Annotated in this window: 49 protein-coding genes and 2 pseudogenes; 21 read left to right on the forward strand and 30 right to left on the reverse strand. The window is 59.2% G+C overall.

The features are described 5' to 3' along the window. Positions 1 to 626 precede the first annotated feature (626 nt). Positions 627 to 2,246: an FAD-dependent oxidoreductase gene (locus ACMX25_RS33420; RefSeq protein WP_414954175.1), complete on the forward strand. Its 1,620-nt coding sequence runs from the start codon at positions 627 to 629 to the stop codon at positions 2,244 to 2,246. A 672-nt stretch (positions 2,247 to 2,918) separates the two neighbouring features. Here ACMX25_RS33420 and arsN2 read toward each other — a convergent pair. The 9 genes from arsN2 to ACMX25_RS33465 form a co-directional block, all read right to left on the reverse strand. Beyond that, positions 2,919 to 3,386, reverse strand: coding sequence for an arsenic resistance N-acetyltransferase ArsN2 (gene arsN2, locus ACMX25_RS33425; protein ID WP_414954176.1), 468 nt, complete (start codon positions 3,384 to 3,386; stop codon positions 2,919 to 2,921). A gap of 22 nt (positions 3,387 to 3,408) precedes the next feature. Further along, on the reverse strand, positions 3,409 to 4,653 hold the full coding sequence (locus tag ACMX25_RS33430; RefSeq protein WP_414954177.1) for an MFS transporter: 1,245 nt from the start codon (positions 4,651 to 4,653) through the stop codon (positions 3,409 to 3,411). Positions 4,654 to 4,668: 15 nt separating this feature from the next. Further along, positions 4,669 to 5,094 carry an arsenate reductase (glutaredoxin) gene (gene arsC / locus ACMX25_RS33435; RefSeq protein WP_414954178.1) on the reverse strand — a complete coding sequence of 142 codons (426 nt, stop codon included), beginning with the start codon at positions 5,092 to 5,094 and terminating at the stop codon, positions 4,669 to 4,671. Continuing rightward, positions 5,091 to 6,176, reverse strand: a complete 1,086-nt coding sequence (gene arsB / locus ACMX25_RS33440) for an ACR3 family arsenite efflux transporter (protein WP_414954179.1) — start codon at positions 6,174 to 6,176, stop codon at positions 5,091 to 5,093. The genes arsC and arsB overlap by 4 nt, the downstream gene beginning before the upstream one ends. Further along, entirely contained in the window at positions 6,163 to 6,684 is a 522-nt protein-coding gene (locus tag ACMX25_RS33445; protein ID WP_414954180.1) for an arsenate reductase ArsC, read from the reverse strand. The genes arsB and ACMX25_RS33445 overlap by 14 nt, the downstream gene beginning before the upstream one ends. After that, on the reverse strand, positions 6,681 to 7,148 hold the full coding sequence (locus ACMX25_RS33450; RefSeq protein ID WP_414954181.1) for an ArsI/CadI family heavy metal resistance metalloenzyme: 468 nt from the start codon (positions 7,146 to 7,148) through the stop codon (positions 6,681 to 6,683). Before ACMX25_RS33450 ends, ACMX25_RS33445 begins: the two co-directional genes overlap by 4 nt. Then, on the reverse strand, positions 7,145 to 7,477 hold the full coding sequence (locus ACMX25_RS33455) for an ArsR/SmtB family transcription factor (protein WP_414954182.1): 333 nt from the start codon (positions 7,475 to 7,477) through the stop codon (positions 7,145 to 7,147). The genes ACMX25_RS33450 and ACMX25_RS33455 overlap by 4 nt, the downstream gene beginning before the upstream one ends. A 265-nt stretch (positions 7,478 to 7,742) precedes the next feature. After that, positions 7,743 to 9,176 (reverse strand): HdeD family acid-resistance protein, encoded by a 1,434-nt coding sequence (locus ACMX25_RS33460; RefSeq protein WP_414954183.1) that lies wholly within the window; start codon positions 9,174 to 9,176, stop codon positions 7,743 to 7,745. 123 nt (positions 9,177 to 9,299) lie between these two features. Then, positions 9,300 to 10,253, reverse strand: a complete 954-nt coding sequence (locus ACMX25_RS33465; protein WP_414954184.1) for a SphA family protein — start codon at positions 10,251 to 10,253, stop codon at positions 9,300 to 9,302. 593 nt (positions 10,254 to 10,846) lie between these two features. On the opposite strand from ACMX25_RS33465, the gene ACMX25_RS33470 reads away from it, so the two are divergent. Beyond that, a complete protein-coding gene (locus ACMX25_RS33470) occupies positions 10,847 to 11,074 on the forward strand; it encodes a DUF3563 family protein (protein ID WP_414954185.1) in 228 nt (75 codons plus the stop codon). A 154-nt stretch (positions 11,075 to 11,228) separates the two neighbouring features. Next, positions 11,229 to 12,057 (forward strand): annotated as a pseudogene (locus ACMX25_RS33475) (alpha/beta fold hydrolase). A gap of 63 nt (positions 12,058 to 12,120) precedes the next feature. Here the strand turns inward: ACMX25_RS33475 and ACMX25_RS33480 are convergent. Both ACMX25_RS33480 and ACMX25_RS33485 read right to left on the reverse strand, forming a co-directional pair. Beyond that, entirely contained in the window at positions 12,121 to 12,573 is a 453-nt protein-coding gene (locus ACMX25_RS33480) for a ferritin-like domain-containing protein (protein WP_414954186.1), read from the reverse strand. A 257-nt stretch (positions 12,574 to 12,830) separates the two neighbouring features. Continuing rightward, complete coding sequence (locus ACMX25_RS33485; protein WP_414954187.1) at positions 12,831 to 13,259, reverse strand: MarR family winged helix-turn-helix transcriptional regulator; 429 nt, start codon at positions 13,257 to 13,259, stop codon at positions 12,831 to 12,833. A 200-nt stretch (positions 13,260 to 13,459) separates the two neighbouring features. Here ACMX25_RS33485 and ACMX25_RS33490 point away from each other — a divergent pair, with 200 nt between their 5' ends. Next, entirely contained in the window at positions 13,460 to 13,786 is a 327-nt protein-coding gene (locus ACMX25_RS33490) for a hypothetical protein (RefSeq protein ID WP_414954188.1), read from the forward strand. Between the two features lie 57 nt (positions 13,787 to 13,843). Here the strand turns inward: ACMX25_RS33490 and ACMX25_RS33495 are convergent, their stop codons facing one another. Further along, entirely contained in the window at positions 13,844 to 14,737 is an 894-nt protein-coding gene (locus ACMX25_RS33495) for an alpha/beta fold hydrolase (RefSeq protein ID WP_414954189.1), read from the reverse strand. An 87-nt stretch (positions 14,738 to 14,824) separates the two neighbouring features. After that, positions 14,825 to 15,667 carry an EamA family transporter gene (locus ACMX25_RS33500; protein WP_414954190.1) on the reverse strand — a complete coding sequence of 281 codons (843 nt, stop codon included), beginning with the start codon at positions 15,665 to 15,667 and terminating at the stop codon, positions 14,825 to 14,827. 267 nt (positions 15,668 to 15,934) lie between these two features. Here ACMX25_RS33500 and ACMX25_RS33505 point away from each other — a divergent pair, with 267 nt between their 5' ends. The 3 genes from ACMX25_RS33505 to ACMX25_RS33515 all read left to right on the forward strand — a co-directional run bounded on the left by ACMX25_RS33505 (position 15,935) and on the right by ACMX25_RS33515 (position 18,317). Then, a complete protein-coding gene (locus ACMX25_RS33505; RefSeq protein ID WP_414954191.1) occupies positions 15,935 to 17,392 on the forward strand; it encodes an NCS1 family nucleobase:cation symporter-1 in 1,458 nt (485 codons plus the stop codon). Positions 17,393 to 17,471: 79 nt separating this feature from the next. After that, positions 17,472 to 17,894: an ACT domain-containing protein gene (locus tag ACMX25_RS33510; protein ID WP_414954192.1), complete on the forward strand. Its 423-nt coding sequence runs from the start codon at positions 17,472 to 17,474 to the stop codon at positions 17,892 to 17,894. 120 nt (positions 17,895 to 18,014) lie between these two features. After that, positions 18,015 to 18,317, forward strand: coding sequence for a DUF4148 domain-containing protein (locus tag ACMX25_RS33515; protein ID WP_414954193.1), 303 nt, complete (start codon positions 18,015 to 18,017; stop codon positions 18,315 to 18,317). Positions 18,318 to 18,320: 3 nt separating this feature from the next. On the opposite strand, the pseudogene ACMX25_RS33520 reads toward ACMX25_RS33515, so the two are convergent. Beyond that, positions 18,321 to 19,176 (reverse strand): annotated as a pseudogene (locus tag ACMX25_RS33520) (SulP family inorganic anion transporter); the annotation flags it as partial. Between the two features lie 178 nt (positions 19,177 to 19,354). Here ACMX25_RS33520 and ACMX25_RS33525 point away from each other — a divergent pair. The 6 genes from ACMX25_RS33525 (at position 19,355) to ACMX25_RS33550 (ending at position 26,962) form a co-directional block, all read left to right on the forward strand. Continuing rightward, positions 19,355 to 20,320, forward strand: coding sequence for an ABC transporter substrate-binding protein (locus tag ACMX25_RS33525; protein ID WP_414954194.1), 966 nt, complete (start codon positions 19,355 to 19,357; stop codon positions 20,318 to 20,320). A gap of 89 nt (positions 20,321 to 20,409) precedes the next feature. Continuing rightward, positions 20,410 to 21,924 carry a sugar ABC transporter ATP-binding protein gene (locus ACMX25_RS33530; protein ID WP_414954195.1) on the forward strand — a complete coding sequence of 505 codons (1,515 nt, stop codon included), beginning with the start codon at positions 20,410 to 20,412 and terminating at the stop codon, positions 21,922 to 21,924. Then, complete coding sequence (locus ACMX25_RS33535; protein WP_414954196.1) at positions 21,921 to 22,958, forward strand: ABC transporter permease; 1,038 nt, start codon at positions 21,921 to 21,923, stop codon at positions 22,956 to 22,958. The genes ACMX25_RS33530 and ACMX25_RS33535 overlap by 4 nt, the downstream gene beginning before the upstream one ends. Then, positions 22,955 to 24,049: a galactofuranose ABC transporter, permease protein YjfF gene (gene yjfF, locus ACMX25_RS33540; RefSeq protein WP_414954197.1), complete on the forward strand. Its 1,095-nt coding sequence runs from the start codon at positions 22,955 to 22,957 to the stop codon at positions 24,047 to 24,049. The genes ACMX25_RS33535 and yjfF overlap by 4 nt, the downstream gene beginning before the upstream one ends. A 176-nt stretch (positions 24,050 to 24,225) precedes the next feature. Continuing rightward, positions 24,226 to 25,968, forward strand: coding sequence for an IlvD/Edd family dehydratase (locus tag ACMX25_RS33545; RefSeq protein ID WP_414954198.1), 1,743 nt, complete (start codon positions 24,226 to 24,228; stop codon positions 25,966 to 25,968). 64 nt (positions 25,969 to 26,032) lie between these two features. Next, a complete protein-coding gene (locus ACMX25_RS33550) occupies positions 26,033 to 26,962 on the forward strand; it encodes a Gfo/Idh/MocA family protein (RefSeq protein WP_414954199.1) in 930 nt (309 codons plus the stop codon). 1,039 nt (positions 26,963 to 28,001) lie between these two features. Here ACMX25_RS33550 and araH read toward each other — a convergent pair. The 5 genes from araH to ACMX25_RS33575 form a co-directional block, all read right to left on the reverse strand. Continuing rightward, positions 28,002 to 29,006, reverse strand: coding sequence for an L-arabinose ABC transporter permease AraH (araH, locus tag ACMX25_RS33555; RefSeq protein ID WP_299717926.1), 1,005 nt, complete (start codon positions 29,004 to 29,006; stop codon positions 28,002 to 28,004). 68 nt (positions 29,007 to 29,074) lie between these two features. Beyond that, complete coding sequence (gene araG, locus ACMX25_RS33560) at positions 29,075 to 30,646, reverse strand: L-arabinose ABC transporter ATP-binding protein AraG (protein WP_414954200.1); 1,572 nt, start codon at positions 30,644 to 30,646, stop codon at positions 29,075 to 29,077. A 39-nt stretch (positions 30,647 to 30,685) separates the two neighbouring features. Continuing rightward, positions 30,686 to 31,690 (reverse strand): arabinose ABC transporter substrate-binding protein, encoded by a 1,005-nt coding sequence (locus tag ACMX25_RS33565; RefSeq protein WP_414954201.1) that lies wholly within the window; start codon positions 31,688 to 31,690, stop codon positions 30,686 to 30,688. Between the two features lie 719 nt (positions 31,691 to 32,409). Beyond that, entirely contained in the window at positions 32,410 to 32,658 is a 249-nt protein-coding gene (locus tag ACMX25_RS33570) for a hypothetical protein (RefSeq protein ID WP_414954202.1), read from the reverse strand. 29 nt (positions 32,659 to 32,687) lie between these two features. Further along, complete coding sequence (locus ACMX25_RS33575) at positions 32,688 to 33,185, reverse strand: lecithin retinol acyltransferase family protein (protein WP_414954203.1); 498 nt, start codon at positions 33,183 to 33,185, stop codon at positions 32,688 to 32,690. A gap of 509 nt (positions 33,186 to 33,694) precedes the next feature. Between ACMX25_RS33575 and ACMX25_RS33580 the strand changes: the two genes are divergently transcribed. Further along, entirely contained in the window at positions 33,695 to 33,988 is a 294-nt protein-coding gene (locus ACMX25_RS33580; protein WP_414954204.1) for a hypothetical protein, read from the forward strand. Positions 33,989 to 34,101: 113 nt separating this feature from the next. Next, on the forward strand, positions 34,102 to 34,881 hold the full coding sequence (locus ACMX25_RS33585; RefSeq protein ID WP_414954205.1) for a PP2C family protein-serine/threonine phosphatase: 780 nt from the start codon (positions 34,102 to 34,104) through the stop codon (positions 34,879 to 34,881). Here the strand turns inward: ACMX25_RS33585 and ACMX25_RS33590 are convergent. The 9 genes from ACMX25_RS33590 to ACMX25_RS33630 all read right to left on the reverse strand — a co-directional run bounded on the left by ACMX25_RS33590 (position 34,878) and on the right by ACMX25_RS33630 (position 47,231). Next, the gene (locus tag ACMX25_RS33590) at positions 34,878 to 36,167 is read right to left on the reverse strand and encodes a sigma-54 interaction domain-containing protein (protein ID WP_414954206.1); all 1,290 of its coding nucleotides are present in this window, start codon (positions 36,165 to 36,167) and stop codon (positions 34,878 to 34,880) included. The two genes, ACMX25_RS33585 and ACMX25_RS33590, sit on opposite strands and share 4 nt — an antisense overlap. Then, entirely contained in the window at positions 36,164 to 39,223 is a 3,060-nt protein-coding gene (locus ACMX25_RS33595; RefSeq protein ID WP_414954207.1) for a peptidase domain-containing ABC transporter, read from the reverse strand. Before ACMX25_RS33595 ends, ACMX25_RS33590 begins: the two co-directional genes overlap by 4 nt. Positions 39,224 to 39,251: 28 nt before the next feature. Further along, positions 39,252 to 40,004: a peptidylprolyl isomerase gene (locus tag ACMX25_RS33600; RefSeq protein ID WP_414954208.1), complete on the reverse strand. Its 753-nt coding sequence runs from the start codon at positions 40,002 to 40,004 to the stop codon at positions 39,252 to 39,254. A gap of 50 nt (positions 40,005 to 40,054) precedes the next feature. Further along, positions 40,055 to 41,428, reverse strand: a complete 1,374-nt coding sequence (locus tag ACMX25_RS33605) for an HlyD family efflux transporter periplasmic adaptor subunit (RefSeq protein WP_414954209.1) — start codon at positions 41,426 to 41,428, stop codon at positions 40,055 to 40,057. Further along, positions 41,406 to 43,928 carry an FHA domain-containing protein gene (locus tag ACMX25_RS33610; RefSeq protein ID WP_414954210.1) on the reverse strand — a complete coding sequence of 841 codons (2,523 nt, stop codon included), beginning with the start codon at positions 43,926 to 43,928 and terminating at the stop codon, positions 41,406 to 41,408. Before ACMX25_RS33610 ends, ACMX25_RS33605 begins: the two co-directional genes overlap by 23 nt. 250 nt (positions 43,929 to 44,178) lie before the next feature. Then, positions 44,179 to 45,729: an efflux transporter outer membrane subunit gene (locus tag ACMX25_RS33615; RefSeq protein ID WP_414954220.1), complete on the reverse strand. Its 1,551-nt coding sequence runs from the start codon at positions 45,727 to 45,729 to the stop codon at positions 44,179 to 44,181. Between the two features lie 97 nt (positions 45,730 to 45,826). Next, positions 45,827 to 46,093, reverse strand: a complete 267-nt coding sequence (locus tag ACMX25_RS33620; protein WP_414954211.1) for a hypothetical protein — start codon at positions 46,091 to 46,093, stop codon at positions 45,827 to 45,829. Positions 46,094 to 46,368: 275 nt separating this feature from the next. Beyond that, the gene (locus ACMX25_RS33625; RefSeq protein ID WP_414954212.1) at positions 46,369 to 46,809 is read right to left on the reverse strand and encodes a DUF4399 domain-containing protein; all 441 of its coding nucleotides are present in this window, start codon (positions 46,807 to 46,809) and stop codon (positions 46,369 to 46,371) included. A gap of 26 nt (positions 46,810 to 46,835) precedes the next feature. Then, positions 46,836 to 47,231: a DUF4399 domain-containing protein gene (locus ACMX25_RS33630; protein WP_414954221.1), complete on the reverse strand. Its 396-nt coding sequence runs from the start codon at positions 47,229 to 47,231 to the stop codon at positions 46,836 to 46,838. A gap of 493 nt (positions 47,232 to 47,724) precedes the next feature. Between ACMX25_RS33630 and ACMX25_RS33635 the strand changes: the two genes are divergently transcribed. Beyond that, positions 47,725 to 49,590, forward strand: a complete 1,866-nt coding sequence (locus tag ACMX25_RS33635) for an SUMF1/EgtB/PvdO family nonheme iron enzyme (protein WP_414954213.1) — start codon at positions 47,725 to 47,727, stop codon at positions 49,588 to 49,590. 17 nt (positions 49,591 to 49,607) lie between these two features. Here the strand turns inward: ACMX25_RS33635 and ACMX25_RS33640 are convergent, their stop codons facing one another. After that, on the reverse strand, positions 49,608 to 51,629 hold the full coding sequence (locus ACMX25_RS33640; RefSeq protein ID WP_414954214.1) for a serine/threonine protein kinase: 2,022 nt from the start codon (positions 51,627 to 51,629) through the stop codon (positions 49,608 to 49,610). 380 nt (positions 51,630 to 52,009) lie between these two features. Between ACMX25_RS33640 and ACMX25_RS33645 the strand changes: the two genes are divergently transcribed. From ACMX25_RS33645 to ACMX25_RS33665, 5 genes are all read left to right on the forward strand, one after another. Then, positions 52,010 to 52,276, forward strand: coding sequence for a hypothetical protein (locus ACMX25_RS33645; protein WP_414954215.1), 267 nt, complete (start codon positions 52,010 to 52,012; stop codon positions 52,274 to 52,276). An 82-nt stretch (positions 52,277 to 52,358) separates the two neighbouring features. Further along, entirely contained in the window at positions 52,359 to 52,634 is a 276-nt protein-coding gene (locus ACMX25_RS33650; protein WP_414954216.1) for a hypothetical protein, read from the forward strand. Between the two features lie 131 nt (positions 52,635 to 52,765). After that, entirely contained in the window at positions 52,766 to 52,987 is a 222-nt protein-coding gene (locus ACMX25_RS33655; RefSeq protein ID WP_414954217.1) for a hypothetical protein, read from the forward strand. A gap of 265 nt (positions 52,988 to 53,252) precedes the next feature. Continuing rightward, entirely contained in the window at positions 53,253 to 54,647 is a 1,395-nt protein-coding gene (locus ACMX25_RS33660; protein ID WP_414954218.1) for a selenium-binding family protein, read from the forward strand. 61 nt (positions 54,648 to 54,708) lie between these two features. Continuing rightward, the gene (locus tag ACMX25_RS33665) at positions 54,709 to 55,353 is read left to right on the forward strand and encodes a hypothetical protein (protein WP_414954219.1); all 645 of its coding nucleotides are present in this window, start codon (positions 54,709 to 54,711) and stop codon (positions 55,351 to 55,353) included. A gap of 495 nt (positions 55,354 to 55,848) precedes the next feature. Here ACMX25_RS33665 and ACMX25_RS33670 read toward each other — a convergent pair whose 3' ends face one another. Then, positions 55,849 to 56,970 carry an IS110 family RNA-guided transposase gene (locus tag ACMX25_RS33670; RefSeq protein WP_414949685.1) on the reverse strand — a complete coding sequence of 374 codons (1,122 nt, stop codon included), beginning with the start codon at positions 56,968 to 56,970 and terminating at the stop codon, positions 55,849 to 55,851. Positions 56,971 to 57,108 lie beyond the last annotated feature (138 nt).

Consider the following 57,108-nt stretch of genomic DNA (forward strand, 5'->3'; position numbering starts at 1 on the left):
TTCGTCGATCACGCTCACCACGCTGTTGTTCGAATGCAGGTCAATGCCGCTATAGTTCATGATTGCCTCCTTCCGGTTAAAGCGGTTTGGCAAACTCACTTTAACCCCGTCGCCCTGTGAACGGTGGTCGAAATCCGCCACTAAACGGCGGCGTGTGTTTTCCGGGAACGAATTTGAGCAACGCTTGAGCAAAATGTCTCGTAGCGGGGTCAAGGGCAAGCGCAGCTTGGCGCAGCGAATCCTTGACGCCGCGAAGGGACAGAAAACTTGTATTGGGTGCGACCGAGGTCGCACCCATAAAAGCGCATTCTCGCCGCCGTTTAATGGCGGTTTTGCACCGCCGCTAACACGCCCGTCAGGGCGGCGGCAGGAGGTCCGCTAGATGATTTTCAATTTACGGAGAACGTATCGACGCGGCCACCCTTTTCATTGGCGGGTATAGGAGAGTTATGCAGAGACGACGCGTCCTGAAGGGGATTGCCACACTGCCATTTCTCACAGCCGCTTCGACCTTCGCCGACGCGCTTCCTGCTGCGGATAGAGCGGGTCGCGTTCGGCCCAGCGATCCCACTTGGCCGAACGAGAGGGACTGGGACGAGTTGTGCCGGGAGGTTGGCGGAAATTTGTTGCAACCAAAGACGGTTTGGAAGGCCTGTGCAGAAGCGTCCGGCGCTCAAGATTGCCTCGATAGCCTCAAGGAAGCGCAAAATCCGATCGCGCTCGGCGACGATCCCGGCGGCACTCAAGTCTCGGGCTGGCTTGACGCATGGACGCCCAGCGCGAGCACGTACGCGGTGGCGGCCCGTTCTAACGCAGATGTGGTTGCGGGCGTCAATTTCGTCCGCCAACACAATTTGCGCATGGTGGTGAAAGGCGGCGGCCACAGTTATCTTGGTGGTTCAAACTCGCCAGATTCTCTTCTGATCTGGACCCGCGCGATGAACCGCATCGATCTACACGATGCTTTCGTTCCACGTGACTGCTCTACGCCGCCTACTCCGGCTGTGACCGTGGAAGCAGGCTGCATGTGGATCGACGTGTACGCTGCCGTTACCACTCAGGCCGGACGGTACGTTCAGGGCGGCGGCTGCACCAGCGTTGGCGTTGCGGGCCTCGTCTTAGGCGGCGGATTCGGGTCTTTCTCGAAGCGCTTCGGATTGGCGGCTACAAGCCTTCTTCAAGCCGAGGTCGTCACGGCTGACGGCGTTATCCGCACGGTCAACGCAGCGCGAGAGCCCGATCTCTTTTGGGCGCTGAAAGGCGGAGGGGGTGGCAGTTTTGGAGTGGTGACCCGGATCACATTACAGACCCATGATTTGCCCGAGAATTTTGGCTGGGCTGAGTTCAGGGTTAAAGCGTCATCACGCGAGGCTTACCGTCGGCTTGTCGAACTGTTGGTTAATCACTTTGCCGAAAATCTTTTCAACCCCCATTGGGGCGAGCAGCTAATCTTTCACGACGCCGAAATCCACGTGGCAATGGTGTGTCAGGGCCTCAACGACGCTCAAGCAAAAACAGCCTGGTCACCTTTCATCGATGCGGTGCGCGCCTTACCGGTGGATTTCACCTTAACGGAGAAACCTCGCGTTGGTGCCGGCCCGGCGCGCCGTTGGTGGGACATTGAGGCCAACCCGGGACTTGTGCGAGACCCACGGGCTGAAGCCGTGCATAACCGTGGTTGGTGGCGAGGCGATGGGGATCAGGCTTCGCTCTTTGTTCACGGCTACGAGTCGCAATGGTTGCCGGCGGCCCTTCTAGAATCGGGCCAACGCGGTCGGCTCGTTGACGCCCTCGTTGCGGCTGCTCAGTTGCAGCCCGTGGAGCTGCATGTCAACAAAGGAATTGCGGGTGCACCACCGGGAGTGAACGAGCAGGCTCGTCACTGCGCCATGAATCCGAAAGTAGCGGACGCCTTTGCCCTAGCGATAATTTGTACGGGTGGGGCGCCCCCGTTTCCGGGACTTCCAATCGCTCGGCCTGACTTGGCCGAGGCGCGCCGCGACGCCAAGAGTGTTGCCAAAGCCGCTGCCGTGCTCAAAGCGTTGTCGCCGCAAAGCGGCTCTTATATTTCGGAAAGCGATTTCTTCCGTAGCGATTGGCGCGAAGCGTTCTGGGGGGCCAACTATGCTCGGCTGAAGGCGATTAAGGATCGTTACGATCCGGGCGGTTTCTTGTTCGTCCACCATGGAGTAGGCAGCGAGGACTGGAGTCCCGACGGCTTCACTCCGGTACGGTCGCAATCATGACGTTAGTGAGTAGATGCGGCTGTACATTGGACAGCGCTTGATGATGCAAGGCAGTTGATGCGTTGAACAAGACGAGCCGCGTCGTGGTCCGCAGCGGACCGGCGCCAACGGTGCGCCTCAACAGCTGTCAGGCGAAAACCGGCGAACTGGAGACATTCGACGCGATGCCTTGAATCGGTGACAATATTGAGCGACAAGTGTGACGCCTTTGCCGTGCTGTAATTGCCGCGACGGAAGGAAGCTTACTGGGGGAAAGATGGCATCCTTATTTGATAAAAAGCTTTCATTAGCGATGAGCATGCTTGCAGCAAAAGGCTTGTTAAGCGACGGCGCTATGCCGATCGGTTGGAAATCCGATGGTTAGGCCTTAAAGTGCCGCCACTGTATTTTTTGGGGTTCAAAACGACGTGGATCGCTTATACCCTTCTATTCTCGTTCGGCTTCTCGGTATTTGAATACTCGCGGCTGCGCTGCCCCCCCAAGTGGCGATGCCCTCATGGCAACTGATAGCAGGCGGAGCACTGGTGTTCGGCTTGTGTTCGGCCTGCCATGTGGCAAGACCTAAATCCATCCGCATAACCAAGACGCGGGTAATTGGACATCGGCGATCTTGTTCGCGGGCGCAAATCGGCCAACAAGAGTCGGTGACGAACTGGCGTCGAGCGTCGGAAATCAGTTCGATACCGGCCGCTCGGCGACGGGTACGGAAGATGTGGTGCGCAGCCGCTTTCGCATGCAGGACGCCGTCGACGGACACAGCGCCACGAATTGTCTGCATAACTGCACTTCGGCCGGGACGTCTTCGCGGCTCACCCGCTCGTAACCGGCCCGCTCGAAAAATCGCTCCGCCGTCGTTGTCAGTAGCCAAACATCCTGTCGCCCGCAGGAGCGTGCGTTGTCTTCGAGGCGTGCCACCAGTGCACGTGCGGTTCCTATTCCGCGCGCGTCCGGTGCTACAGCAAGTGATCTCAACAGCACGCTAGCGCCGAGCTGTTCAAGTCCGCCAACGCCGATAACTGATGCGCTCGCACCTTCCGCAACTAGAAATCCTTTGATGAGCGTTTTCGAAATATCTTCTACAGGCAAGTCATTCGCGCGTAAAAGGCTTTGGATCTCGCACAGATCTGCCTCATCGGCCATTCGTATCTGCATAGCAGCATGCTCACTCGAAATTGACTTGGCGGCCGCCGAGCTTTTTATCGGAGGCGAGACGTGTCGCCAGGATGAACGCAACCGCTGAAGCCAGCGACACCAGCAACACGGTCCAAACGACCGGGAGATAGTTTCCACCGACCGTCCAGATCGCAGCGGCAGAAATCGGCGCAATGCCCTTGGCAATATTCGAGGGCATCGAGAGCAGTCCGCTCACGGCCCCATAGCCGTCTGTCCACATCAGATCCTGCACGATCGTCCCGCGCAGGATCGTCATCATGCCGTTGGCGCCGCCGTAGACGATCGCAAACAGGATAAGCAACGCCGGCGACGTCCCGGCGCACATCAGAACGATGACCGAAGCCGGGAAGGCGGTTGTAATCACGATACCCACGATCGACGGCCGTAGGTTGCGGCCTATCGTAAACCACAGCACGCGCGCCAGAACCTGTGCCGGGCCGATAACAGCCATCGTCGTCAGGATCAGTGCCGGCGATACGTGCCGCTCCGCCATCAGTGGTACGAGATGGAACGTGAGCGCGGCGAATGTCGCGTAGTAGGCTGTGAAGCACACCGCGAGCGCCCAAAATGTTGGCGTGCGAAGTGCGCGCTGTGTAGCCGTCGCATTGACAGCTTTCTGCGTCGCCCTGTAATTTAATTCGTCATCGCGGGGTGCATCTCGGCCGATGGCGAAAATGTGCAGCGGCAAGCAGATCGCCAGATTGAACGCGGCCAGCACGAGCAATGCGCCCCGCCAACCGCACCATTCGATGAGACCTTGGGTTAGCGGGATGAAAACCGTACTGGCAAAACCGGCTACCAAAGTGATCAGCGTGATCCTGGTGCGAAAGCTCTCAGGGAAATCGCGTGTGACCACCGCGAAGACCGGATCGTAGAGCGTGGCAGCCATCGCAACGCCGAGACCGGCCCAGACGACGAACAGTATCGCGAGGCTATGAGCCTGCGACCATAGCGCCAACATCGCTGCAGCGAGGATAGACCCGCAGACCATGACGCGCCGGCCGTGACCGTGATCGATCCAAGTTCCGATGGGATAGGCCGCGAGTCCCGAGATCAGCAGACCGATCGAGAGCGCTGCGTTTGTGGCGGTCCGGCTCCAGCCCAGCGCACTTTCCATCGGCACGACAAACAGGGAGAACGCGTAATAGATCGAACCCCATGACACGAGTTGCGCGGCTGCGAGCGCCCATGTCGCGATAGCGCCGCGAGCGCCGTCACTTCGTTTTGCTGTCATCGGAACGATCCTGTGTCATTCGCGGACCCTGCGTCCTTCGCTATCGATGACCTTTTCGCCGTCCTCTTTGGCAAAAGCACCTTTTTGCGCTGCGGGCAGGATGTCGAGAACGACTTCAGAGGGCCTGCACAGGCGTACGCCAAGCGGTGTGACGATAAGCGGGCGATTGATGAGGATCGGATGCTCCCGCATCGCGTCGAGCAATTGCTCATCGCCTAGTGATGGATCGCCTAGACCTAGATCGGCGTAAGGCGTCCCCTTTTCACGCAACACGGCGCGCACCGTCAGGCCAGCGCGTGCGATGAGATTTTTGAGAACGTCCCGGCTCGGCGGAGTTTTCAGATATTCGATGATGACTGGCTCGATGCCGCCATTGCGGATCATAGCCAGCGTGTTGCGCGACGTGCCGCAATCCGGATTGTGAAAGATCGCGACGCTCATACCCGTTGTCCTTTGATGCTGTGTTTTGCTTCATACCAATGCTGCGATCGATTGACGACACCGACAACCAGCAGCATCACCGGCACCTCGATCAGCACGCCGACCACGGTGGCCAGCGCCGCACCGGAGTGAAAGCCGAACAAGCTGATTGCCGTGGCCACCGCCAGCTCGAAGAAATTGCTCGCGCCAATCAGACTGGACGGTCCCGCGACGCAATGCGCGACACGGAGGCGCCGATTCAACAAGTAGGCGAGGCCGGAATTGAAAAACACCTGAATGAGGATCGGCACTGCGAGCATCGCAATAACGAGTGGCTCCTTGATGATCGCCTGCCCTTGGAAGGCGAAGAGCAGCACCAACGTCGTGAGCAGCGCGCAGATCGAATAGGGGCCGAGGTGTGCAACGGTCTTCCGAAAATGCGCCTCACCCTTCGTCATCAGCATCCGGCGCAGCAGTTGAGCAAGGATGACCGGGATGATGATGTAGAGACCGACCGAAATAATCAGCGTATCCCACGGCACCGTAATGGCCGACAAACCGAGCAACAAAGCGACGAGCGGCGCGAAAGCCACGATCATGATGGAGTCGTTCAGCGCTACCTGCGATAACGTGAAATACGGATCGCCCTTGCAAAGTTGCGACCAGACGAACACCATTGCTGTGCAAGGGGCTGCGGCCAGCAGGATCAAACCGGCGATGTAGCTGTCGAGCTGATCGGCGGGAAGCCACGGCGCGAACACATGACGGATGAAGATCCAGCCGAGCAACGCCATCGAGAACGGTTTGACGAGCCAGTTCACAAATAGCGTGACGCCAATACCAAGCCAATGACTCTTGACCTGAGTCATCGCGGCAAAGTCAATCTTGACAAGCATCGGGATGATCATCACCCAGATGAGAACACCGACCGGAAGATTAACCTGTGCCACCTCCATGCGGCCGATTGCCTGAAAGAGCTGGGGAAGCACCTGCCCGAGCAGGATGCCGCCCACGATGCAAAGGGCGACCCAGACTGTCAGGTAGCGCTCGAAAAATCCGATCGCCGGCCGTGCGCCGACGACCGCCGTATCAGTGCTGCTCATTTGATTCCTCTGCAGGTCTTTCACCGATGGCGCGCATTTCGCGCTGAATCGCGTTGCTATCAAGCACATGGAGGGGTAGGTTCACGAACTGGCTCACCCGGCTCATGATTTGTCGATATACCTTGGTGAACACCTTGCGCTTGTCTTCATCGCTGCCCTCGAACGCGGCTGGATCTTCAAAGCCCCAATGCGCCGTCATCGGTTTGCCCGGCCAAATCGGGCAGACTTCGCCCGCCGCTTGATCGCAGACCGTGATCACAAAATCCATGTGGGGAGCATCAGGCGTTGCGAACTCATCCCAACTCTTGCTGCGCAGCTCCGAAGTGTCGTAGCCAAGCGCTTCACATCGTTCAATGGCAAACGGATTGACCGCACCAGAGGGCTGGCTACCAGCGCTGTGCGCCCGGAACTTCCCTTTGCCCAAGACGTTGAACAGTGCCTCGGCCATGATGCTGCGCGAGCTATTGCCAGTGCAGAGAATCAGAATCGAGTAAGGTTTATCGCTCACGAGCGGCTCCGGATGGTCACGATGGATTCAGAAGGCGAGCAGCATGCGGCCGTTGATTGGGCTTGTGCTTGTGTTCGATCGCGAGACTCACCGTAGACCGGTGCGGCTTCGAGGGTTCTGAACGTCTCCCAAGCGACGCCCTGCGGGTCGACCGTCCACGCCTTGTCCGACTTGGCGAAACAGCAGGTTGTCTCCGTCTGTTCCTGTACCGGTAGCTTCGCCGCAGTGAAGCGTGCATTCATCTCTTCCAACTCCGCGTCGGTTTCAACCTGGATGCCGATGTGATCGACGCCCGGTTTCGCGCCGCGCTGCGAAACCGCGAAATTGACGGCCGGATCGGTCAGTTCCCATTTGCAGTAATCGCTCGTGAGAACCGTGGGTTGCTTGTTGCCGAACATGGCGCTGTAGAACCGAATGCTGTCGTTGAGGTCTTCGACCGCGACATGGATGTGCATGCGCTTCATGGTGTATCTCCGCAGCAGTTGGGAAGATCGCTCGCGGCACAGGTCGCGCCCGCGCAGCAGTTCTCCGTCAGGAAGCCGACCAGGCCCGTCATCGCGTCAAAATTAGCGGTGTAGATGATGAAGCGGCTTTCTTGACGAGGCTTCACCAGGTCTGCATGTGACAGATCCTTGAGGTGAAATGACAGGCTTGAAGGGGATAGGCCGAGTTGCTTCGCGATTTCACCAGCAGCCATGCCGTCCGGCCCGGCGACGACCAGCATGCGGAAAATCGCGAGACGCGATTCATGGGCGAGCGCGCTCAGGGCGCGTACAACGAGATTGGAGTCCATGGACGGAACGATAGAGCATTCAATTCGACATTTCAAGTATTGTCGAAATTATGTCGTTGCGTGGGCCTGTGCAGAGCGATGAGACGGGAGATCAGATTATTTGAGCGACTGTAGTCACGCGAATACCGGCCGCTCGGTCGGACTGAGCGTACGTCACTTTCGGGGTCGAGAGCGGACGGCACGGCCGGCCCGAGCGCAGATCAACGCCGGTCGATCGCAATACCAACGCCATCGGCCCCACGCACCACCACCCAAAACCATTCCATCAAGCTTCCGTACGAGCACCACCCTGCCCCGGCGTCTCACCCATATCCGACACATTCGCCTGCTCAGCCTCCTCGGCCTGCCATCGCCGACGCGAGCGAACCATCGTCTTGAGCGCGAGCCGCGCCATCTTGACCCAGCCGAGCGGCCTCGGATCGGCGAGCATACTCAGCGCGCGAGCGTAGTCGAGGGTCAGGCCGGGTGTCCATGCCATCGTTGCCGCGCGTTTTCGCACTTGCGCGGCGACCCACAATTCAGGCGTCGACATCACCCGCATCAGCGGTTTCCAGCCGCCCGACTTCGCCCACACCCTCGCCGACGCACCTTCAATCGCCGCTTCAAGCGCACGCGCCACGGTGCTCGAACAATTGCGATACGTCAGGTTATAAGTCGTGTCCTGCCGATATGCCTCCCAAAACCGTTGCAAGCGTTGCGGATCATAGTTGCGGATACGCACCTTCACCGTCGACTCGCACCACGCTTTCGCTTCGGTCCGATAGTCGGGCTGGAACACCCCCGGAATGTCGTTCTCCCGCGTCGCGCGAAGGATGCGTGCGAATTCCTCAGGTGAACGATCGATATCCGTGCCCGGATACAAGCTGATATAGATGCCCTCGGGCGACTCCAGTGCCGCGTGCCCAGTGGATATCGCGCCGTTCCGGTCGACGGCCGCAATATATCGATTCACGATCACACGTGGCTGCGCCTCGGCCTTGGCAGTCGCAGCGGGTGTCCAGATGTGAATGGTGAGCGCGCGTTCGTCATCCGATGGCGGACCGTCCCATTCCGTAATACTAGAACCGCTCGAACCGCTCGAACTGACCCCGCCCGTTTCAGTCTCAGCGGCAGGCATCGGCACGGAATCCGCCACCGCGGGATTGTGCTCCATCCGGCGCACGCGCATGGCGAGCAGGATCATGTTCCAGCCGCTGAACAACAGGCCGAGCGACACGCAGTAAGGGATCGTTCCCGCGTACTGCACGGGATAGGGCAAGTAGAAGATGAACGCCACCACCATCTCGAACACGCCGCCCGCAATGGCAAGACGCCAGCGCCGGAATCGCACTATTCTCGCGGAAATGATCTGCAGAATTCCGTCGGCGAAGAAGAGCGTGCCGAAGATCATCGCGAGGATAAAGTTGGCGTGCAGCGTGCCGATCAGGATCAATGCGGCCGCCAGCGTGAACGCCGCGCCTTTCACGTAGCGCAACTTGCGCTGGCCGCCCATGCCGGTCCACGCGACGGCCAGCGTCGAGAGCCCTTCCAGCAGCAGCAGGAAAGCGAAGGGCTTGAGTGGAAAGTAAAGCGACCCGTCCATCATGTCGATGAACACTTCAACGCCCAGCGCGACACTGAGCCATCCCGCCGCCATCAGCGCCTTCCAGCGCGTGCGCAGATAGTCGACGCCGAGAAGGATCATGACCAGTCGAACCATGAAGGACCTCCAAGGGCTGTAGCACCGAGCGGCGGAAAGTCACAACATAGTAACGCGGGTCCAGGCGCGGCGTTGCACGACGGCAAGCGTCAAGAAGATGATTTTGCGGAAAATGGGAAGGCTTTAGAAGCCGATGGTCGCGGTTGCCATCACGGTCGCCGTGCTCGAAAGCCGGTTCTTGCTGGTCACCGTGGGAACCCACCGCAATGTCAGGCTAAGCGGGTTTTTGCCGTGGATCTTGGTGTCGTACGTCACGATCGGGCCGACGGACCAGTCGAAGCCCCGAAAGCCGTTTAGCTTGTCTGCAGTCGGGCCGCTATCGTTGCCGATCTGCTGGACGGTGGCAACGACCAAACCCGCACCCAAGCCATTCGCAAAGCGCTTCAGGGCCAACATGTCCAGCGTGAACAACGGTGCGTTCTGATAGTCGGTCGCGGAATTGCGGGTGTAAAACTGAACGCCGGCGGTAACGTCGAATTCCATGCCAATTGAAGGTACCAGCTTCGTGTAGGACACCGTGGGAATAAACGTCCAGTTGTTCAGGCTGACGTTCGCGATGCTGCCCGGATCGTACTTTCCAGTAGGCGCCCAGATGTTGACGCTAAAGGAAATATGATCGGTCTTCGAAAAATGGTAACCGACGATCAGCGGTGCAAAGGTCAGGTCGAACAGGCCGGATGCGTCCTGCTTGACATTGCCTGCGCGGTTGCCGATTCCAAGTGCCGCGTTCGCGCTTGTCCACGCATACGGGAGCGTGAAGCTCGACGCGAAGTTCCACGGTCCGGTACCGGTATCCCACACCTTCAGCAAGGTTGCCAGCGTAAAAGAGACTTGACCCTCGAGGCCGAATGTCGTCTTTCCGCCAATAGGTACGGAACGCCCTGAACTGATCGAGCCATCGAAATAAATCTCAGCCAGATTCGCAAACCATCCTGGTTCTGGCGGCACGATCCCCGCGTCGGGCGTTATGCCCGTGCCGGAGATAGGGCGGCCTAATGCACCTTCAGTGCCGTGCGCGGCGAATGGCAATCCCAGCGACAACACAAAAGTGGAAGCGGTAACGATTCGCTTGAGCATGCCGGGCACCATGAACGGGTTACGGAGTTCAACACCCCCGGGAGGCAGCGCGCGCTTAAGGACGACGCCTTCCCTTCGCGGGCGCGAACTCCATCGTCTCTACAGGAGTAGCTTTGTCACTTCACGTGATGAAACCAGTGCCTCGACCACTAATCATTCTTTATGTACATCACAAATACACGTTTCTCCAATCAGCACCAATAACGCCAACAGGGCACTAATTCAAGACTTATTTTTCACCGCTGCTTTACTAAATAAGCTTGAATGCAGGCGCTCAAAAATTACCGGGACGCGGTCATTCGTGACCGTATATATCGGCGGAACCGTCCGATGACGGCGTTGGCAAACACCCTCCTTTTCCTAAAGAGACAGCGCTCGATAGCGCGCGGCACGTACAGAACACGTGTTTGTCGCGGTCCAGCTTCCACTCGAATAATCGTTGCCCGCGTAACAACACTTCGCTCCATCAACGGCCTCCGATAAATAGCTGAAACGCCCGCCCGATAACGCTTTCTGCAATATGGCATGGACTCTGCTCTACCGGGCGTCCAGCCGTAGCACGACCGCTTGTCCATCAAACCTGGATGTCCCGCATGGATGCACGCCTGGAACTCGCGTGGCGCGCCCCATCGTGCCGATACGTTATTGACCAGATCTCCGATCCGGAGGACGTTGTGTTGATTTTGCTTATTTATCTGTGGCCACTCTTAAGAAAAGCGCTTGACCGTGCTGAACACAGTCGTCGTGACGCGTACCTCGCGTCAGCGGCCGACATGGGCGAACTCGAACGCCGCATGCATTCGATGGAAATCGATCGCTGAGGTAACAAACCAACGCACCGTCCATCGATCAGTTCGGACTCCGGGGCAAGTTTACTGGCGTCCCGATCATAGCCAACTGCCCGCGCCGCGCCGATAGTGAAAACTTAACCCGGTCCGGCATTTGACCACTTACCTGCTGAATTCCGTGAACAACATGAATCAGCTAAATAACCCTATTGATTCGCAATCCTTTACATCTGCAACGTCAGTGATCGCATTGCATTGCTCCGGCGCAGGAGCGGCGCAATGGCGCAAGCTCGGCGAGACGCTGGGTTCGCGCCACGCGTTCGTCGCGCCCGAGCACTACGGCTGTGATAGCACCGGCCCGTGGAGCGGAGAGCGCGCGTTCACGCTTGCCGACGAGGCCGCGAAGACGATAGGCATTATTGACGCCTCGCGCGGCAAGGTGCATCTCGTCGGGCACTCGTATGGCGGTGGCGTGGCGGTGGCGTGGCGTGGCGCGCGGCCGTCGAACGGCCGGAGCGGATCGCAAGCCTGACACTTTACGAGCCCTCGGCGTTTCATCTCTTGAAGACGATGGGCACGCACGGCGCGCACGCGCTCGCGGAGATCATCGATATCTCGAAGCGCACCGCCGACGGCGTGAGCTGCGGCGACTATCGAGGCGCGGCAGCTTCGTTCGTCGATTACTGGGGCGGACGGGGCGCATGGGAAGCGCTGCGGCCCTCGGTGCAGGCTGCGCTCACGCGCTGGGCGCCGAAAGCGCCGCTGGACTTGCGCGCGCTGCTCGACGAACGCATGCCTGCAAGCGCCTACACGGGCCTGCGTGTCCCGGCGCTGATCATGCGCGGCCAGCACGCGCCCGTCCCGACGCGCGCGATTGCTGAGCGGTTGCCGATGCTACTGCCAACGGCACGCCTTACGATCGTTGAGGTGCGGGACACATGGGACCGCTCACGCACGCTGATAACGTGAATGCAATCATCGTGCGGCATATCGCCGAAGCGGATGCGGCGGCCTGAAGCGATCCACAGGACAACGACGATCGACTCGCAATGGCAAGCTCCTCACCAATACAGCCATGGTCAATGAGACGTCGTCATTTCTCCTGGACGACGTAACATCTTGTCGACTTCGCCCGCGTGCATCTCTTCAACCTGGATCATCTGACGGGCGAACTCCTCGAGTGCAACGGAGCGGTCCTCGACCCGCGCGAGCAGTTCGCGATAAAGGTCCAACGCGAGCTTCTCCGCTTGCAGCGACTCGCGGAGGATCGAAGAGATATCGAATGTGTGCGAGTCAAGGAGTTGACCGATCTCAAGCGACGGATACGCGCCCAGCGTGGTGATCCATTCTCCGACCTGCTGTGCATGCAACAGCGATTCATCAGCCTGCTCGCGCAGCCAGGCTCTGATCGGAATGCGTCCGAAACCGAAAACAAGAAACGAATAGTGCGTGTATCGAACGACGCCAGCCAACTCGGATTCAAGAATCCGGTTAAGCACCGCGACAACCTCTTCCTTGTCTATCTCTGCCATTTGGTAGCTCCTTTTATGTCACTACGCCAGACGCGGTCCACGGGGGATGCAGCTTAATCATCTCGCAAAAGGCGCAGGCATTAAAGGCCGAAAAATGGGGCGGGAGCGGGGTTCGCCGCTTACTCTTCTTACTGCACGATGCAATCCAAGTACCGGGCTTCGCAGCGCCACTTTGTGCCGCCGGCGCGTTCTGGCTGATCGACATCGGCACTGTTACCGCGGTTTAATGCCCAAGAAATACCGGCGGCTGAATTCTTTTATTTCTCGGCCAGTCTCTTGATGATCCCGGCAGCTTTGAACAACGTGTCGCGCTCGTCTGCATCGAGTTCCCCGATCACCTTCGACAACCACATCTGCTTCGCCTCGCGATTCTTTTTCCGCAACCGGACACCCTTCGCGGTCAGTTCGATCAGCATCTGCCGTCCGTCAGTCGCATGCGGCGTGCGCTTCACAATGCCCATTTCCTCAAGCGAGGCGATGGTCGTGCCCATCGACTGTGGCTTCATGCCTTCGGCGCGAGCGAGTGCCGCGGTGGTGGCGGGACCGTCATTATCCAGCCGCGACATGACAACGGACTCCGCCATCGAGAGATCGGCCGCATGGGGCGCGTTGCGGGAACGCCTGACGAGCAGCCCTACGGCTTGCATCAAATCGATGATGTTTTGTTCGAAAGTCTTAGTCGACATGTTTTGAAAAATGCGGTCAGTTGAATGTGTCGTAAGGATGAATGTCATCAGCCAAACTTGCAAGTTAATGTTGGAAGCTAATCTTGCAAGTCTAACTTGCAAGATTAGCTGATTAGTGCGATTCTTCACCCCATTGACCGCCCGCGTCGCAACCTAAAGCGGTCTCAACAAACATTGTTAGACGATTGGAGAACCATCAAATGCAGTGGCATCAGTACCTTTCCTACTTCCTGGGCGGAGCTTTTTTCTCCAACGCAATTCCACACTTAGTAAGCGGAATGATGGGCCGGTCTTTCCAGACTCCATTTGCAACACCACCGGGAAAAGGACTGTCATCGTCGACCGTTAATGTGTTGTGGGGAGCGTTCAACGTCGCAGTGGGCTACCTTCTGATCCACCGCGTTGGAAATTTCGACATACGCGCCGCTGCGGACGCCGGCACAGCGGGTCTCGGTGCGTTGTTGATGGCAATCTTTGCCGCCCGGACGTTCGGGCGCTTTCATGGCGGCTTGCCTGCCGCTCAATAAGCGAATCGAAGCGAGTCGAGTTAAGCGCTGCGCATGCCTGACCTCATGCGTAAAGTATCAACTTGCCCAGTCGTCGATATCAAGCACCGCTTGGGCGAACGCCGCTGGCGCCTCTTGCGGAAGGTTGTGACCCGCATTCGGCACGACACGGTTCTCATGGCGTCCAGTGAAACGCTTTGAGTTTGCGTTCCTCGCCGACAGTGGCGAGACGCCGTCGGCGTCTCCTTCAAGGGTGATCGTCGGCACGATGATTGACGGCGTGGAGGCCAGGCGGCGCTCCATATCGTCGAACTGGGGATCGCCATCGACCAGTCCGAAACGGTGTCGATACGAATGGATGACGACATCGACGAAATCAGGATTGTCGAACGCGGCGGCCGAGCGCGTGTAGGTGTCATCGTCGAAGCGCCAGGTCGGCGACCATAGCGACCATAAGAGGCGGCAGAACGCGCGCCGGTCTTCAGTCAGTCCGGACCGGCCGCGCTCGCTATGAAAATAATACTGGTACCAGAGTCTATGTTCTTTCTCCGGGCTGGCCGGCCGCATGGCGTTGGCTATGTCCTGGATGTTGTACCCGTTGACCGAAACCAGTCCCCGCGCCCGCGACGGATACAGCGCCGCCACAACGCACGCGGCCCGGCCACCCCAGTCATATCCGCCCAGCACGGCCTGCTCAATCCGAAGCGCATCGAGCAGCGCAAAAAGGTCTGCTCCAAGTGCCGCCTGCTGGCCCGAACGCAATGTTTCCGACGCAAGGAAACGCGTTGGTCCATAGCCGCGAAGATACGGCGTGATAACACGCGCGCCTTGGGACGCGAGGCGTGGTGTTACTTCGTCATACGTATGAATATCGTAAGGGAAACCATGTAGCAGGACGACCGGCCATCCGTTGGATTCGCCTTGTTCTTCATAGGCGATGTCAAGCAACCCGGCTGCAATGTTCTTAAGCATGAAGTCATCCTTCGCGTGAGATCGATCAGTCAATCGGGTGTCTGCTTAGATTACGCAAAAATCACACACTGCGCGTTTCAAGCGATATCAAACGCCCAGACAAACCGCGCCCGCCGCCACAATCACGCACGCAATCCAGCGCTTTCCACTGACTTGTTCACGCAGGAACATCCGTCCGATCAACACGGCGAACACCACGCTGGTTTCGCGCAACGCCGACACCGCGCCCATTGCGCCCGACTGCATCGCCCAGATCACAATGCCGTATGCCGCGATCGATACCAGTCCGCCAGCAAGCGACGAGCCAAGTGTCATGGGCGCTTTCCGCACCGGTTTCCAAATCGCCCCGGGACCGCGCATGGCGACGAACAACACCGGCATCAGCCAATAGAACAGGAACATCCACGCGGTGTAGGCGAGCGCCTGCCCGCCAGACGACCGCACGCCGATGCCATCGATCACCGTATAAAGCGCGATCGTCACGCCCGTCGTCACGGCGGCCAGCACGCCCGCGCGCGACACATGACTCCCCTCCAGCGCGAGCGCGAGAATGCCGCCCGAGATCATGACGATGCCGAACGCGTGCAACGGGCCGATCGACTCATGCGCGAAAAGCGCGGCGCCGAGTGTGACGAGCAACGGCGACGAACCGCGTGCGATCGGATAAGCCTGCGCCAGATCGTTGCGTCGATACGAACGCACGAGGCTCACGTTATAGACAATGTGCACAAGCCCCGATGCGACGATATACGGCCACGCCGCCTTGGCCGGCCACGGCGCGAACACGACGACGAGCGAGGAAACTCCCGCGATGGCGATACTCATCCACGTCATGGACAGGAAGCGGTCGCGGTTGCCGTGCAGCAGCGCGTTCCAGCTCGCGTGGAGCACGGCGGCAAGGAGTACGAAACCACCGGTATAACTAAGCATTCAGGTTTGGGCGCGGCAAAAGAACAAGGATATCTATCTTGGCGTCCGCTAACAAACCAGATAATTTGACCTTTCGAGTTAAATAATCTAAACCGATTACCCGTGTTATTTGCCGGCGAAATCCCGATCAGGGGTAAACCCATTCGAAACTGTGCGGCAAAGTATCTACAGTTCTTGCATACCAGCTAGCTTCGTGCGCGGGGGCGTTTCTGCGTAGGGGCGTCTGGCGGTGTTTCCGCAGTTCCACGAACTGAAAGGAGATGACAAATGGAAATCCGCGACCCGTCCCCTGGCCTTTACAACGAAGATCTCGCACCTGCCCGCGAGCGCAACTGGGGTGCCTTCAGCATCTTCAACGTCTGGACGTCGGACGTTCACAGTCTCTGGGGTTACTACCTCGCCGCCAGCCTCTTCCTCCTGTGCGGCAGCTTTATCAACTTCGTGCTCGCGATCGGGATCGGCTCGCTGGTGATCTTCGCGTTGATGAATCTGATCGGCTTCGCCGGCGAGAAGACCGGTGTGCCCTACCCCGTGCTGGCGCGCGCTTCCTTCGGCGTATGGGGAGCCAACCTGGCGGCGCTGGTGCGCGCCGTGGTGGCCTGCTTCTGGTATGGCGCGCAGACGGCAGCGGCGGCGAGTGCGATGGTCGCGCTGCTCATCCGCAGCGACAGCATGATGGCGTTCCACAAAGGCACTCAATTCCTGGGCCACTCGGGGCTGGAGGTGATTTGCTACGTGGTGATCTGGGCGCTGCAGTTGCTCATCATCCAGAAGGGCATGGAGACGGTGCGCAAATTCCAGGACTGGGCGGGCCCGGCGGTATGGATCGCCATGCTGCTCCTGGCTATCGGCCTGTGCGTCAAGGCCGGTGGCTTCTCGTTCAGCAGTGGCATTCCAATGGACGTTCTGCTCGATAAAACCAAGGACGCCGGCGTCAGCGGCGAGCCCGGATCGTTCTGGGCGTTGATGGCAGTGGGCGCCACCTGGATCACCTATTTTGCGGCGCTGTACCTGAACTTCTGCGACTTCTCGCGTTACGCGAAAAACCGCAGCGCAGTGAAAAAGGGCAACCTGTGGGGCCTGCCAGTCAACCTGATCGCGTTCTCGCTGGTTGCCGGCGTGACCACCATTGCGGCCTTCAAGGTGTACGGCGAAGTGCTGCTGCATCCCGAACAGATCTCGGCCAAGTTCGACAGCTGGGTGCTGGCGCTCATCGCGGCGCTAACCTTCGCCGTCGCCACGCTGGGGATTAACGTGGTGGCCAATTTCGTCTCGGCCGCGTTCGACATCTCCAACGTTTTCCCCAAGCAGATCAGCTTCAAGAAAGGCGGGTACATTGCTGCGGCCATCGCGCTGGTGCTCTATCCGTTCGCGCCGTGGGAAGGCAATGCAGCGCACTTCGTCAACGCCATAGGCGCCACGATGGGCCCGCTGCTGGGGATCATCCTGGTGGACTACTACTTGGTGGCCAAGGGCAACGTCAACGTCGCGGCGCTCTACCAGGAACACGGGGAGTATCGATACGAAGGCGGCTGGAACGTCAACGCGCTGGTCTCGGCGGCGGCCGGCAGCGTGTTTTCGACCTTCCTGCCCAACTTCACCAACCTGCTGCCGGTCTGGTGGAATACCTATGGCTGGTTCTTCGGCGTGCTGATCGGCGGCGGCGTTTATTTGATCATGGCAACGCTGCGGCCGCGCGCTGCGATCGCACCGACACGTGCCTGATGATTCGCCGCCGGCCTTGCTTGCGTGCAGTCGGTGAAGTAGATTTTATTGAGCGGGACATCAGGCGGGAGGGATTGCCATGGAACTGAACGTAGAACGTATCGATGTCTGGGCAGCGACTATCGACGACAAAGCGGGTGGACTCGCGCAAGTATTAAGCGCTTTACGCGATGCTGCCGTGGACGTGCAGTTTGTCGTCGCCCGACGCACGCCGGAGACTCCGGGCAAGGGCGTTGTGTTTATCGCGCCGCTGCAGGGCGAGAGAGAAATCCGCGCCGCGACACAGGCAGGGTTCAGCATCACATCGAGTCTTCACTCCGTCCGCGTAATGGGTCTGGACCGGTTGGGAATCATCGCGCAACTGGCCCAGACTCTGGCCGATGAAGGGATCAACCTGCGCGGCGTGTCCGCCGCCGTGCTTGGCACACAGTTCATTGCGTATCTCGCGATCGATTCCCTGGACGACGCCGAAAAAACCGTGGACGTTTTGCAGAGGGCTTGACGCTCAAAACCTTCGCGCAACCTCAAACGGCCGCGGAACCCCTCGACGCGACACCCGGTTAACGCCCGGGAATAAACCATGCGTGCTAAGCGTTACTTCTTCATCGGAGGGAAATTCGAAATGAAGAACGCAATCAAAGCCTGGCTAATAATCCCCGCGTTAGCGGTCCTGCTCGCTGCATGCGCCACCGGGGGCATGCAGGCTGGCACGGGGACGCACCTTAGCGCCATGGAATGCCGCGACCTGACTGCCATCAGGAACAAGGCGCCCGTCACCCATGAGCGCAACATGAGCGAATTGGCGGCCCTGGAAAAAGCGGGCTACCACCCGGGATGGTTTTTTGATCCTTACTATCCGGCCGATCTTGAGGCCGCCCAGCATCAGGTCGATATCTGGTACGCGACCGAGTGCCCGCAAACCTAGGCCTCAGACGTTGGCGAGTGAAACGCCGGCGCGTTCAAGAATATGTTGATTACGCGTCGACAGGTTCGCAAATCGTAAACGCCTTCCGGCCTTTTGATAGCGGTCCCTCAGCGTTTCGAAAGCGACAATCGCGGAGTGGTCAGCCACGTGCAAAGACATAGGTCCGCGCATCTTCATCGTTGCTTTTAACCTCGGCGCGGATTTCGCGGGCATGCTGCCAGGCGAAGTTCAATGCGGCGATGACGATGCCGCACAACACGGCAATGGCCAGGTCGGTAAAAACAGTGATGACCGTCACGGCGATGATCACCAGCGCGTCGTTGCGGGGCACTTTACCCAGCACTCGAAGCGATCCCCATGCGAAGGTTTGTTGCGCGACAACGAACATCACGCCGACCAGCGCGGCCAAGGGGATCCGTTCGATGAGCGGCGACAGCAAGAGGATGAAGAGCAGGATCATGATGCCGCTCGCCGCGCCTGACAGGCGGCTGCGTCCTCCGGAACTCAGGTTGATCATGGTTTGACCGATCATCGCGCAACCGCCCATGCCGCCGAACAAACCCGACACGACATTTGAAACGCCGAGTGCGAGACATTCGCGATTAGGCTGGCCACTGGTCTCGGTGATCTCATCGGTGAGATTGAAAGTGAGCAACGTTTCCAGCAAACCCACTATTGCCATGAGCAGCTCGTAGGGAAAGATAATCCGAAAAGTCTCGAAGTCGACCGGTATCCGCGGCAGATGAAAGCTTGGAAAGGCGCCTGCAATATGCGCCATGTCGGCCAAAGTCCGGGTGGGCAGATGCGTGAGATGGCTGAGCATGCCGACGCTCACGATGGCAACCAGTGCCGACGGCACCTTTCATATCAATTCTGGTATCGCAAACACCGAATAACTGATTGGACCGCCATGAACCCCGGCGCTACGCTTCATCCCGGTACGTCCCTAATCAGATGACCGCGCAAAATCATTGGACGCACCGAGTGCATCAAGCGCGGCAGTACCGAACACAAACACAACTAAATCGGAGACAACCATGAAACATGCTCGACGCGCAGCCATTGGTGCGCTGCTTGGTTCTGCCCTATTGCTGGGCGCAAGCCTGACCGCCCACGCCGATGACAAGATCACCCTGGGCTTCTCCCAGGTCGGCGCGGAAAGCGCCTGGCGCACCGCGAATACCGTTTCGGTCAAAAGCGCGGCTAAAGACGCCGGCGTCAATCTGAAATTCTCCGATGCGCAGCAAAAGCAGGAAAACCAGATCAAGGCGATCCGCTCGTATATTGCGCAGAAAGTCGATGTGATCGCGTTCTCTCCCGTCGTGGAATCCGGCTGGGAGCCGGTATTGATCGAAGCGAAAAACGCCAAGATCCCGGTGATTCTCACTGACCGCAATATCGATGTAAAAGACACGTCGCTGTACGTGACCATGATCGGCTCGGACTTCCTCGAAGAAGGCCGTCGTGGAGGCAAATGGCTTGAAGATCACTATAAGAACGATGCAGGTCCGATCAACATTGCCGAATTGCAGGGCACGGTTGGCTCGGCACCGGCCAACGATCGTCGCGCCGGATTGCTCGAAGTGATCAAGAACGATCCGAAGTTCAAGGTCATCGCTTCGCAAAGCGGCGACTTCACGCTCGCCGGCGGCAAGCAGGTCATGGAAGCCTTCATCAAGACCTACGGCAAGCAGATCAACGTGGTCTACGCCCACAACGACGACATGGCGCTCGGTGCAATCCAGGCGATGGAAGAAGCCGGCATCAAGCCCGGCAAGGACGTGACCGTAGTCTCGTTCGACGCCACCAAGGGCGGCTTTGAAGCCATGGTCGCGGGCAAGATCAACGTCGACGTGGAATGCAGTCCGTTGCTTGGGCCGCAACTCATGACGGCCGTGAAGGACGTGAAGGCGGGCAAGACCTTGCCGAAGCGCATCGTGACCGAGGAAACCATTTTCCCGATGAGCGTGGCCGCGCAAGTCCTGCCGCAGCGTAAGTATTAGGCCGCAGCGGTTACGGAGAACATCCGCGAGTCCGGCTGTAACGGCGGACTCGCAGCGCCCGTTTTCAATCCCCTTTTACGGCCTCGTTCATGACCGGCTCGCCTATTCTTGAAACCATTGGCATCTCCAAGTCGTTCCCGGGTGTCAAGGCGTTGCAGAACGTGGATTTCAGCTTGTTTCCCGGCGAAATCCATACGTTGATGGGCCAGAACGGCGCCGGTAAATCGACGCTCATCAACGTACTCACCGGCGTCCACACACACGATGCAGGCGAGATACGGCTCGGTGGCGAAGCCGTCAATTTCGCGACGCCGCTTCACGCGGAAGCCGCTGGAATCAGGACGCTTTATCAGGAAGTGAACCTCTGCCCGAATTTGTCTGTCGCTGAAAACGTATTCGCGGGACGGCAACCGAAGCGGCGTGGTGCTATCGACTGGAAGACCATTCATGCGCGAGCCGAAGCGGCGCTTGCGGACCTGAACGTCTTCCTGGACGTGACCAAATCACTCGATACCTATCCCATCGCCGTGCAGCAGATGGTGGCCATCGCGCGCGCGGTGTCGGTGGATGCGCGCGTTCTGATCCTCGATGAACCCACCTCGAGCCTTGACGATGGTGAAGTCGCCAGACTCTTCGACGTGTTGCGTTCGCTCAAGCAGTCGGGCATGGCGATCCTGTTCGTCACGCACTTTCTAGAGCAGACCTATGCAATATCGGACCGCATCACGGTCATGCGTAATGGCGAGCGCGAAGGCGAATATCTTGCCCGCGATTTACCAGTCGAACTGCTCGTTTCGAAGATGGTGGGCCACGAACGGATGACCGAACGCCTCAAGCGTGCTGCCGACGAACCACCCGCGCCGAAAACTGCCGTGCCGTCATTTTTCGAAATGCGCGGCATCGGCCGGCGTGGCGTGATGAATCCTGTTGATATTGATGTACAGCCCGGTCAGATCCTCGGACTCGCCGGCCTGCTCGGTTCAGGCCGCACCGAAACCGCGCGGTTGCTGTTCGGCGCGGAACGGGCGGATGCGGGCGCGATGTCTATCGACGGCAAGGCGGTAAAGCTTCGTTCTCCTCGCGATGCAGTGCGTCGCGGCATAGGATATTGCCCGGAGGACCGGAAGAAGGAAGGCATTGTCGCGGATCTTTCCATACGCGAGAACATCATTCTGGCGCTGCAAGTGCAACGTGGCTGGTGGCGGGCAATCAGCCGGGCGAAACAGCGCCAGATAGCCGATGACTATATCGAGCGCCTGGGCATCAAGGCGCCCGATGCAGAACAGCCCATTGGACTTTTGTCGGGCGGCAACCAGCAGAAGGTCCTGCTCGCGCGCTGGCTCGCGACAGAACCCAGGATGTTGATCCTCGATGAACCCACGCGCGGCATCGACGTCGCGGCCAAATTCGAAATCATGGATCGCGTGCTGGCACTCTGTGCAAAGGGGCTTGCCATTGTTTTCATCTCGTCGGAAGTGAGCGAGGTCGTGCGCGTGAGTCATCGGATCGCCGTGCTGCGCGACCGGCGCAAAGTGGCGGAGGTCGAGGGGCACGCGGCGTCGGAAGACCAGGTGTACAGACTCATTGCGGGAGGCAGCCGATGAACCGCCTTAAAGCCGCTTTGCAGCATCCTCTCGTCTGGCCGGTCCTCACGCTCGTGCTGCTGATCCTGCTCGACCTGAGCCAGAACGCGCACTTCCTCTCAATCACCGTGCTCGACGGCCACTGGTTTGGTGCGCCTATCGACATCCTGAATCGTGCCGCACCGCTCGTGCTCGTCTCGCTCGGCATGACACTCGTGATTGCAACACGCGGCATTGATATCTCCGTCGGTGCGGTCGTTGCTATTGCCGGTGCGGCAGCCGCCAGCATCCTCGCCGACAATCCTTCGCAGGTCAGCGAAGCGCTCGTTGCCGCGCTCGCAGTGGGCGTGCTCGCCGGCATGTGGAATGGCGTGCTGGTGGCGTTCGTCGGCATGCAGCCGATCATCGCCACGTTGATCCTGATGGTGGCCGGCCGCGGCGTCGCGCAGTTGCTTACGGGCGGCCAGATTATCCCTATCGGCGCACCGGGTTATCTTTTGGTGGGCGGCGGATATCTGGCGCGAATGCCCTGCTCTGTGTGGGTCGCGGCTGGGGCGATAACCGCAACTGCGCTGCTCATGAATCGCACCGCGCTCGGCATGTTCATTCGTGCGATCGGTATTAATCCAGTGGCCACGAAACTGGTCGGACTGCGCTCGAGCGCGATCGTGTTTGGGGTCTATACCTTCTCTGGATTAACGGCGGCTATTGCAGGCATTCTGATCAGCTCCAACGTGCGCAGCGCCGACGGCAACAACGCCGGCTTGTTGCTAGAACTCGACGCCATTCTCGCCGTCACGTTGGGTGGTACATCACTGCTCGGCGGGAAGTTCAGCCTCGCGGGAACCGTGCTCGGCGCGTTGATCATCCAGACGCTGACATACACCACGTACTCAATCGGCGTACCGCCCGAAGCCACGCTGGTCGTGAAGGCAGCGGTCGTGCTGGTCGTCAGCGTGATCCAGTCGGCCACCGCCCGCACGGTCATCATGCGGCAACTAAAACGTGCTCTTCCCTACGCCATGAAAAAGCCCCTTAGCGAGGCTGCAAAATGAGGAACCTTCTCGATCGCCTGGTCGATCCGCGTACGCTGCCGATCGTCGTCACTATTGTGTTGTTCATCGCGCTGTTCGGCTTCGGCTCCGTGATGTACACCGGATTTTTCTCGCTACAAGTACTGCTCGGCCTGCTCGTCGATAACGCCTTCTTGCTGATCGTCGCGATCGGCATGACGTTCGTGATCGTATCGGGCGGCATCGACTTGTCGGTGGGATCGGTCGTCGCGTTGACGACCATCCTCTGCGCTGTATTCGCTGAACATCTGCACTGGCCAATATGGGTCATCGTGCCGCTCGTCCTCATGCTTGGCGCGTTGTATGGCGCCGCGATGGGCGCGCTGATCCACTTCTTCAAGCTGCAGCCGTTCATTGTCACGCTGGCGGGCATGTTCCTCGCGCGCGGCGCGTGCTTCCTGATCACGACGCAGTCGATCACCATCAACGATCCCGCCTTCCACGCGCTGTCGGGCTTTCACATCGATATCCACGGCGCATCGCTCACCGCCGGCGGCCTGATCGCGATTGCCACGCTATTAGGCGCCATCTTTGTCGCGCACTTCACGCGTTTCGGGCGCAACGTTTATGCAGTCGGCGGCAACGAACGGTCCGCATTGCTGATGGGGCTGCCCGTGGCGCGCACGAAAGTTGGCGTGTATGCGTTGAGCGGCTTCTGCTCGGCGCTGGGCGGCGTGGTGTTCACGCTGTATGTGCTTTCGGGTTACGGCTTGCAAGGACAAGGCATGGAACTCGATGCAATCGCCGCCACGGTCATTGGCGGAACCTTGCTCACGGGTGGCGTCGGTTATGTGATCGGATCGGTCTTCGGCGTCGGCATTCTCGGGACCATCCAGACGCTCATCACGTTCGACGGCACGCTGAGCTCGTGGTGGACCCGCATCGTTATCGGCGCCTTGCTGTGCGCGTTCTGCCTGTTGCAGCGCGTGATCGAACGGCATGCGGCACGGCGCAAATCGGATGGGACCGCGTCGGGCGAACGAGCGAGGTCAAAGTTCAAGCGGCGAGATGCGGCACGGCAACACGATGCCGCGAATAAAGCCGACCCCGTCGCGCTCGGATCGCGGAGTTAAACGCGATCCAAGGACAGCAGTAAGAGATGTAAGACAGCACGACTGCTCTGCATGTTCTATAAAACGGATAGTCAGCGCATAAAGCGCAATCACAAAAAAGGTCCTGAACGCAAAGCGCGTTCGGGCAAATGAAGTATTGAATCAGCAAACACATAGCAACGGTTAAGGAAAAATCGATGTCAGACGCAAAACGCCCGCTGCGCTCCGCCCAATGGTTCGGAAGCGCCGACAAGAACGGTTTCATGTACCGAAGCTGGATGAAAAACCAGGGCATCCCCGATCACGAATTCCAGGGCAAGCCGATCATCGGCATTTGTAATACGTGGTCCGAACTCACGCCCTGCAATGCGCATTTCAGGAAGATTGCCGAACATGTGAAGCGCGGCGTGTTCGAAGCGGGCGGATTCCCGGTCGAATTTCCCGTGTTCTCCAATGGCGAATCGAACCTGCGCCCGACCGCAATGTTCACGCGCAATCTCGCCAGCATGGACGTAGAGGAATCGATCCGCGGCAATCCCGTCGATGCCGTCGTGCTGCTCGTTGGCTGCGATAAAACCACGCCCGCCTTGTTGATGGGCGCAGCAAGTTGCGACGTGCCCGCCATCGCGGTGAGCGGTGGCCCGATGCTTAACGGCAAGCATCATGGCCGCGATATCGGCTCGGGCACGGTGGTCTGGCAGCTTAGCGAACAGGTGAAGGCCGGCAAGATCACGCTGCACGAATTCATGTCGGCGGAAGCGGGCATGTCGCGCTCGGCGGGTACGTGCAACACCATGGGCACGGCATCCACGATGGCCTGCATGGCTGAAGCGCTCGGCGTGACGCTGCCGCACAACGCCGCCATTCCGGCCGTGGATTCGCGGCGCTACGTGCTCGCGCATATGTCGGGCATGCGTATCGTGGAGATGGCGCTGGAAGACCTGAAGCTCTCGAAACTCCTGACGAAAGAGGCCTTTGAAAACGCCATTCGCGTGAACGCGGCCATTGGCGGATCGACGAATGCCGCAATTCATTTGAAGGCGATCGCGGGACGCATCGGCGTGAATCTTGAACTCGATGACTGGACGCGCATTGGTCGCGGCACGCCGACGCTCGTTGATCTGCAACCATCGGGGCGCTTCCTGATGGAGGAGTTTTATTACGCGGGCGGTTTGCCCGGCGTGATCCGGCGCCTGGGCGAAGCAGGTTTGCTGCCCCACCCTGACGCGCTGACGGCTAACGGCCATTCGTTATGGGAGAACTCAAAAGAGGCGCCTATTTACGACGAAGAAGTCATCCGTCCACTCGACAAACCTCTCGTCGCCGATGGCGGCCTGTGCATCGTGCGCGGCAATCTCGCGCCCAACGGCGCGGTCGTCAAACCGTCGGCAGCGACGGCGTCATTGCTCAAGCATCGCGGGCGCGCAGTCGTGTTTGAAAACTTTGATGACTACAAAGCCCGCATCGGCGACCCCGAACTCGACGTCGCCGCGGACTCGGTTCTCGTGTTGAAGAACTGCGGACCGAAGGGTTATCCGGGCATGGCGGAAGTCGGCAACATGGGCTTGCCGCCCAAGCTGCTGGCGCAAGGCGTGACCGACATGGTGCGAATTTCCGATGCCCGAATGAGCGGCACGGCGTATGGCACTGTGGTGCTGCATGTGGCGCCCGAAGCGCGTGCGGGCGGGCCGCTTGCGGTCGTGCAGGAAGGCGACTGGATCGAGCTGGACTGCCTTGCGGGAAAGCTGCAGCTTGATGTCAGCGATGCGGAACTCACCACGCGTCTCGCTAATTGGGCCGAAGTGCAAACCGTTGCGCCGGCGGACACAAGCGGGTATAGAAAGCTGTACGTGGATCACGTCCTGCAAGCGGACCAGGGATGCGACTTCGATTTTCTCGTAGGATGTCGGGGCGCCGATGTGCCGAGGCATTCGCATTGATCCGGCGCGTTGCATGCACGACGATTGCGTACCATATCAACGAAGCTTTCTTTAAGGTTTAACCATGACAGAGCAAGTTGCGATAGGCATTGCCGGTGTCGGCAAGATCGCTCGCGATCAGCATTTACCCGCTATTGCCGGTAACTCCCGGTTCAAGCTCATTGCGGGCGCGAGCCGGAACGCGCGGGTTGACGGGGTCAACAATTACCAGAATGTCGAGGACATGCTGGCGGCCGAGCCGCTCATGCAAGCGGTGTCGCTCTGCGCGCCGCCGCAAGTGCGTTTCTCCCAGGCGCGTGCGGCGCTTGAAGCAGGCAAACATGTGATGCTTGAGAAACCACCGGGCGCGAGCGTGACTGAAGTGACGGTGCTCGCCGAACTCGCGCGGCAAAACCAATGCACGTTGTTTGCGTCGTGGCATTCGCGTCATGCGCCGGGTGTTGAAACTGCGCGTGCGTGGTTGGCCGGCAAAGAGATTACGGCGGTGAATGTCTTGTGGAAAGAGGATGTGCGCCGCTGGCATCCGGGTCAGGACTGGATCTGGCAACCGGGTGGGCTGGGTGTGTTTGACCCGGGTATTAATGCCTTATCGATCATCACGCGGATCTTGCCGCATGCGTTTTTCCTGAAGTCGGCGGAGTTGTTTGTTCCGGCGAACCGACACAATCCGATTGCTGCGAATCTTGATTTCAGCGACGCGCTTGGCACGCCGATCCGCGCGGAATTTGATTGGCGATTTGGTCCGCAAGAGTTGTGGCAGATCGAGGTGACTACACGCGATGGTGTCTTGCATCTGGCTCAGGGCGGGAAGTTTTTGAAGATCGATGGACAGGTGAAGGACATCGGACCGGAGAGGGAATATCCGAGCCTTTATGATCGGTTCTTCGAGTTGATCTCGACCGGGGCTAGTGATGTTGATGTGAGTCCGCTGCAGCATGTCGCCGATGCGATGTTGCTTGGGGGGCGGCACGAGGTTGAGGCGTTTGAAGAATAGAACGGGGTTTTCGTTCGCACTCGGGGGGAGGTTCTGAGGGTAGCGGTCGGGTTCAATGCCGGGTTGCTGCTTTTTAGGTCTTCGCGGGTTTTACGTTAGCTGTTTTCTTTATCACTATTAGCCACTGCGCGTGGCGGCGCGTCATTTCTTTTTCCAAAGCGAAAAAGAAACGAAGCAAAGAAAACGCTTTCACCGCTCTACCCTAAGTGTCCACAGCGTGCAGTTCCATTTCATGGGTGCCCCAAAAGCACGGTGCTCGCCAGAGCTTAGGATGTTTGAACCCCTCCTTCTCGCGAATCCTGACAGTAAAACGCTTCGCCCCGTACGTCTCGGGCTAGCACCGGAGCCCCACGAACCGGTACGGCGCCACGCATACTTGAGGTGCCGGTCTTGGTAGCTTGGTTGAACAGTCTTTGCCGAAGAGGTCGCATGTCCAGCGTTGCGGATCACAGATTGATGTGCATTTATTGCTTCAATTTTTGGTGAGTTGGCTGGTGAATCGCATGGACGTTTTCGTGGGGTACGGCCTTACGTGTTTGGCTGGCCATTTTCTTATTGGTTGGCGAAGTGGTTCGTCATGCATATAAATTCGGTGATTGGTTTTCCGCGGATAGCGCGCGGTGCTCCTTGGGCGGGTTCAGTCGCTAGTGCTAGCCCGAGAGCGTACGGGGCGAAGCGTTTTACTGTCAGGATTCGCGAGAAGGAGGGTTTCAACCATCCGTGGCTCTGGCGAGCACCGTGCTTTTGGGGCACCCATGAATAGAAACTGCACGCTGTGGACACTTAGGGTAGAGCGGTGAAAGCGTTTTCTTTGCTTCGTTTCTTTGTCGCTTTGGACAAAGAAATGACGCGCCGCCACGCGCAGTGGCTAATAGTGATAAAGAAATCAGCTAACACCGAACCCGCAAAAACCTGGAAAGCAGCAACCCGGCAATGACCCCGACCGCTAACGCAGATCCCGTGCAACCCGGCATTGAACCCGACCGCTAACGCCAGAACCTAGCATCCCGGCACCAATCCCCCCAAGTGCGAACGAAAATCAAGCGACTCGTTTGCTCCTCCGATACTGATCGAACAGCACGGCCAACAGCAAAATCCCACCGCGAATCAGATACTGATAAAACGTCGGTACATTCATGAGACTCATTGCGTCCTGCACCGAGCCCATGATCAACACCCCGACCAGCACGCCAGAAATAGTAGCCACGCCGCCCGTCAGCGAAACGCCGCCCAGCACGCACGCTGAAATCACGCCCAACTCCAGCCCGACCGAAGTCTTGGGGTCGCCCAAACTCATCCTCGATGCCAGCATGACGCCCGCAAACCCGGTCACAAGCCCCTGCAGCACGAACACCGTGATCTTGATGCGCATCACCGGCAACCCGGCCAGCAGCGCCGCTTCGCTATTGCCACCAACGGCCAGCACATTCTTCCCGAACACCGTCTTCTTCAACAGGAAACCGAATATCACGAATCCAACAATATTCGACCAGATAGGAAACGAGATCCCCAGAAACGAACCACCACCCAAATCGAAGAAACGCTCTTCGGAAATCATCACCGCGTCGCCATTCGACGTGATGTAAGCCAGCCCCCGCACCACTTCCATCATGGCCAGCGTGACGATCAGCGAATTGATCTTCCAGCGCGCAATCAACACGCCGTTCACCAGCCCGACCGCGCCGCCTGCCAGCACACCGCCCGCTATGCCGAGCGTCACGCTATGCGTGCTCGTAATCAGCGTCGACGCCACCACCCCGGCAAACGCCACGATGGACGCCACCGACAAATCCACCTCACCCAGCGCCAGCACGAACATCATGGTGACGGAAATGGAGCCGATCAGCGTGACCGACAACAGCAAGCCCTGGATGTTGCGCGAGCTGATGAAATCCGGCACGGTAAAGGACAACGTCGCGAACAAGATCACGAACACCATGACGATGCCCGACTTGTTGATGAGGTCCCAGGTCCGCGCGGCACGCGCACGAGCGCCCGTGCTTTCGGCAGGATTCGACTGATTGGTGACTGGAGTGATTTGCATAATGTCTCTTTCGTTCGCCACGCGCTGATACGCGCCGCGGGTAGTCTCTGATGTAACCGTACGTGCTATCAGCCGGGAAGCGCGAGCTTGATCAAGTGATCCGGCGTGGCCTGCGCCTTGGGCAAGTTGCCAACTATCTTTCCTTCGCGCATCACCATCACGCGATCCGCCACGCCAATCACTTCGGCCAGATCGCTCGACACCACGATGACTGTTCGCCCGGCTTCCGCGAGCGCATACAGCAGGCCATAAATCTCGCTGCGCGCACCGACATCGATACCGCGTGTAGGCTCATCCATCAGGAACACATCGATCTCTTCCGCGAGCCACCGCGAGAGAATGACCTTCTGCTGATTGCCGCCTGAGAGCGTGCCAATCGGCGTGTTGCCATTGCGTGTCTTGATCGCAAGCTTCGCAATATAGTCAGTGGTAGTCGACGCTTCCTTGCGGTTGTTCAGAATGTTGAACGGGCTGAAATGCCGCCGGCAACTCATGTTCAGGTTGTCGGATACTGAAGCAATCGCGACAATGCCCTCTTGCTTACGGTCCTCCGGGCACAGCGCCACGCCGGCACGAACCGCGTCGCGCGGCGACCTGAACTTGCGTTTCGAACCCTTGAGGACGATCTGCCCGGATACGGGTTTCACCGCGCCGTAAATCAGCTTCATCAGCTCAGAACGTCCAGCGCCAACGAGCCCGAAGAACCCGACTATCTCGCCTTTGCGCACGCTGAACGAGGCTGGCTCCGCAAGGCCCGGTCCCATCAGTTCCTGGACATCGAGTTGCACCTCGCCTATCTCGCGCGTGCGGTATCCGTACACATCGTGAATCGAGCGCCCGACCATGCAACTGATCAAGCGGTCGCGCTCGAGTCCATCGACTTCCTCGAATGTCTCGATACGACGGCCATCCCGAAACACCGTCACGCGATCGCAAAGCGCATACACCTCATCCATCCGATGCGTGACATAGATAATCGCGCGCCCTTCTTCCTTCAGCGCGCGGATGATCTTGAACAATTGCTCCGTCTCACGCGACGATAGCGAACTAGTAGGTTCATCGAACGCAATCACGCGGGCGTTGCGCATCAACGCCTTGCCGATCTCGATCATCTGCCGCTGCCCGATCGACAAATGCTTGACCTGCATATTCGGATCGATCTTTTCTCCCAGGCGGTCAAGCTCGCTGATCGCGCGCTTGACCAAGGCCTTTTCATCGAGCACGCCGAAGCGGCTTGGCATTGCACCAAGCATCAGGTTCTCGGCCACGGTCAGTTCCGGAACAAGATGCAGTTCCTGATAAATGATCGCAACGCCTGCTTCAATAGCTGCTTTAGTGGTCGTGAACTGCTGCTCCACGCCGTCCAGCGACAAGCTGCCGCCACTCGTTGAATTGACGCCCGAAAGCACCTTCAGCAAAGTGGATTTGCCCGCGCCGTTCTCGCCCATCAACCCGTGGACTTCACCGGGGCGCACGTCCAGCGACACGGAGTCGAGCGCAAGCACGCCGGGGAAACGCACGGTGATGTTATCGAGCAAAAGATAAGGCGCGGCCGTAGCCACTGCGGTATCCGTCATTGGGCGTTCCTCGTTGAAAACTAAATCGGGGCGTGGTCCTGGTCGACGGTCATCGACCCTCATTGACCCTCATTGACCAGGACCACGCCCGTCGCGAAACGCTCAGATACCCAATTCCTTGCGCACGTCCTGCCAGTTGCTGCGAACCATCAGCTTGCCCGTGGTCTGTGTATCGGCCGGCGGCGTCTTGCCAGACTTGATCCAGTCGACGAGGTTCTGCGTGCTGTCCTTGCCGTGGTTCGTCGAACTCACTGCGATGGTGCCGAAGAAGCCAGTGGGTTCCTTCTTCTGGAACTCGGCGAACGCTTCGCCCGCGCCGTTGATACCGACGCCGATCACATCGGCTGACGCAATATGCAGTTGTTCAGTCGCGCGCACAGCGCCCAGAACGGTCTCTTCATTGATCGCGAAGATCACCCATTTCTTGATGTTCGGATGCTGCGACAACACCGGCGATGCCGCATTGAAACCGCCTTCGTCATCCGTCGTCTTTTGCGGGGCATCGAAGATATTTTCTTTCTTGAAGCCACCAGCCAACAGCGTCTCCGTCGCGCCATCCGTACGTTGCTTAGCGGTGGGCAGTTCGTAATCCGTGATGCGCAATGCGCCTACTTCTTCAGGTTTCCAGCCACGCTTTTTCATTTCATCGGAGATGGCGGTGCCTACCTGATTGCCGATCTTGAACGCGGACATGCCAAGGTGCGGCACGTTCGGCAACGGCTTGCCCGTTGAGTCGACAAGCTGGTCATCGACCGTCACGAATTTCATGTTGTAGCGTTTTGCACGAGCCTGAATTGCCGGTCCGAGGCGCACGTCGGGCGCGCAGATCACGAAGCCCTGAGCGCCTTGCGCGCCGAGATTATCGATAGCGGACAGCACCTTCTCACCGTCCGGCGTACCAATGTTCACCACCGAGAATTTTTCCTTCTGCCCGAGTGCCGTCGCCGCTTTTTGCTCGTTGATGAACCATGCCTGTTCCGGCATCTTGACGAGGAAACCTACCTTCAAGGGCTCGTCGGCGTGAGCGGACATTTGCGAGGCGAACGGAATGCCAAGCGTGGCGGCAGCAATAGCGGACAGGGTCAAACGGCGAATCTTGTGATTCATGGTGGCGTCTCCGGGTGTGGAATAAAGGCTGCATGGCTTGGGTGTTCTGCAGCGGGCGCAGGCTTGCAGCCCGTTCGCCCTTCTTGCCTTACAGCGGGTGCTGCTGGTCAATCTTCAGCCCGCGCCAAGCCGCTGGACAGGCGGTTTGGCAGCATGGTTTGTCGAGCTTGTTCGTTGCGGCGCTTACGCTCGCGCGCTTGAAATCCCGCGTGCATCTCCGTGATTCCGTGCGCCGGGCAAATGCTGTTTCGACGGCAAGCGATAGCACGTCGACACAGTCGTCAACGGCCTCACCGGGAGCGAGAGAATGAGTAGAAAGGTACACGGTTGCGCTCGTTGCGCGGCCACCGCCGATGGTTCGCTTGAATAGCGGGGGAACGTGCGATTGGCGTTTCATTGAAGCGGTGATGTCTCAAAATTTTAATATTCGAGTGCATCTTAAGGAAGCGGCCGATTCCTTTCCAATCAGATTTTCAGCGATGCCGATATCAAATTCGGTATACCCACGACTCGTTGCGCGACAGAAAGGCCTAAAGCAGCGATAAACCCCGGATTGCAGCACTAAAAGCGTGCGCCGCTCCTACACTTTGGGATAACGCGCGACCAAGTCGTTGTAACTAGCGCCTTGCCCTAGATCCGCTTAGCCGGAACCAGTGAGCCGCTTAGGGAAAACACTTGCCGCAGTGCATCAGTCTTCTCTAGTGCAAACGCACGACACATCACATTGCCAAACATCGCGGGCTCATTGTCATGCGCGTAGCTTCGGGCGGAAACACTTGCCACGATCCGTCATCGTGACGAAAGAAGAACAACGCTAGTACACCGCTCGGCCGGAGCGCTTCCACGCGGACATAGCGAATATGGTTCGCCGGCATGCGGCACAGGCGTATCTCGCGTACCGGCGTGCCGGGTGTTGGCGCGAGCCATTTGTCGACTATCCGGCGCAGTGAATCACGTTGCGTATTCATGATGTTTCTCCTCAATGACATGAACAGGTTTATGCGACGAGCAGGTCGTCACGACCCCTTGTGTTGATCCAGCCTTTAAACATTGCGATTGCCACGCGGTAAGCGAGACCTGGATGAGAGAGACAGGCCTCGACTTGCGAGCTGCGGTTCTCGCCGAAAAGTACCCAGGCGCAGAGGTGTTCGCAGTTGTTGCTAAGCAGCCGATAACGGTCTTCACCCAGCCTTGAGCGAACCCGGCGAACTGCAACGTCTCCGATGTACATCGGCATGGCGTGGACGCGAATGCGAATCTCCCGACCTGCGCCGAAGCGGTCGAGCGTGGTCTCTTCAATCGGACCGCGATGCAGCGATCCCGCGAAGCCGGCGTAGTGCACAACGCGCCCATTGCCTACATAGATGCCGTGATGTTCGTAGCCCGAGCGTTGCGTCACGAGGTGAGCACCGGGAGCAAGTTCGCTGTCGATGGCGACATCCGGAATGGAGCGGCCGAGTCGAGCGCAGAGCCTGGATGATTGATTGCCCGACATGACCGGTTTCTCCTTGAAGGGTGGAGGCCGGGTGTTGCAACGGGGTGTTGCAAGTAAGCCGGCGGTTGATCAAGTCATTGCATCAACCGGGCCAATGCATGCATCGCCTTGTGTGACAAGGCACAGAGGAAAATGAAGAGGTTTGAGGCAGCTGGAAGACAGTGAGAGACCCAACACTTTTTCGATCGATATGTTGGATCAAACCCATCACCAAGCGCTCAATGGGAAAACGATCCGGGCATCACACGTCTATGCGTTCCGACGATCGCTTGCCCTACAGGTGTTGGTCTTGCGACGACTAAAACAACTCCACTTGTTGGTGCCGAACCATCGAGACGCAACGACCGAAGACCACGCGCGTTCCGCGCAATACAACGCAAACGCATGCGCTAAAAGGCGCAGCGCGAAACGCATCCCGGCAGCCGCGCTTTCGGCATGCGCCTTGCATGAAGAAGCGCGTCTACTTCTCACCGTCCTCACTAATCGCGCAAGACCACCGGAGCCTCACCATGACCGCACTCGCCATTGAAGACATTCCCTGTGACCTCACGCTCGATCGTAAAGCGATGACCTGCATCCACGGCGGCAACGGCCCTGGGAGTTGGGTGTTCGGCTGGGTGGTGCCTTTCATCGATTCACACCCCTCGTCCGCGATGCCGGTCGTGAACCTGTACGAAACGACCAACAACTTCTATGCTGAACAGATGCTCAATCAGTTCCAGACCACCAATGTGAATAACACCGGTTCGAATTCGAACGTCTCGGTCAACCCGAACGAGCACAGCCTCAACCACGCTGGCTGAACGGCAACGAAACCACGCGCACGGAAGCACACACGAAGCACCCGGTTCTGACTCGCCATTCACGCGGCAACGCTTCGGAGCAGAAGCGCGCCGCTGCAGACATCGGAGGTCTCATGAGTAACACCGGTGAGTTTCGATGGACATCGGCCGCCCGCACGGACACAGGTCTCGTGCGCGAGGTCAATGAAGACGCCTGCCTCGAAATGCCCGAACACGGACTGTGGGCCGTCGCCGACGGCATGGGCGGCCACGCGGTTGGCAATGTCGCGAGCCAGATGGTGATCGACCGGCTGGAGCGCTCATCGGCGACCGGCACACCCATCCCGCTCGACGAGCGCATGCGTGAAGCGCGCGAGAGGCTCATGGCGGTCAATGCGGACTTGCGCTCGGAAGCCGCGCGACGGCAAGTGCGGCGGATCGGCAGCACGGTCGTCATGCTGGTGGCGAGCGAGCGGTCTTGCGGGTATCTGTGGGCGGGCGACAGCCGGCTTTATCTTTGCCGGCAGGGTGCCCTGCGACAGTTGACGCGCGATCATAGCCAGGTCGAAGAACTCAAGGCACGCGGCCAGATCAGCCCGGAGGAGGCGCTGCATCATCCGGGCAAACACTTGATCACGCGCGCTGTCGGCGCAATGGACACGCTCGAACTCGATGCTGACCGTATCGATCTGCATGACGGTGACATCTTCCTGCTCTGCAGCGACGGATTGAGCAACGAGCTCAGCGACGAGGAGATGGGCGGCGTCCTGACATCAGGGGATTGCCGGCAAGCGGTAGCGCGGCTGCTTGAACTTGCCCTGCAGCGCGGCGGACGCGACAACATATCGGTGGTCGTGGCGCAGGCCGAGGATATTTTCTGCCTCGATAAAACGCAGATCAATCCAACCCTCTAGTGATCCTTGTCCTTCGCAGCGGGCGCCGCGTGATTACGAAAATCCTTCGAATGCAGCCCGTGCTTCTTCAGCAGCATCTGCACATGCGAGCGATTCATCTCGAAGCGCCGCGCCAGTTCCGCCACCGTCCCGCCCACTTCGTGCAGGCCACGTTCGAGAAAAGCGCGCTCCGCTTCATCACTGGCCGTGCGTTTGGCGTCGCTGAGAGAAACCGCGCTTGCGGCCAAACCGCTCATTGCAGAGGTTGAACTGCCGGGACGGATATCGACGGGAAGATGCTCTATGTCCGCCGTTTCCGGTGCGAGGCAGACGATCCGGTAGACCAGGTTTCTCAATTCGCGAATGTTGCCCGGGTAGTCGTAGGTCCGCAGGAACTCGCGCAGCCTGAGCGTCATCTTCACCGGCTGACGCTTGAGCGTTGCTGCGGCTTCGTCGCCGAAATAAGCGAGCAGCAACGCGATTTCATCGCGTCGCTCGCGCAATGGCGGCAAGGTCAAGTGGATCACACTGAGCCGATAAAACAGGTCCTCGCGAAAGCGCCCCTCCTCGCTCATGCGCCGCAGGTTGCGATTCGTTGCGGCCACAATCCGCGTATCGACCGCAATGGGCTCATCCGATCCCACGCGCTGGATTTCATGCGCTTCGAGTACGCGCAGAAGCTTGACCTGTCCCGCAAGCGGCAACTCACCGATTTCATCCAGGAAAATAGTGCCCGTATGCGCGCTCTCGAATTTTCCCTTCCGATCACTCGACGCGCCGGTGAACGCGCCCTTCTTGTGCCCAAATAGTTCGGACTCCAGCAGGTTGTCCGGAATCGCGCCGCAATTCACCGATATATACGGCCTGTCCGCACGCGCGCCGTTCGCATGAATCACCTTCGCCATTAGTTCCTTTCCCGTTCCGCTCTCCCCGTCCACCAGCACCGGCAGATCGGTCGGCGCGGCCTTCTCGGCAATCTCCAGAGCCTCCAGCAGCTTGGGGTTATCGCCGAAAGTGCCTTCAAATATGAAGCTTCGCGCGAGCAACGCCTCGCGGCGCCCGCGCGGCGATCCGGCCACACGCTGCGGCTCAGCGACGGCCGCCTGGACGAAACGCTCCCTGTGCGACAACTGCATGACCTCGTCGCGCAGCACGCTCGCCTGCCTCAGCAGCTTCTCGATTTCCGGCCGCTCCATGCGCGACGTCCAGCGTAATGTGGAGCGAAGAATTTCGATCTTTTCGAGCAGACCGGCGTACGAAGTCGCGGGGCTGGCCGGCAGGTCTTCGATATCGTCGAGTATCTTCATGCTGCGCTCAGTTGTTTTTGCACGAGTTGGTAGTACATGCCCTTGCGCGCGACGAGTTCGTCGTGGCGTCCCTGTTCGACGATCGCGCCTTCGTACAACACGAGGATCTTGTCAGCACGCATGATCGTGCTGAGTCGGTGGGCGATGATCACGGCCGTGCGTCCCTTCAGGATCTCCTGCATGTTGCCGAGGATATTGCTTTCCGATTGGGTATCGAGCGCGGAGGTCGCTTCGTCGAAAACGAGAAGGCGTGGATCGTGGTACAGCGCGCGTGCGATGCAGAGCCGCTGGATCTGGCCGCCCGACAAACCCACGCCGCGTTCGCCCACGATCTGCTCATAACCCAATGGCATCTTGCTGATGAACGCGTGGGCATCGGCCATCTTCGCGGCCTCTTCAATACGCCGGCGGTCGGGCGCTTCGTCGCCGCTCGCCACGTTCTCCGCTATCGTCCCGGAGAACAGCAGGTTGCTCTGCATGACATAGCCGATCTGCGCGCGGTACACGCTTTTATCGATCACGTTCAGGTCGTAGCCGTCGACCATCATCTTGCCTTCGGTAGGCGTGTAGAAACCAACGAGCAGCTTCGCGAGCGTAGTCTTCCCCGAACCGCTGCGGCCCACGATTGCTATCAGTTCACCCGGCTTGATCTCGAAACTGATGTTCTCCAGCACGTACTCCGTGTCATTGCCGTCATAGCGAAAATACACGTTGTTCAGGCTGATCTCGCCTTGCAGGTCCGGCAGCATGATGCGCGACGGCAGATCCTCCGGCTTCTGTTCCGGCTCCATGTCGAGCACATCGCCTAATCGCTCCATGGCGACGCCCGCGTCGTTGAGCAGGCTCCACAGGCCGATCAATCCCATCAGCGGCGTCAGCACGCTCCCCATGAACGCGTTGAACGCAATCAGTTGGCCGATGGTCATCTCGTGCGTCAAGACCATGTTCGCGCCGACCCAGAGAATCGCGATCGTGGTCGCGGCGTTCAACATCTGGCTGCCGAGCGACACCGCAATATTGAACGCCTGCGCGCGATACTGGACCTCCAGTGACTTGGCGTATTTCTTTTCCCATTTCAGCCGCACGGTCCGCTCGATACCCATCCCCTTGATGGTCTCCACGCCGCCCAGCGCTTCCATCAGGAACGACTTCGATTCAGTCGACGCGGAGAAAACCTCGCGTGCGTAGTTCTTGATCTTCGGCGTGGCGAGCGCGGTCAGCGCCATGATCGGAATCACAAAACCGATCAGCAGCAAGGTCATCTTCACGTTGTAGAGAAACATGATCGTGAAGTAGATGAAGACCATCAGCAAGTTCAGCGCGGTCGTGACGGTCGACTCCGTGAGGAACGCGCGGATTGTATGGTTCTCCTGGAAGCGCGCAAAAATATCGCCGGTCTTGCGTTTGGCAAAGAAAGAGAATGGCAGCGACAGTGTATGGCGGAAGAACTGCGACATCATCGCGAAGTCCATGTTGCGGACCATGAAGTTCGCAAGGTACGCGCGAATAGTCGACATCAACTGCGAGAACAGGTTGGAGATGATCAACCCGGCAATCAGCAAATGCAGCAGCCCGACGTTCTGATGAACGATGACCCCGTCGAGAATATTCTGGATGATCAGCGGAGGAATCACGCCGAGCACCTGGATCACGAACGTCGCGAGGAAAAGGTGCGCCAGGATCTTCTTGTACGGTTTCAGGTAGCCGACAAACCGGACCCACGGCGAACGGCTGACGGCGGCTTGCGCGAGTTCGGGTGGCGCTGTGAACAGCAGACATGTGCCGCTCCAGCCGCGCTCGAACTCCTCTACATCCATCTTGCGAAAGCCCACCGCCGGGTCAGCGACCCATACCTGGTTCCTCGATATGCCGTACACCACCACGTAGTGATATCCCTCCCAGTGGACAATGAACGGCAGTTCGAAACCGCGCAGTGATTCGAAAGTGCATTGAACGCCACGCGTGGTAAAGCCCAGCACTTCTCCTGCTCGCGCGAGACTGTCGAGCGTCGCGCCCTGAGTCGTGACGTTGGCAAGTTCGCGAAGCTTGCCGAGCGTCATGGAGATCTCGTAGTGCTTGCAGATCATTGCCAGGCTGGCCGCGCCGCAATCCATTTCCTCTGCTTGCTGCACCCATGCGAAGCGGCGTATCACGCGCTCGCCCAACTCCGGTTTCGAGTGGAGGTCGAGCATGGCTGGCAACGAGCGTCGTTCCTCCAGCTTTTTCTGGCGTTGCAACTCGCGCTCGGTAAACCGCATGCGGTCCTCCAGCACTTCACGCAGCTTCGGGTTGCGTTCAAGCACGAGGTGCACGGTTTTCTCTGGAACGACCAGAAGCCGCGTATCCACGTTCGCGATGACCGTTGCCTGCTGCTCCTGCCGCAACAAGCAAGCCTTCTCGCCGAACACCTCGCCTGCTCTCAAGGTCGCAAGCAGATATTCGTTAGCGCCCTCCGTGCGCACGATCCGTACTTCGCCCTGCCTAACCACGTACAGCCGCCGGTCATCACGCGCGTCCTGATGGATGATCTCCTTGCCCGCAGCCACCCGCTTCACGCCGACGCTGCGCACCGACGCCTCCAGCTCGGCCTTGTCGATCTTGCCCCGCAGGTCGAAGAGTTTCGCGACAAAACCGCCGGCCGAACTGATTGCAACATAGCTCGTGACGAACGCGAGCGCCGCCGGATTACTCGCCACGATCGGCTCGATCACGCGGCGCGGAATAAACAGCAATTCCGTCTTCCCCGACGAACGCACCGACGACTCATGCCGGTACTCGCGCAACATGGCGATGTCCGCGAACACTTCGCGTTCGCGGCGCACGCCCATGCTGATTTCCTTGCCGTTCTCCTCCGTAAAGATCCGCACCGATCCGGCCTTGATCACGAACAGTCCGTCCGCCGCGTCACCCGCGTTGCAGACGGTCTCCCCGAATGCATGAAACCGCGTCTCCGCGTGCTCGGCTAGCTGATCGATTTCCTGTGCCGTAAACGGCGACAGGATCTCCACGGTCGCCAGGAATGCGGCCAGGGAATCGAGTTTCTGCGGTACGTCCATGTGCTCGCCTCCTCTCGTTCGCGACGCCCTAGCGTGCTTCGATAATGTGTTCCTGCGCCCGCGCCTGCAGCCATTGCTCGCGCAACAAGCGGCGAATTTCCGACGCGACATCCGCATCCAGCTCAGCCGGACGTTTCGCCGTCACTGCAAAGATTTCGTACGCGGTGCTGTCGGGCGTGGGGAACGGTCCGAGCAGGTCGCCGGCCGACGCATTGAACACCTTGGCTTCAATCTCGGGCGCGAGCGACCCGCGCAACACCTTGCCAAGCACGCCGCCCCGGTCGCGGGTATCGGCAATCGAATGTTCTCGCGCCATCTCCGTAAAGCTGTCGGGATCGTCCTGCAAGTAGGAGATCATTTCCTTCGCCTGACTCGGTGTTTCAAGCACGATATGACTGATTTCCACGCTGTCGAACCGCGGTGAGTTCAGCTTGAAAAATGCCTCCACGTCGGCGTCACCACCAATCTGTTCGAGCATCTTCTCCTGATAGAGCGTGTCCGTGATGAACGCCTCGAACTCGTCCAGGTTCACGCCTAGCGCATCGAGATAACGGTTCATGTCGGCGGCGCGATGCAGGCCGCGCACGCGCCTGAACTGATCGGCGCGCATCTGGATCTCAGCATCGGACACGTCTACGTGCTGCTTCTTCGCGGCGCGCACGGTGAGCTTGTCACGCACGAGTTGCTCGACAAGTCCCTCGAATTGTCCGGTCAGTTTCAACACCCGGATGAACTCATCGGCATCGACGACTTCATCGTCTATTCGCACAATCGCCGTCATTTTTTTATGCCCCTTTTAAACATGAAAGCAGTCGATGGGCACGGGCACCGTCAGCCCGCCACTTGCCGGAACGGATCAAGACCAAGATCGATCAGCCGCCGCTCGCGTACCACGATCTCAGCGGTCGCCGTCATGCCATAGCGCAGCGGGTAGCGCGTATCCGCCACCTGGTAATAGTCACGGGCGAGCGTGACGCGTCCTTCGTAGACCGGCTGTCTCGTTTCCGGTGACGGTTTCGTCGCCGGCGAGATGAACTCGAGCGTTCCGCCGATCACTCCATAGCGCTGATATGGAAACGCATTGAACTTGAGCTTGACCGTCTGCCCCTCGCGCAGGAAAGCGCGATCATGTTCGGCGATCGCGATCTTCAACACCGGCCGCGCGTCCTTGGGTGCGATGCCCCCCAGCGGCGTATTGGCCTGGATCTTGTCGCCGGGTTGCGTCGACGTGACGTCCGTGATTACACCCGACACCGGCGCCAGGATTAGCAGGAAGTTATCCTTATCAATATTTTCGAAACGGATACGGTCCGCCGCTTCTGCAACGAGTCTCGCGGTCTGCAATTGCAGCCGCAGCTTGTCGCCCGCGCTCGCGATTTCCCGCATGGCCGATTCGTATTGCAGCTTCAGGCTGATCGATTCCTGGCCGCTGGTTTCAAGCTGCGCTTTCGCCTGGGAGAATTCGTGGCTCAGGCGGAAATCGAGTTCCGTGAGTTTCGACTGAGCAATGCGGGTCGCGTTATCCGCTTCCATATAAGCGTTGCGTTTGCTTTCGACCTGGATCTCCGAGACCCCGCCACCGCCCGGCAACGCCAACAGCCGGGCGTAGCGGTCCAGCTCCTGCTTTGCAGCGTCACGGGTGCGCCGGGCGCTATCGAGCTCGGTGCGGGCTTCCACAAGTTGCGCTTTCTGTCCCTCTGCCAGCTTGCTCGTTCCTTCGGCCACGCGGGTCTGATGCAAGTGCTCTTCCACTTCCATCTGGTCTTTCAGCGCCGCCGCCTTACGCTCCATCAAGAGCTTTTTCTCCGGGAATTCTTTCCAGTCGCGCTCGGCGTCATCGAGTTTTAATTGCGCTTCCAGCGCGTTGGTCGCGGCCTGGATCGCACCGCGTGCGTTGAGTCGTGCAACCACGTCGTCTTTCGAAACCGGCTGTCCTTCCGCGATATAAACATCGGCCAGCTCGCCGTCTATGGGTGCATAGAAACGGCGTACTTCCGACTCGGGCGAGAGCGTGCCCTGCGCCGTGACAATCACGTCAGCGCGGCCAACGAACGACCATATGAGCCCGCTCACGACCAGCGCGACCATCGTATAGATTAATGCCTGCGTCAACCGCGCCGGCTCCGCCACCAGGATGGATATACCCTCCACGCTGTGGTCGCCAAGCGATTCGGCAAAGGATTTAAGGCGCGCGTCGTTCTTCACCGTTCGCTCCTTTGTTAGCGTTCTTGTCGTAATCGATCAGCGCCAGCTTTGCGCTGAGAATCCCGGGGTCCAGTACCGAACTCAACTGAACCAGCGAGCGCCGCTGCAAGTCCACTTCCGCGCTTATTTCGGCGAGCAGCTTGTCAGCGAACGCACTACGGTCAGCCTTCAATTGATGGAGGAGCTGCGCGGCGCGTTGCGCGCCTGACCACGCGTCGGTGAGCAGCTTCGCCTGCTTCCTGAAGGTATCGGAGAGGCCTGTTTCAAGCCGCTGGTCCCCGCCGATAGCCCCGTTGGTCCTGTATTGCGTCCACGCTGTCTGCGCCCGGCTGAGCCCGTCGTCCGCTCGCGCAAGCGCCTTCTGCCTGAGCGCGGTGAGATCCGGCTGGATCGCGTTGACGAACCAGGCGTCCGCGGCGAGATCAAGTGATTCGTAGAACGACAGCACCCGGTCGTCGTAGCCCTGCGCCCCGCGCGACTTCTGCAGGTCCGCGAACTGACTCGCCACCGCCTGCTTGTGCGCGAGCTCGGTGCTGACGGCGTCGGCCCAGGGGCCGCCCGCCATGGATCGAAGTCCCGCGATAGCCGTCTCCGTCTTGCCGTTGTTCCATGCATTCGATACCGCCAGATAGCGCTGCACGACATCCGGCGCAGGCAGAGCCTTCGCATCGAGCTGATGCTGCTGCGCCTGAAACGGCGGCGTGGTAAAGCGCGCTTTCTGCATGGCGTCGATCATCGGACCAAGCTGACGCGACTGGAGGACATGCTCGAGCGCCAGGTATTGCCGGAGGTCGTCCTGCACATGATCGAGGCCCGCCAGGCGCGGGTATTTGTCGGCGTAATCAGCTATCTCGCCGCTTAGCGCGTCGGGATCGCCGCCCGGCGCCAATGCTTTGTCGATACTCGCCTTGAGGCGCTCGATGGCCGCGAGGTAAACGGAGTCGTCGCTTTCGAGCTTGCGCAGATGACTGAGCGCAATGGCGTACAGGTCCCTGAACGCCGGCACCGTCGATGCGATCCGGTCCAGCCGCCGTTGATGACCGCTGGGGTCACTCTCCCACTGCTTCAGCAGCTCGGTCATGCGGTTCTCATCGGCGTAGATACGGATAGGAGCATCCGCCTTCTCGCGGCTCGCCATGAACGTTTCAAGCCGTCCGATCCATGCGATCTCATCGACGAGAAAGCGCGCATCGGCATTCGTCGCGGCCAACGTGTTCATCTGCGAGACGACGGAGTGGGCGGCGTCGAAACTTCGATGTTTCAGTCGATCGAGCCAGTCCGGCACATACCCTTTAAGCAGCGCTTCGGTGCCCAGGACCATCGCCTGTGGATCGTTTGGATGCTTGCCTAGATAAGTATTAGCGACTACCACCGCGTGGCGATAATCACCGTGCTCAACCATGCTCTTAAGATTTCGCTCCGCCGTGCCGCTGAAATAAAGCGCGCTGCCGATCGCGATCATTGCTGCGACGAATGCGAGGCCGATGAAGATCACCCGGCGCTTCATCGGACGATCGCCGCCAAATGCCGCGCTCAGGTCGGAGACAAAGCGCACAAATTTGTTGCGAGAGCGGCGGCGGGCTGGAGCACGCGCGTCGGGCAATGGCTCGCGGTTGATCTCATCCTCGGACGGTTGGCCCTGATCGACGCAAAAGATATCCAGGAACGAATGCGCCGTTGCGATGAACGTCGTCTTGTCCAGATCGTCTAGTGGGCTTTGAGCGACTGCGCCGGTTGCGGTCGTCGTAGCGGCGCTGGTGGTCGTAGCTGCATCCGATTCGGCTTCTCGCCGCAGGCTCACGATATACGCGAAGTGGTTACCGCCAAACGCAAGCGATGCACCATCTTGAAGCGGCACTGCCGTTTCACCCAGCCGTTTTCCGTCGACGAATGTGCCGTTGGTGCTGCCGAGATCCTCGACGAACGGCACGCCCGCCTTCATGAAAATATGCGCGTGCCGCCGTGACACATAGTTAACCTGATGAGGATAACGGTCACTGTATTGCGCAAACGTCTCGTCTGCCTTGCTGACGAGGAACGGGAACTCCATGAGTTCGACCGGATGCAACCCAAGATCGCCGCGCTCCGGCGTCAGCGTAATATGTACAGGCTGAGACGTGTATGCCCGCGAGGCGGCGCGCGGTTCCATCCGCGCCCGGAAGGCGAGTTTTCCGCCGAAACCGATCACGTCGCCGCTGTGAATCCGCGCGGGTTTATCGCGCAGCAGCACGCCGTTCACTGTCGTGCCGTTCTTGCTGCCGAGGTCCGCTGCGTACGCCGCGCCGTTTTCGATAAAGATCCGCGCATGACGCCTCGACAACTGAGCCACCGCGTCGGTTTCATAAGCGACGAAAGGCGCTTCAAACCGCCCGACTGCGAACAAATCTTCGTCAATACGAATGACACCGGCCGCGGGGCAGGCCTCGGGCTCGAGCAAGAGATCGAAGGCCTTGTGCAGCATCGGCCCGGCCTCGGCAACGGAAGCTTCCCCTTGAGCCATGGGTCCACATCTCGAAGGACGTTCATCACACTATGAGCGCAGCGCGATAAACCCGCGCACTCCTGCCGATGAACCGTGTTGGACGAAACCGCGTTGAAAGCGGTGACGCCATGAAGTGTAAGTCACGCTCTGCGGTAGTCAATGATTCAGCAACACATCTGTCGCAAGAGAACTAACACTTTGCATTCCGAACATTGGTTTTGGCCGATGTGAGCTATTGCCCTAAAAAAATTGGCCGCGTCACGTGGGCTTAGTTCGTTACTCCCTTACTTGCGGCAAGTACAGCATGTGTATCGGACGAGGACGAGGACGAGGACGTAGCGGTCTGGTCACTTGCCTGATCGGTCTTCTGCACGTCAACCGACGGCCATCCGCCGCCCAGCGACTTATAGAGGGTCACCGTATCGGAGAGCAGTTGCTGATGGTTTTCAAGCAACGCCAATTCCGCCGCGAGCAACGTACGTTCGGTCTCGAAGACTTCGAGTTGCGACACCACGCCTTCCTTGAGTTGCGCTTCAATCTGAGCCGCCACCACTTGCAGGTGATCCACTTGTTCCTGCAGTTCGGTGCGTTGCTTCGTATGTGCGTCGAGGTTGACCAGCGCGTTCTCCACCTCTTCGAACGCTCCCATCACGGTGCGCCGATACTGCTGCTCGACCACGACCGTCTGCGCCTCGGTCGTCTTCACATGCGCCCTGACGCTTGGGTCCAGCAGCGGAATATTGATGCTGGGCATGAAGCTGAACGTGAAGGACTTCAATAGATCTGTTAGAGCAAAACTCGCCGTGCCGCCCCGGCCCGTGAGACTGATGGTCGGCAACTGCGCGAGCTTCGTCTGGCCCACGACGTCATACGCTTCCAGCACGCGATATTCGGCCGCCACGACATCGGGCCGCCGCGCCATCAATTGCGCCGGCAAGCCCGCCGGCACCACGGGAATCTGCACGCGCTTCTCGAGCTGCCCCGACGGCACGGTGAATTCACCGGCCGGGACACCGATCAATGTAGCGAGCGCGTTGTTCGCCAGATCGCGGGCGCGATGCAATTCGAGCAGGTCTTTGGTCATGCGATTAATTTCCGCACGCTGCTGCAAAACCTGTGTGTTCGGCACGAGGCCATTCTTGGCCATGCCTTCGTAAATAGTGAGGATCTGCTTGTTGGCGCGCAGCGTTTTTTGCTGCTGGTCGATCTGGTCATCGAACTGAAGAATCTCGAAGTAGGTCGTCGAGACATCGGACACCAGCGTGAGATAGCCCGCGCGCCAATCCGCTTCCGACGCACGATATTCGGCCTTCTGCGCCTGTACGCCCTTCTCGACCGCGCCCCAGATGTCGATGTCCCAGTTCACCTGCGTGGCCACGTTGTATTGCTTGGAGAAATCTTGCCGCGTGGTTTTATCGAACTCCGCGCCAGCGCCTAAATCCGCGGTAGGCAGCGCACCGGCACGCGCTTCGTTGATCTGTCCGCCGGCGACCGATACGCGCGCCGCAAGGATCTTGATATCGAAATTGTTCGCAATGGCCCGGCTGACGAGGGAGTCGAGATACGGGTCGTGGAATTGGTTCCACCAGTCGAGGGTGATGGTGTCGGCCGGTGAGACCAGCGACTTGGCCGTTTGCGACCACGTGGTCTTGGCCGGCGTATCCGGACGCTTGTAGTCCGGCACGTTCACATCGATGCAACCACTGAGAAGTGTCGTGCAGGCAAGTATCGGAAGTACCGCGCGCACGAACAGGCAACGCGCAACACCCAGAGATGAAGACTCGGCAGCACGGCCCTGCAACCCGCGCGATGGCGACATGACTTGCATGATCTCACTCCGGGGAAATTGATTGCGGCGAGGTTAAAACCGGTGCGGCAGCAAAGGCCGGACGGCCTTTGCTGCCTGCGCCTGATGATCAAAAGTTGACCGTGTTGTGGTTGCTGGCGGTTTGCGTCGGCTTGACCGTCGACGAAATGCCGCTTGCAAACGCAACGTTGTTGCCGTTGTTGTTGATCGTGTTTTGCGTCTGGCTGATCAACTGCTCTGCGCCAAACGAGAGGCTGGTCATCGAGCTGTTATAGCTCGGCCAGAAGCCCGGCAGGTTGCCGCCGCGTACGGCCGACATGGCGCGGCTGTCGAGTTCTTCGGTGACGGACAGGTCTTTGATGGAAAGTGATTTCATGGCAGTTCTCCTAAAGGTTAAGCCAGGTGGCTTTAGAGGTTGGTGAGCATCATGTCTGCTCGCTGGACACTAATGCATGGCGCATGCCAGGCGTGACCAATGAATTGGCCCGAGGCGTTCTGAGCTTTACTGGAAAAGGATTTGCGCGATTAATTCACGGCGGCTGAGGTGGCCGCTCGCGAGTCATCCGGCAGTCGCGTGATGGGCCATAACCAACGCTTGCTCGGTGAACTGTTGGTTCACCCGCGACACTCGCTGCGCGTGAACCTGCCCGATCATTTAACGTAGATCGTGATCTTCTTCGAATAGACGGGAGGATTGTGCGGAACGTGCGCGGCGTCGCCCATTAGCAACTGCAGGGTGTGCTTGCCCGGGGGCAACTCGAGTGTGGTCTCTGTTTCGCCTGCGCCAAAATGCAGGTGCTGACGGTCGGAAGGAATCTCATCGTCGAACGACGAGGGCAGGTCCGTGTCGATCAGCAAATGATGGTGACCCGTATTCGGATACTTCACGCCTCGCGGGGCAACGCCCATGTATCGCAACCCGAACCACACGCGAAATGGCTTGCCCGCCGGAAGCGTCTGACCATTGTTCGGATAGCCGATATACGCGTAGGCATCGGCCGGAGCGGGAGTGGGACCGGCCAGCGCGGCCCCTGATATCAGCGAGATCGAGACCGAGATTGCAGCTATTGCGACAGTGCAAGATTTCTTCATGGCACACCCCCTTAATCTGCAGCCTGTCATTTCACGGTGATCGTGATCTTCTTCGAATAGATCGGGGGATCATGCGGCACGTGGTTGTAGTCCCCCATGAGCAACTGCAACGTGTGCTTGCCGGGCGGCAACTCAAGCCGGGCATCGGTTTCGCCCGCACCGTAATGCAGATGTTGGCGATCTGAGGGAATTGGCTCGTCGAACGGAGGCAACTCCGTATCGATCAGCAAATGATGGTGACCTACATTGGGAATGTTGACGCCCTTCGGACACACGCCCATGTTGCGCAGGCCCATGCGGACCCAAAGTTTTCCGCCCGTGATCACCGCGCCGTCGGGCGGCCAGATGATAAAGGCCTCCGCGCCAGGAGGCGACGGCGTGCGCGTAGCCGGGAACGAGCGCGACGGCATGAGCACCGTCATGAAAGCGAGCACGCCGAGGAAGGTTCTTCTTAGCATTTTCGTATTCTCCCGAGCCTAATGCACGTTATGCACGCTACGCACGTTTTTCTCCTAGCTAGCTTAGGACGTAATCCGATAAAAAGACATACTTCGAGGGAGCGCAATTCGGCCGTTTTACAGGCACGGTACGACCAATTATTTATTCTGAATCGGCATAATACTTAGGTATCCGTCCTTAATCGGAAAAATGGATTCGTTATAAAAGGCCAATTCCCGGGCTAATCACGACACGTTGCATCGTTACGCCGTCTCGACCACGTTGATATGAAGTAGTTGCGTGCTATGGTTGGTTGTGATGCTCGCCCATCGGACGGACGAATTCTGCGTGAGAGGAGTTCCCTCCCGCGGATCATGCGGCTCTGGCGCGGCTCCTTGACTTTACGGAGGCCGTCCAATACCGGCACGGGGTGTTTTCATGTGGCGAAGACTCATACGAAGAATCAGACGACGACTCATGTGGGGAAACATTTGGCTCGCGGTCCTGCTTGGAGCGGTTGCGTTCAGCGACGCCGCTAGTGAACAGAATGGCGGGGCGCATCCGCGCCGTCTTGCGCTGGTCATCGGCAATGGGAACTATGACGACCATCCGCTCGCCAACGCCACGCGCGACGCAACGGTGGCCGGGGAGATGCTGAACCGGCTCGGCTTCGAGGTCATGACGTACTCGAACCTCGATCGCGCACACATGAACGAAGCAGTTCAGGAGTTCAACAAACGGCTTGCTGCAGGCGGTGTCGGGCTGCTCTATTTCGCCGGACATGCGATGCAGGTCGGCAAGTCAACGTTGCTGCTGCCGGTCGACGCGCAGGGGTCGCCCGAGGCGCCGATCACCCAGGGTATCGACTTGAATAGCATTACTGCGGGCATGTCGGCGCCCCGCGTCGATCAACTCAATCTGGTCGTGCTCGATACCTGTCTGAACAATCCCTATGACCCGGTCAATGTCAGCATGGTCGAGCCGCCTTCGCGGACGATCGTGGCGTACGCGACCGCACCCGGTGCCTACGCGGCCGATGGCACGCGGCATGGCACGTACACCGCGGCGTTGTTGAACGCGATCAACCAGCCGGGACGAAGTATTGAAGACGTGCTGCACGATGTGGCGCGATCAGTGAGCCTTGCAACGCAGGGGCAGCAGGTACCGTGGATGATGGCGGGACCCGCCACGGCAACAGACGGATTCCAGTTCGCTTCAGCTGGCGGACGAGCGGACCGCAGCAGCATGACGATGCCTGAGACCATCGTCGCGTATCAAAGCCGGGGAATTCTCCCTAAAGACAGCAATGAACAATACGAGCTCACGTTCTGGGACTCGATCAAGGACAGCATTTACCCGAGCGATTACGAAGCCTATTTGAAGGCCTATCCTAACGGGCGCTTCGCCACGCTCGCCCACGCCCGTATCGACCGGCTCCGCGCGGCGGCCTCTGCTCCGAAGGCGCAACCACCTGCTCAGGCCGAGCATGCGCGCGCAGCCAGCTCGCCTGCCTCGCCTATCACAGCCGTGCCGCCCGCACCCGCGCCTGCGGAAAAAGCGGCCGTTTCCCCGCCGCCAGCAGCTACGCCTTCTCCTGCTCCAGCCGTCAAGACAGCCGCGTCCGCCACCGGCGAGATCAAGGACTGCGCCACATGCCCGGCGCTGGTCTCGTTACCGGGCGGCACCTTCGAAATGGGCAGTAACTCCGACGATCCCGCCGAACGCCCTGCGCATAAAGTCAGCATCGGCCGGCCATTTGCGATCGGCAAATACGAAGTGACCATCGAACAGTGGAACGCCTGCGCGGATGCAAACGGATGCCCGCACGTCGATATAGAAGGCAACGCCGCGAAATCTGCGCCGATGCGCAATCTAAGCTGGGACGACACGCAGGCCTACGTCAAATGGCTGACCAAGACGACCGGCAAGACGTATCGCCTGCCGGCAGAAGCCGAGTGGGAATATGCCGCTCGCGGCGGCACGACCACAAACTACTGGTGGGGCAACGAGATGCGCAAGGGTTACGCCGACTGCAAGGACTGCGGCGAGCCGTGGCGCAAGGATAGTCCAGTGAACGTGGGCTCGTTCACGCCCAATCCCTTCGGACTGTTCGACATGAACGGCAGCGTGTGGGAATGGGTCGGCGACTGCTGGCACAGCACGTACAAGGGCGCGCCGGCGGACGGCCGTGTATGGGATGAAGCGGGCTGCCCGGTGCGTGTCATCCGCGGCGGCTCGTGGCCCGACGGCGCCGCCTACATGCAGTCGTCCACGCGCTTCAAATACAGCGCCAGCGTGCGGCAATCGCAGAACGGCATGCGCGTCGCACGCGACATGAAATAACGCGGCCCAGAGGGGCTTTATTGTTTGCGGGGATGCGTGTCGATCTGAACGAGATCCACGGCAATCTTGTCGCGTCCGAATTTGTTCGCGATGTCTGCAAGCCGCTTCTCGACCGCGCGCAAATAATCCGCTCGCGACTCGCTCTCCGGCCTGATCGGGTCGAACAGCGCTGTGGGCGTCACGAGCAGCACGATTATTTCGGAGCCAAACGGCTTCGAGACAATCCAGTCACCCGCGCTGCCAATCGTCGCGGCGTAGTTCGGCGGCGCCTGATTGTCTTTCGAACGCGCGTTCGGCAGCATATGAACGACGCTGCCATCGAGTTGGTAATAGTCGATATTGACCCATGAATCGTAGGGCGGCGTCGTGATCTGAACGACCAGCGGCTGGCCTTCGGTCAACTGCGCATCATGGTTCCGCGTTTGGATCGATGCCGGGCGGCTCGTCGTCAAGTAAGGCGCGATCAGCTTGAGCATGTCGCATTTATCGTCATCGACTTCCTGGACCTGTACGCCGGGATCGGTGACGCCCGGAATCTGGCTTAGCGTCGTGCGCAACTTCTGCGTGCCATAGCTACGGCCAACATAGCCGCTCACACTCAGTGCCTGATCCTGCACCGACGCAGCCAGCGCCGAACACGGTACACGTGCGAGCACGGGGGTGATCGTGGCGAGTGAGAGGGTGGCCGGGACAATCGGTGTGGGTACGGATGCCGTGGCGGCTTTCTCCGGTGGGGTGATGCTATTCGTCGACGCGTAGAAATAGCCGGCCACAGCCACCGCAGCCAGCAAGCCCGCGGAGATAGCCGCTTTTACCGCGACGTCCGACATACCACTACGTTTTTGGGGCTCGCCGAATTCCTGGAGAAAGCGCACGACCGTCGGCATGCGCGCTTTACGCTCGAATTCAAGCGCGGACCTCAACGCCCGCCATTGCCGCGTCCCCAGACTCTCAGGACGCTGCGGCTTAAGCCCCGAGCTGCGCGCCTGCGTTGCGGGTATGCGGTCAAAGGGATGCCGCCCCGTGAGCAGCTCGTAGGTTGTGCAGCCGAGCGCATAGATGTCGTCGCGGGGATCGGGTTCGCGATGCTCAAGCATCTCCGGACTCGCATAAGCGGGTGTCAGCGCGCCGAGACTTCCAGGGTCGAAGATTGTTGCGTCCGTCTCTTCTTCGGGCCGCTGGAACACGCGGGCGATACCAAAGTCGATGACCTTCACCTCGCCGGTATCGGTCAGGAATACGTTCGCGGGTTTGAAATCGCAATGCACGAAACCACGCTCGTGCGCGTAGGCCAGCGCATTTGCCATGCCTTTGAAGATCGGCAAGGCCTCTGCATACGGCATGCCCTTGAAATCTGGTGCCCGCAAGATCCGGCTCAACGGCTTGCCCGACAAATACTCCATGGTCAGGTAAACCACTGGGCCATCGCGATCGAAGTCGTACACCGTGACAATGTTCCGATGCCCAAGCGCCTGCGCTTTCTTCGCTTCGCGCTGCAGGGCAATGAGCGATTTCGGATTGCCGCGAAACTGCAGATTAAGGACCTTGATCGCAATGTATGGACGTCGATCAGAGGCTTCGAGCTTGCGCAGATCGAGCGCTTTGTAGACGGTGCCCATGCCGCCCACACCGAGACATTCTTCGAGCACGAAGCGCCCGTTGAGGGTATCGCCGACGTCCTTCACCTGATCCGTCCCGGACATCACGAAGTCGCGCATGGGCGCGGACGAGGATGAGGAAGAGCGTGACGGCGAGGAGGGAATCGATGGTTGTTGCAATGCGCCCGGCGAAGTCTGCAGGCGAGTCTCATCGGCATTCGCGCCGTGACTGGCAAGCGACGCCTGCTCGATCCGCCGATGCACGGCCGCATAAAGATCGGCGGGCAGCGGCGTCCTGGCCTGTTCTTCGCGGAGTATTTCCAGCAGCCGCCCGGGCGAGGTGTCGTCGACGGACAACGCGCTGTCGACGAGTATCAGGAACTCATCGCGTGACGCACCGCTGTTTTGGAAGGTTCGAATAGCTTGGGCAAGACTGGTCATCTCGACGGCTCGTACGCGGCTCCATTAGTGAACATATTGTCTGTAGTTACCCGCACTCGCAGTGTTTCGATACTAGGTGACAGCCCTGCCTTTCGCAACATGGTTTCGTTGCAGATGTTCGATCGGGCACATGTTGTTGCCGGCCCAACAGATCGGCTTCCAGATGTTGGCCGCCAGCCGTCAGGCGTTTCGAACGGCAGAGAGAAGACCTGCGCGGCACGCGTCCACTGGGGTCTTCCAGGCCTTTTTCCACGAGCCTTCCAGGACTTTTTCATCGACGGGCGGCACTTCTGGCACAGGCCATGCATTAGTGTCCAGCGAGCAGACAAGATGCTCACCAACCTTTAAAGCCACCTGGCTTAACCCTTAGGAGAACTGCCATGAAATCACTTTCCATCAAAGACCTGTCCGTCACCGAAGAACTCGACAGCCGCGCCATGTCGGCCGTACGCGGCGGCAACCTGCCCGGCTTCTGGCCCGGCGTGAACGTGTCGTCGTACGAAGCATCGTTCAGCGCCGACCAACTGATCAGCCAGACCCAGAACACGCTGAACAACAACGGCAACAACGTGGCATTCGCGAGCGGCATTCACTCGACGGTCGACCCGAAGCAAACCGCCAGCAACAAGAACACGATCAACTTCTGAAGCTGCGCGGCAACTCCGGGGGCCTTGCGGCCTCCCGGTTGCCCGTTCAGGCCTCCCTTACTCTTTAGCTTGGAGCACCGCCATGTCATCCATCACGATTCACGACTTATCTCACAGCCGGGAGCTGGACCGTCACGCCATGTCGGACGTTCGCGGCGGCAATGCATCGCTTGCCAGCGCCGGTGCCTTGGCCAACGTCAACGTCGCAGTGAACACGAACGAGAACATCGTTCAGTATCAAAACGTAGAGGTCAATGCGCTCAATAACATCGGCGTGCTTGGCGCCAACCTCGGGCCGATACACCTAAACGTCAATCCAGCCCAGTACGCGAACACGGGTACGGCTGTGATGTTTTGAACGCACTGCAGGTCTGCACACGTCGACGTCCGCTGCGGGAAGATTTTTCCCGCGGCGGATCCGGCGTTTCTAAGGGCCTAAATTGCCTATACTGGTCTGAATAGACACCCTCAACTTTTCTGGATGACACCATGGCTGCAATTCTGATCAAGGATCTGCCCGACAGCGTGGAACTCGACAAGCAAGCGATGAGCGCGATTGTCGGCGGCGCGAGGTCGAGCGTCCGCCGGGCGCTTCGCTCGTATGCAGCGCCTGCGAACAGTACGCGGATCGTCAATTTTCCAGCTAGCCAGATTGGCGTTGCCGCGGCGCAACCCGCGGCCAAAATCACCGGCCGGAAACCGCGTAAATAAACTGGTTTGGCGCACGCGCTCAATGCACGCCCGGCAATCCCATTGCCGGGCGTTCTCGTTCTTGGAACCCGTAAGAGCTATTCGTAACGGCTAAGCCAATGCTTATCGCCGCACGGCATTCCCTTAGAAGAAATCAAGCTTTGGTCGCTAGGCAGGTCGTTCGTCGAAAGCTGAAAACAAGGTATATTTGCTCCGTAGTTCTGCGGGCAATCCTTGGACGGGCTTCCACCGGGCCACCAGGGACAAACATTCCTGGAGAGATGACATGGCAAATTGGACCCCGGATCCAACGTTCTATCCTTCCCCGCGGATGGCCATGAAGGCGCCGCACGAGACCATCGCGTACGTAGCGAGTTTCGATCCCACGCGACAGGTTCCGGATGCCATTGCCGTTGTAGAGGTGGACCCCGCGTCGCCCAGCTATTCGCAAATAATCAGCACTGTTGCAATGCCCAACACGGGCGACGAACTTCATCATTTCGGCTGGAACGCTTGTAGTTCCTGTTTATGCCCGAACGCACCTCACCCGCATGCCGAACGTCGCTATCTGGTCGTGCCGGGCTTGCGATCGTCGAGAATCCATATTCTCGATACCAAGGCCGACCCGCGCAACCCCAAGATCGTGCGCGTGCTGGAGCCTGCGGAAGTCGCCGAGAAAGCCGGCTATACGAGACCGCATACGGTTCATTGCGGCCCCGAGGGAATCTACGTGGCCGCATTGGGCAATGCGCAAGGCGAGGCGCCGGGCGGCATTTTCCTGATGGACCACGAGACCTTCGACATTCGCGGTCAATGGGAAATTGATCGGGGTCCTCAGCAACTCTCCTACGATGCCTGGTGGCATCTCGGACACGACACCCTGGTCACAAGCGAATGGGGTTTGCCTGCTACCTTCGAGAACGGCCTCGTGCCGGAAATCTTGCTGGGTGGTCAATATGGACACAAGCTGCATTTCTGGGACCTGCATACGCGCAAACATAAGCAGGAGATCGATTTCGGCAAAGAGAACCAGCTCGTATTCGAATTGCGTCCGGCCCACGATCCGACCAAGGCATACGGCTTCGTTAACTCCGTTATCAGCCTGAACGATTTATCGGCGTCTATCTGGACGTGGTATCGCGATGGTGACAAGTGGGGCGTCAAGAAGATCATCGAGATTCCTGCCGAGCCTGCCGACCCTGACCTTTTGCCGCCCATGTTGAAGGGTTTCGGTGCAGTGCCTCCGCTTGTCACCGACATTGATCTTTCAATGGATGATCGCTTTCTCTACGTTGCGTGTTGGGGAACCGGTGATTTGAAGCAATACGACGTGTCCGATCCCTTTGCACCCAAGCTCACCGGGACGGTACGGATCGGTGGAATCGTATCGCGAGAATCGCATCCGAAAGCGGACGGTCGCGCGCTGAACGGCGGACCGCAGATGGTTGAAGTCAGTCGCGATGGTCGCCGTGTGTATTTCACTAACTCGCTGTATGGCGCGATTGACGAACAGTTTTATCCTGAAGGTCTTAAAGGCTGGATGGTGAAACTCGATGCGGCGCCCGACGGCGGTATTGAATTTGATCCGCGCTTCCTGGTTGAGTGGCCTTCCACGCACCGGCCGCATCAGGTACGGCTCGAGGGTGGCGATTGCTCGTCGGACTCGTATTGTTATCCGTGATGTTATTCGTTGTGTTCTATGTGAGCCGCCGTTTTCGTGAAGCGTTCGCGCCGGGCACGTCATGAATATGGCATGGGCCGGGAGTAGCCATGCATGGGAGTGGTTCGCCATAGCGGCCCTTGGCGTATTTCATGGGATCAACCCTGCAATGGGCTGGCTGTTCGCGGTCGCGCTTGGTTTGCATCGGCGTAGCCGGCGGGCGGTTCTTCTTGCGATCCCGCCGATGGCGCTTGGCCACGCGCTCTCTATTGGCATAGTCGCCACGCTCGTGTTCACTACCGGGATGGTGCTGGACAGTCATCTGATCCGTATCGCTAGCGGCGCCTTGCTTGTCGCCTGGGCTGTGTACCAGGTTCGCTATGGGCACCGGCACCGCGTGCGTGTTGGCATGACGACAGGCTTTGCCGGCCTCGTCCTCTGGTCGTTCCTGATGGCAACCGCTCATGGAGCCGGCCTCATGCTGATCCCTGCGCTGATTCCTTTATGTGGGTCTGTGGCGGGCCAGTTTTCCTCTGGGCCGTTGCTGGTTTCGCTTGCCGCTGTTGGGCTTCATACGTTAACCACCTTGGTCGTGACGGGTGCCATCGCGCTGCTGGTTTACGACTGGCTGGGCGTGGGTGTGCTCAGGCGCGGATGGATCAACTTCGACAGGCTCTGGACAATCGGGCTCGCGGGTACGGGGGTGTTGCTGATTGCTACTGCATAGCACGGGGGGTCGTTCGCACTCGGGTTTGATGAGGTGCGGTTCTGGGGTGGCGGTCAGGGTTAATGCCGGGTTGCACGGGTTTTAGGGTTAGCGGTCGGGTTCATTGCCGGGTTGCTGCTTTTTAGGTCTTCGCGGGTTTTATGTTGGCTGATTTCTTTATCACTATTAGCCACTGTGCGTGGCGGCACGTCATTTCTGATATGACTTTCCGTGTCAAGCGTCGATGTTCAGATTTTTATTTCACTCATATTCGAGTGGGCGCTGCAATTTCCTGAGGGCGGCGTAGCAGTAAAACTCGACGGTGAATCAGGCTGATATTCGCGGGTTGGTTACCGCATTACAGAGATCCGTTTCGTGAGTCTGCCGCTAGCTTTGTGCGCAAGTCGGAATGAACCGTTGCCAAGAAATGACGCGGATAACTCGAATACCGGGCTACGCCGCCTTCAGGAAACTACCGTTTCATTGCGAACTGCTTTTTTGCTGCCTTCACCTGCCTTACTCCGAGCGCGGGCTCGCCTGCGCCATGCCCAACCGGCCGATGTCCCAGATGAAGCCCGCCAGTTCGCGAGCCACCGCGACGATGGCCACATTGGTGCTTTTGCCGCGCGCCACCAGCTTTCGATAGCGCCGGCACAGGCGCACCTGCGCGTCCCACGCCCGATCGACGATAACCTTTGGCAAGCCCTCATGACGACGCTGGATCTCGGGGCTCACTTTGGCCGTATGCCGATAACTCCAGGCCGCCTCGATGAGCAGTTTGCGGGCAAAGGAATTGCCGGTCTTCGTGATACCGCCTTGGCGCCGTTTGCCTCCCGAGGAATACTCCGAGGGCGTCACGCCAAGCCAGGCCATCAACTGTCGGGGGTGCGCAAAGCGACTCAAATCGCCTAACTCCGAGAGCAAGCCCACGGCAGCGGTGAACTGGATACCGCGCATCGATTGCAGAGCAAGCACGGCGGGATAAAAGCCCCAGCGTGGCACGGCATCGCGCATGGCCGATTCCAGACGCTGGCATTGTGCAAACCGATCCTCGATGGCGCGGCGTAACTCGTTAAACGCGAAATCCTGCCACTCGTTGCCAAACGAGAATTTGCTTAACCAGTTGCGGTGCGCCGGTCCCCAATTGGCCACCCCCACGTAGCGCACGCCGTGCGAGAGCAAAAATGCCTTCAGTGTCTGGCGCGCGCGCTTAAGCTCGTCGCGCGATTTTGCCCAGGTTCGGGCGAGATCGCGAAACGCTTCGTCTTCGACGGTGGGGATGTTGACGGCGCTGAGATCGCCGGCGCGCAGCGAGCGCACGAGCTTGATGGCATCGCGCCGGTCGGTCTTCACGCGATCGCCGGGTTTGCGCGGTATCTGCGTGGGGGCGCACACCATGCACTGGATGCCTTTGTCGCTCAGGCGCCGCTGCAAGACGTAGCCAAAGGGGCCCGCCTCATACACGACACGCACGTGCTTGGCCTTGGACAACAGCCGCTTGCACAGACGATCAAGATCGGCCTGAGTGGTGCCGATCTTGCCCAGCACCTCCACCTCACCGCCGTCCAGCGCGTAAGCGACGGTGATGGAATCCTTATGAACATCCAGTCCGACGAACAATGTGCTAACGTTTTGCATGCTGGCCTCCGGGTTGTAAATGAACACTTCGAGTGAGCGGTTCGCCCTCACTTTTACGGCTCTGGCTTTATGCTAACCCGCGCGGTTCAACTCTTCCTGTGGGGCCAGCCCTTACTTCCACGGAAGTCATACTGACTT

Origin of the sequence: Caballeronia eucalypticola, assembly GCF_047608185.1 — a bacterium.
Taxonomy (GTDB): Bacteria; Pseudomonadota; Gammaproteobacteria; order Burkholderiales; family Burkholderiaceae; genus Caballeronia.

Bases quoted from the DNA above. Each gene is read 5' to 3' on its own strand.
- ACMX25_RS33490 (WP_414954188.1), top strand. From the start codon at position 13,460: ATGCAGTGGCATCAGTACCTTTCCTACTTCCTGGGCGGAGCTTTTTTC.
- ACMX25_RS33550 (WP_414954199.1), top strand. From the start codon at position 26,033: ATGACAGAGCAAGTTGCGATAGGCATTGCCGGTGTCGGCAAGATCGCT.
- araG (WP_414954200.1), bottom strand. From the start codon at position 30,646: ATGAGGGTCGATGACCGTCGACCAGGACCACGCCCCGATTTAGTTTTC.
- ACMX25_RS33645 (WP_414954215.1), top strand. From the start codon at position 52,010: ATGAAATCACTTTCCATCAAAGACCTGTCCGTCACCGAAGAACTCGAC.
- arsC (WP_414954178.1), bottom strand. From the start codon at position 5,094: ATGAGCGTCGCGATCTTTCACAATCCGGATTGCGGCACGTCGCGCAAC.
- ACMX25_RS33595 (WP_414954207.1), bottom strand. From the start codon at position 39,223: ATGGACGTACCGCAGAAACTCGATTCCCTGGCCGCATTCCTGGCGACC.
- ACMX25_RS33665 (WP_414954219.1), top strand. From the start codon at position 54,709: ATGAATATGGCATGGGCCGGGAGTAGCCATGCATGGGAGTGGTTCGCC.
- ACMX25_RS33620 (WP_414954211.1), bottom strand. From the start codon at position 46,093: ATGAAATCACTTTCCATCAAAGACCTGTCCGTCACCGAAGAACTCGAC.
- ACMX25_RS33450 (WP_414954181.1), bottom strand. From the start codon at position 7,148: ATGAAGCGCATGCACATCCATGTCGCGGTCGAAGACCTCAACGACAGC.
- ACMX25_RS33535 (WP_414954196.1), top strand. From the start codon at position 21,921: ATGAACCGCCTTAAAGCCGCTTTGCAGCATCCTCTCGTCTGGCCGGTC.
- ACMX25_RS33505 (WP_414954191.1), top strand. From the start codon at position 15,935: ATGGAAATCCGCGACCCGTCCCCTGGCCTTTACAACGAAGATCTCGCA.
- ACMX25_RS33530 (WP_414954195.1), top strand. From the start codon at position 20,410: ATGACCGGCTCGCCTATTCTTGAAACCATTGGCATCTCCAAGTCGTTC.
- ACMX25_RS33625 (WP_414954212.1), bottom strand. From the start codon at position 46,809: ATGAAGAAATCTTGCACTGTCGCAATAGCTGCAATCTCGGTCTCGATC.
- ACMX25_RS33510 (WP_414954192.1), top strand. From the start codon at position 17,472: ATGGAACTGAACGTAGAACGTATCGATGTCTGGGCAGCGACTATCGAC.
- ACMX25_RS33585 (WP_414954205.1), top strand. From the start codon at position 34,102: ATGAGTAACACCGGTGAGTTTCGATGGACATCGGCCGCCCGCACGGAC.
- ACMX25_RS33650 (WP_414954216.1), top strand. From the start codon at position 52,359: ATGTCATCCATCACGATTCACGACTTATCTCACAGCCGGGAGCTGGAC.
- ACMX25_RS33460 (WP_414954183.1), bottom strand. From the start codon at position 9,176: ATGGTTCGACTGGTCATGATCCTTCTCGGCGTCGACTATCTGCGCACG.
- ACMX25_RS33670 (WP_414949685.1), bottom strand. From the start codon at position 56,970: ATGCAAAACGTTAGCACATTGTTCGTCGGACTGGATGTTCATAAGGAT.
- ACMX25_RS33575 (WP_414954203.1), bottom strand. From the start codon at position 33,185: ATGTCGGGCAATCAATCATCCAGGCTCTGCGCTCGACTCGGCCGCTCC.
- ACMX25_RS33465 (WP_414954184.1), bottom strand. From the start codon at position 10,253: ATGCTCAAGCGAATCGTTACCGCTTCCACTTTTGTGTTGTCGCTGGGA.
- ACMX25_RS33495 (WP_414954189.1), bottom strand. From the start codon at position 14,737: ATGCTTAAGAACATTGCAGCCGGGTTGCTTGACATCGCCTATGAAGAA.
- ACMX25_RS33615 (WP_414954220.1), bottom strand. From the start codon at position 45,729: ATGTCGCCATCGCGCGGGTTGCAGGGCCGTGCTGCCGAGTCTTCATCT.
- ACMX25_RS33655 (WP_414954217.1), top strand. From the start codon at position 52,766: ATGGCTGCAATTCTGATCAAGGATCTGCCCGACAGCGTGGAACTCGAC.
- yjfF (WP_414954197.1), top strand. From the start codon at position 22,955: ATGAGGAACCTTCTCGATCGCCTGGTCGATCCGCGTACGCTGCCGATC.
- ACMX25_RS33500 (WP_414954190.1), bottom strand. From the start codon at position 15,667: ATGCTTAGTTATACCGGTGGTTTCGTACTCCTTGCCGCCGTGCTCCAC.
- ACMX25_RS33580 (WP_414954204.1), top strand. From the start codon at position 33,695: ATGACCGCACTCGCCATTGAAGACATTCCCTGTGACCTCACGCTCGAT.
- ACMX25_RS33570 (WP_414954202.1), bottom strand. From the start codon at position 32,658: ATGAATACGCAACGTGATTCACTGCGCCGGATAGTCGACAAATGGCTC.
- ACMX25_RS33600 (WP_414954208.1), bottom strand. From the start codon at position 40,004: ATGACGGCGATTGTGCGAATAGACGATGAAGTCGTCGATGCCGATGAG.
- ACMX25_RS33660 (WP_414954218.1), top strand. From the start codon at position 53,253: ATGGCAAATTGGACCCCGGATCCAACGTTCTATCCTTCCCCGCGGATG.
- ACMX25_RS33470 (WP_414954185.1), top strand. From the start codon at position 10,847: ATGGATGCACGCCTGGAACTCGCGTGGCGCGCCCCATCGTGCCGATAC.
- ACMX25_RS33480 (WP_414954186.1), bottom strand. From the start codon at position 12,573: ATGGCAGAGATAGACAAGGAAGAGGTTGTCGCGGTGCTTAACCGGATT.
- ACMX25_RS33635 (WP_414954213.1), top strand. From the start codon at position 47,725: ATGTGGGGAAACATTTGGCTCGCGGTCCTGCTTGGAGCGGTTGCGTTC.
- ACMX25_RS33610 (WP_414954210.1), bottom strand. From the start codon at position 43,928: ATGGCTCAAGGGGAAGCTTCCGTTGCCGAGGCCGGGCCGATGCTGCAC.
- ACMX25_RS33485 (WP_414954187.1), bottom strand. From the start codon at position 13,259: ATGTCGACTAAGACTTTCGAACAAAACATCATCGATTTGATGCAAGCC.
- ACMX25_RS33430 (WP_414954177.1), bottom strand. From the start codon at position 4,653: ATGACAGCAAAACGAAGTGACGGCGCTCGCGGCGCTATCGCGACATGG.
- ACMX25_RS33545 (WP_414954198.1), top strand. From the start codon at position 24,226: ATGTCAGACGCAAAACGCCCGCTGCGCTCCGCCCAATGGTTCGGAAGC.
- arsB (WP_414954179.1), bottom strand. From the start codon at position 6,176: ATGAGCAGCACTGATACGGCGGTCGTCGGCGCACGGCCGGCGATCGGA.
- ACMX25_RS33455 (WP_414954182.1), bottom strand. From the start codon at position 7,477: ATGGACTCCAATCTCGTTGTACGCGCCCTGAGCGCGCTCGCCCATGAA.
- ACMX25_RS33565 (WP_414954201.1), bottom strand. From the start codon at position 31,690: ATGAATCACAAGATTCGCCGTTTGACCCTGTCCGCTATTGCTGCCGCC.
- ACMX25_RS33640 (WP_414954214.1), bottom strand. From the start codon at position 51,629: ATGACCAGTCTTGCCCAAGCTATTCGAACCTTCCAAAACAGCGGTGCG.
- arsN2 (WP_414954176.1), bottom strand. From the start codon at position 3,386: ATGGCCGATGAGGCAGATCTGTGCGAGATCCAAAGCCTTTTACGCGCG.
- ACMX25_RS33590 (WP_414954206.1), bottom strand. From the start codon at position 36,167: ATGAAGATACTCGACGATATCGAAGACCTGCCGGCCAGCCCCGCGACT.
- ACMX25_RS33515 (WP_414954193.1), top strand. From the start codon at position 18,015: ATGAAGAACGCAATCAAAGCCTGGCTAATAATCCCCGCGTTAGCGGTC.
- ACMX25_RS33525 (WP_414954194.1), top strand. From the start codon at position 19,355: ATGAAACATGCTCGACGCGCAGCCATTGGTGCGCTGCTTGGTTCTGCC.
- araH (WP_299717926.1), bottom strand. From the start codon at position 29,006: ATGCAAATCACTCCAGTCACCAATCAGTCGAATCCTGCCGAAAGCACG.
- ACMX25_RS33630 (WP_414954221.1), bottom strand. From the start codon at position 47,231: ATGACGGTGCTCATGCCGTCGCGCTCGTTCCCGGCTACGCGCACGCCG.